At 62.7% G+C, this 57,671-nt stretch carries 57 protein-coding genes and 1 tRNA gene (1 of these 58 running past the window's edge); 34 read left to right on the plus strand and 24 right to left on the minus strand.

All coding sequences use genetic code 11. The features are described 5' to 3' along the window. From ABJ363_00935 to ABJ363_00970, 8 genes are all read right to left on the minus strand, one after another. The coding region (locus ABJ363_00935) for a flagellin-like protein (protein MEP4377537.1) at positions 1-333 on the minus strand (333 nt) is incomplete at its 3' end. A gap of 329 nt (positions 334-662) precedes the next feature. Beyond that, the gene (locus tag ABJ363_00940) at positions 663-1,484 is read right to left on the minus strand and encodes a flagellin (GenBank protein MEP4377538.1); all 822 of its coding nucleotides are present in this window, start codon (positions 1,482-1,484) and stop codon (positions 663-665) included. A 290-nt stretch (positions 1,485-1,774) separates the two neighbouring features. Next, positions 1,775-2,626, minus strand: coding sequence for a hypothetical protein (locus ABJ363_00945; GenBank protein ID MEP4377539.1), 852 nt, complete (start codon positions 2,624-2,626; stop codon positions 1,775-1,777). A gap of 117 nt (positions 2,627-2,743) precedes the next feature. Further along, positions 2,744-3,934, minus strand: coding sequence for a hypothetical protein (locus tag ABJ363_00950; GenBank protein ID MEP4377540.1), 1,191 nt, complete (start codon positions 3,932-3,934; stop codon positions 2,744-2,746). Between the two features lie 10 nt (positions 3,935-3,944). Then, positions 3,945-5,996, minus strand: a complete 2,052-nt coding sequence (gene flgK / locus ABJ363_00955) for a flagellar hook-associated protein FlgK (GenBank protein ID MEP4377541.1) — start codon at positions 5,994-5,996, stop codon at positions 3,945-3,947. 39 nt (positions 5,997-6,035) lie between these two features. Continuing rightward, positions 6,036-6,497 (minus strand): hypothetical protein, encoded by a 462-nt coding sequence (locus ABJ363_00960; protein MEP4377542.1) that lies wholly within the window; start codon positions 6,495-6,497, stop codon positions 6,036-6,038. Between the two features lie 2 nt (positions 6,498-6,499). Continuing rightward, complete coding sequence (locus ABJ363_00965) at positions 6,500-6,829, minus strand: rod-binding protein (protein MEP4377543.1); 330 nt, start codon at positions 6,827-6,829, stop codon at positions 6,500-6,502. Next, positions 6,829-7,983 carry a flagellar basal body P-ring protein FlgI gene (locus tag ABJ363_00970; protein MEP4377544.1) on the minus strand — a complete coding sequence of 385 codons (1,155 nt, stop codon included), beginning with the start codon at positions 7,981-7,983 and terminating at the stop codon, positions 6,829-6,831. Before ABJ363_00970 ends, ABJ363_00965 begins: the two co-directional genes overlap by 1 nt. Before the next feature lie 408 nt (positions 7,984-8,391). Here ABJ363_00970 and ABJ363_00975 point away from each other — a divergent pair, with 408 nt between their 5' ends. The 5 genes from ABJ363_00975 to ABJ363_00995 all read left to right on the plus strand — a co-directional run bounded on the left by ABJ363_00975 (position 8,392) and on the right by ABJ363_00995 (position 12,532). After that, positions 8,392-8,811 carry a flagellar assembly protein FliX gene (locus ABJ363_00975; GenBank protein ID MEP4377545.1) on the plus strand — a complete coding sequence of 140 codons (420 nt, stop codon included), beginning with the start codon at positions 8,392-8,394 and terminating at the stop codon, positions 8,809-8,811. Positions 8,812-9,037: 226 nt separating this feature from the next. Further along, positions 9,038-9,457 (plus strand): RNA polymerase-binding protein DksA, encoded by a 420-nt coding sequence (dksA, locus tag ABJ363_00980; protein ID MEP4377546.1) that lies wholly within the window; start codon positions 9,038-9,040, stop codon positions 9,455-9,457. Between the two features lie 189 nt (positions 9,458-9,646). Next, positions 9,647-10,675 (plus strand): zinc-binding dehydrogenase, encoded by a 1,029-nt coding sequence (locus ABJ363_00985; GenBank protein MEP4377547.1) that lies wholly within the window; start codon positions 9,647-9,649, stop codon positions 10,673-10,675. A 25-nt stretch (positions 10,676-10,700) separates the two neighbouring features. Further along, entirely contained in the window at positions 10,701-11,945 is a 1,245-nt protein-coding gene (locus ABJ363_00990) for an acyl-CoA dehydrogenase family protein (protein ID MEP4377548.1), read from the plus strand. 41 nt (positions 11,946-11,986) lie between these two features. Then, the gene (locus tag ABJ363_00995; protein ID MEP4377549.1) at positions 11,987-12,532 is read left to right on the plus strand and encodes a cupin domain-containing protein; all 546 of its coding nucleotides are present in this window, start codon (positions 11,987-11,989) and stop codon (positions 12,530-12,532) included. Here the strand turns inward: ABJ363_00995 and ABJ363_01000 are convergent. The 5 genes from ABJ363_01000 to flgF form a co-directional block, all read right to left on the minus strand. Further along, a complete protein-coding gene (locus ABJ363_01000; GenBank protein MEP4377550.1) occupies positions 12,529-13,395 on the minus strand; it encodes an alpha/beta fold hydrolase in 867 nt (288 codons plus the stop codon). The two genes, ABJ363_00995 and ABJ363_01000, sit on opposite strands and share 4 nt — an antisense overlap. A 236-nt stretch (positions 13,396-13,631) precedes the next feature. Beyond that, entirely contained in the window at positions 13,632-14,417 is a 786-nt protein-coding gene (gene flgH, locus ABJ363_01005; protein MEP4377551.1) for a flagellar basal body L-ring protein FlgH, read from the minus strand. After that, a complete protein-coding gene (gene flgA, locus ABJ363_01010; protein ID MEP4377552.1) occupies positions 14,414-15,505 on the minus strand; it encodes a flagellar basal body P-ring formation chaperone FlgA in 1,092 nt (363 codons plus the stop codon). The genes flgH and flgA overlap by 4 nt, the downstream gene beginning before the upstream one ends. 10 nt (positions 15,506-15,515) lie before the next feature. After that, complete coding sequence (flgG, locus tag ABJ363_01015; GenBank protein MEP4377553.1) at positions 15,516-16,301, minus strand: flagellar basal-body rod protein FlgG; 786 nt, start codon at positions 16,299-16,301, stop codon at positions 15,516-15,518. Between the two features lie 17 nt (positions 16,302-16,318). Then, positions 16,319-17,041 (minus strand): flagellar basal-body rod protein FlgF, encoded by a 723-nt coding sequence (gene flgF, locus ABJ363_01020; protein ID MEP4377554.1) that lies wholly within the window; start codon positions 17,039-17,041, stop codon positions 16,319-16,321. A gap of 268 nt (positions 17,042-17,309) precedes the next feature. On the opposite strand from flgF, the gene ABJ363_01025 reads away from it, so the two are divergent. From ABJ363_01025 to ABJ363_01055, 7 genes are all read left to right on the plus strand, one after another. After that, complete coding sequence (locus tag ABJ363_01025; GenBank protein MEP4377555.1) at positions 17,310-17,858, plus strand: flagellar basal body-associated FliL family protein; 549 nt, start codon at positions 17,310-17,312, stop codon at positions 17,856-17,858. 78 nt (positions 17,859-17,936) lie between these two features. Then, positions 17,937-18,935, plus strand: a complete 999-nt coding sequence (gene fliM / locus ABJ363_01030; GenBank protein ID MEP4377556.1) for a flagellar motor switch protein FliM — start codon at positions 17,937-17,939, stop codon at positions 18,933-18,935. After that, positions 18,932-19,498: a DUF6468 domain-containing protein gene (locus ABJ363_01035; protein ID MEP4377557.1), complete on the plus strand. Its 567-nt coding sequence runs from the start codon at positions 18,932-18,934 to the stop codon at positions 19,496-19,498. Before fliM ends, ABJ363_01035 begins: the two co-directional genes overlap by 4 nt. After that, complete coding sequence (locus ABJ363_01040; protein MEP4377558.1) at positions 19,498-20,166, plus strand: hypothetical protein; 669 nt, start codon at positions 19,498-19,500, stop codon at positions 20,164-20,166. Before ABJ363_01035 ends, ABJ363_01040 begins: the two co-directional genes overlap by 1 nt. A 43-nt stretch (positions 20,167-20,209) precedes the next feature. Then, positions 20,210-20,914 carry a flagellar motor protein MotB gene (locus ABJ363_01045; protein ID MEP4377559.1) on the plus strand — a complete coding sequence of 235 codons (705 nt, stop codon included), beginning with the start codon at positions 20,210-20,212 and terminating at the stop codon, positions 20,912-20,914. Next, a complete protein-coding gene (locus ABJ363_01050) occupies positions 20,911-21,660 on the plus strand; it encodes a flagellar motor protein MotB (GenBank protein MEP4377560.1) in 750 nt (249 codons plus the stop codon). Before ABJ363_01045 ends, ABJ363_01050 begins: the two co-directional genes overlap by 4 nt. Beyond that, entirely contained in the window at positions 21,657-25,091 is a 3,435-nt protein-coding gene (locus tag ABJ363_01055) for a tetratricopeptide repeat protein (GenBank protein MEP4377561.1), read from the plus strand. The genes ABJ363_01050 and ABJ363_01055 overlap by 4 nt, the downstream gene beginning before the upstream one ends. A gap of 35 nt (positions 25,092-25,126) precedes the next feature. Here ABJ363_01055 and ABJ363_01060 read toward each other — a convergent pair whose 3' ends face one another. The 5 genes from ABJ363_01060 to csrA form a co-directional block, all read right to left on the minus strand. After that, on the minus strand, positions 25,127-25,762 hold the full coding sequence (locus ABJ363_01060; protein ID MEP4377562.1) for a LysE family translocator: 636 nt from the start codon (positions 25,760-25,762) through the stop codon (positions 25,127-25,129). 120 nt (positions 25,763-25,882) lie between these two features. After that, positions 25,883-26,635, minus strand: a complete 753-nt coding sequence (gene fliP / locus ABJ363_01065; protein ID MEP4377563.1) for a flagellar type III secretion system pore protein FliP — start codon at positions 26,633-26,635, stop codon at positions 25,883-25,885. Continuing rightward, on the minus strand, positions 26,632-26,964 hold the full coding sequence (locus ABJ363_01070; GenBank protein ID MEP4377564.1) for a flagellar biosynthetic protein FliO: 333 nt from the start codon (positions 26,962-26,964) through the stop codon (positions 26,632-26,634). Before ABJ363_01070 ends, fliP begins: the two co-directional genes overlap by 4 nt. A 38-nt stretch (positions 26,965-27,002) precedes the next feature. Continuing rightward, complete coding sequence (locus ABJ363_01075) at positions 27,003-27,353, minus strand: hypothetical protein (GenBank protein MEP4377565.1); 351 nt, start codon at positions 27,351-27,353, stop codon at positions 27,003-27,005. A 235-nt stretch (positions 27,354-27,588) separates the two neighbouring features. After that, positions 27,589-27,852, minus strand: a complete 264-nt coding sequence (gene csrA / locus ABJ363_01080; protein MEP4377566.1) for a carbon storage regulator CsrA — start codon at positions 27,850-27,852, stop codon at positions 27,589-27,591. A gap of 209 nt (positions 27,853-28,061) precedes the next feature. Between csrA and ABJ363_01085 the strand changes: the two genes are divergently transcribed. The 15 genes from ABJ363_01085 (at position 28,062) to ABJ363_01155 (ending at position 43,887) form a co-directional block, all read left to right on the plus strand. Next, positions 28,062-28,475: a hypothetical protein gene (locus ABJ363_01085; protein MEP4377567.1), complete on the plus strand. Its 414-nt coding sequence runs from the start codon at positions 28,062-28,064 to the stop codon at positions 28,473-28,475. 38 nt (positions 28,476-28,513) lie between these two features. Continuing rightward, positions 28,514-28,924, plus strand: a complete 411-nt coding sequence (flgC, locus tag ABJ363_01090; protein ID MEP4377568.1) for a flagellar basal body rod protein FlgC — start codon at positions 28,514-28,516, stop codon at positions 28,922-28,924. A gap of 62 nt (positions 28,925-28,986) precedes the next feature. Further along, entirely contained in the window at positions 28,987-29,292 is a 306-nt protein-coding gene (locus tag ABJ363_01095) for a flagellar hook-basal body complex protein FliE (protein ID MEP4377569.1), read from the plus strand. Positions 29,293-29,349: 57 nt separating this feature from the next. Next, positions 29,350-29,616 (plus strand): flagellar biosynthesis protein FliQ, encoded by a 267-nt coding sequence (gene fliQ / locus ABJ363_01100; protein ID MEP4377570.1) that lies wholly within the window; start codon positions 29,350-29,352, stop codon positions 29,614-29,616. A 14-nt stretch (positions 29,617-29,630) separates the two neighbouring features. Beyond that, a complete protein-coding gene (gene fliR / locus ABJ363_01105; protein ID MEP4377571.1) occupies positions 29,631-30,395 on the plus strand; it encodes a flagellar biosynthetic protein FliR in 765 nt (254 codons plus the stop codon). 9 nt (positions 30,396-30,404) lie between these two features. After that, entirely contained in the window at positions 30,405-31,523 is a 1,119-nt protein-coding gene (gene flhB, locus ABJ363_01110; GenBank protein MEP4377572.1) for a flagellar biosynthesis protein FlhB, read from the plus strand. Positions 31,524-31,545: 22 nt separating this feature from the next. Continuing rightward, positions 31,546-34,182 carry a PAS domain S-box protein gene (locus tag ABJ363_01115; GenBank protein ID MEP4377573.1) on the plus strand — a complete coding sequence of 879 codons (2,637 nt, stop codon included), beginning with the start codon at positions 31,546-31,548 and terminating at the stop codon, positions 34,180-34,182. A 250-nt stretch (positions 34,183-34,432) separates the two neighbouring features. Beyond that, entirely contained in the window at positions 34,433-35,581 is a 1,149-nt protein-coding gene (gene recA, locus ABJ363_01120) for a recombinase RecA (protein MEP4377574.1), read from the plus strand. Positions 35,582-35,859: 278 nt separating this feature from the next. Further along, entirely contained in the window at positions 35,860-38,541 is a 2,682-nt protein-coding gene (alaS, locus tag ABJ363_01125) for an alanine--tRNA ligase (protein MEP4377575.1), read from the plus strand. A 23-nt stretch (positions 38,542-38,564) separates the two neighbouring features. Further along, the gene (locus ABJ363_01130; GenBank protein MEP4377576.1) at positions 38,565-39,416 is read left to right on the plus strand and encodes a MoxR family ATPase; all 852 of its coding nucleotides are present in this window, start codon (positions 38,565-38,567) and stop codon (positions 39,414-39,416) included. Between the two features lie 10 nt (positions 39,417-39,426). Beyond that, positions 39,427-40,611: a VWA domain-containing protein gene (locus ABJ363_01135; protein MEP4377577.1), complete on the plus strand. Its 1,185-nt coding sequence runs from the start codon at positions 39,427-39,429 to the stop codon at positions 40,609-40,611. A gap of 106 nt (positions 40,612-40,717) precedes the next feature. Next, positions 40,718-40,954, plus strand: a complete 237-nt coding sequence (locus ABJ363_01140) for a pentapeptide MXKDX repeat protein (protein MEP4377578.1) — start codon at positions 40,718-40,720, stop codon at positions 40,952-40,954. 63 nt (positions 40,955-41,017) lie between these two features. After that, entirely contained in the window at positions 41,018-41,506 is a 489-nt protein-coding gene (locus ABJ363_01145; GenBank protein MEP4377579.1) for a sigma-70 family RNA polymerase sigma factor, read from the plus strand. Then, a complete protein-coding gene (locus ABJ363_01150) occupies positions 41,506-42,306 on the plus strand; it encodes an anti-sigma factor (GenBank protein MEP4377580.1) in 801 nt (266 codons plus the stop codon). The genes ABJ363_01145 and ABJ363_01150 overlap by 1 nt, the downstream gene beginning before the upstream one ends. 210 nt (positions 42,307-42,516) lie before the next feature. Next, positions 42,517-43,887: a hypothetical protein gene (locus ABJ363_01155; GenBank protein ID MEP4377581.1), complete on the plus strand. Its 1,371-nt coding sequence runs from the start codon at positions 42,517-42,519 to the stop codon at positions 43,885-43,887. A gap of 64 nt (positions 43,888-43,951) precedes the next feature. Here the strand turns inward: ABJ363_01155 and ABJ363_01160 are convergent, their stop codons facing one another. After that, positions 43,952-44,545 (minus strand): TIGR00730 family Rossman fold protein, encoded by a 594-nt coding sequence (locus ABJ363_01160; GenBank protein MEP4377582.1) that lies wholly within the window; start codon positions 44,543-44,545, stop codon positions 43,952-43,954. A gap of 88 nt (positions 44,546-44,633) precedes the next feature. On the opposite strand from ABJ363_01160, the gene ABJ363_01165 reads away from it, so the two are divergent. Beyond that, positions 44,634-45,584, plus strand: a complete 951-nt coding sequence (locus ABJ363_01165) for a LysM peptidoglycan-binding domain-containing protein (protein ID MEP4377583.1) — start codon at positions 44,634-44,636, stop codon at positions 45,582-45,584. On the opposite strand, the gene ABJ363_01170 is transcribed toward ABJ363_01165, so the two are convergent. From ABJ363_01170 to ABJ363_01190, 5 genes are all read right to left on the minus strand, one after another. Next, entirely contained in the window at positions 45,581-48,979 is a 3,399-nt protein-coding gene (locus ABJ363_01170; protein ID MEP4377584.1) for an efflux RND transporter permease subunit, read from the minus strand. The genes ABJ363_01165 and ABJ363_01170 overlap by 4 nt on opposite strands. Continuing rightward, positions 48,976-50,082 carry an efflux RND transporter periplasmic adaptor subunit gene (locus ABJ363_01175; protein ID MEP4377585.1) on the minus strand — a complete coding sequence of 369 codons (1,107 nt, stop codon included), beginning with the start codon at positions 50,080-50,082 and terminating at the stop codon, positions 48,976-48,978. The genes ABJ363_01170 and ABJ363_01175 overlap by 4 nt, the downstream gene beginning before the upstream one ends. Before the next feature lie 37 nt (positions 50,083-50,119). Then, positions 50,120-50,665, minus strand: coding sequence for a PadR family transcriptional regulator (locus ABJ363_01180; protein ID MEP4377586.1), 546 nt, complete (start codon positions 50,663-50,665; stop codon positions 50,120-50,122). A gap of 226 nt (positions 50,666-50,891) precedes the next feature. Next, complete coding sequence (gene yghX, locus ABJ363_01185) at positions 50,892-51,779, minus strand: YghX family hydrolase (GenBank protein MEP4377587.1); 888 nt, start codon at positions 51,777-51,779, stop codon at positions 50,892-50,894. Between the two features lie 238 nt (positions 51,780-52,017). Continuing rightward, a tRNA-Gln gene (locus ABJ363_01190) sits at positions 52,018-52,091 on the minus strand. Positions 52,092-52,139: 48 nt separating this feature from the next. On the opposite strand from ABJ363_01190, the gene ABJ363_01195 reads away from it, so the two are divergent. The 6 genes from ABJ363_01195 to guaA all read left to right on the plus strand — a co-directional run. Next, the gene (locus tag ABJ363_01195) at positions 52,140-52,424 is read left to right on the plus strand and encodes an Ada metal-binding domain-containing protein (protein MEP4377588.1); all 285 of its coding nucleotides are present in this window, start codon (positions 52,140-52,142) and stop codon (positions 52,422-52,424) included. A gap of 64 nt (positions 52,425-52,488) precedes the next feature. After that, complete coding sequence (locus ABJ363_01200) at positions 52,489-53,571, plus strand: Ppx/GppA phosphatase family protein (GenBank protein ID MEP4377589.1); 1,083 nt, start codon at positions 52,489-52,491, stop codon at positions 53,569-53,571. Positions 53,572-53,578: 7 nt separating this feature from the next. Further along, a complete protein-coding gene (locus ABJ363_01205; GenBank protein MEP4377590.1) occupies positions 53,579-54,280 on the plus strand; it encodes an RlmE family RNA methyltransferase in 702 nt (233 codons plus the stop codon). Between the two features lie 97 nt (positions 54,281-54,377). Beyond that, complete coding sequence (guaB, locus tag ABJ363_01210) at positions 54,378-55,838, plus strand: IMP dehydrogenase (protein MEP4377591.1); 1,461 nt, start codon at positions 54,378-54,380, stop codon at positions 55,836-55,838. A gap of 39 nt (positions 55,839-55,877) precedes the next feature. Continuing rightward, positions 55,878-57,161 (plus strand): class I SAM-dependent methyltransferase, encoded by a 1,284-nt coding sequence (locus ABJ363_01215; GenBank protein MEP4377592.1) that lies wholly within the window; start codon positions 55,878-55,880, stop codon positions 57,159-57,161. A 77-nt stretch (positions 57,162-57,238) separates the two neighbouring features. Next, positions 57,239-57,671 carry the start of a glutamine-hydrolyzing GMP synthase gene (gene guaA / locus ABJ363_01220; GenBank protein MEP4377593.1) on the plus strand. Its footprint extends 1,142 nt past the window's final position, so the window shows 433 of its 1,575 coding nt (coding positions 1-433); its start codon is at positions 57,239-57,241; its stop codon lies off the right edge, out of view.

The raw sequence follows: 57,671 nt of genomic DNA on the forward strand, positions 1-57,671 counted from the left end.
ATTCAACTCAGTGAACTCGGCCGCCGTCGACGCGGACTGCGCGCTGATGGCAATACCCTTCAGCTGGTCGACGATGGAGTCGACCGCGTTGACCGCTTCGAGAGCAACCGAAACGGAGCTCACGGCCTGGTCGATGCCGTCTTTCTTCTCACTGAGGGTGGAGGCGCGATCGTTGAGCGCCTTGGCCTCGAAGAAGATCTTCGCGTCGTCGGCCGGACCATTGACCTTCAGGCCCGTCGCCAGACGGTCCTGGGTCCGATCAATCAGATCGGACGTTCGGGCAAGCGTGAGAAGGTTGCTGCGTACTGCAGAACTAAGTGAGATATCAGCCATGATGGGTTCTCCTAACTATGGCGTTGGTGTGAGGGACTTCTTGTCCCACCCAACAGGCAGCAATTGCCGTGCCAGTATCGAGAATCCAGTGAAACCAACGGGTTGCCCGCGGGGCGAAGCTTGCCGACCGGCAATTATTGCCGGTCGGGCGGCAATAATTGCCGCAGTGGCGGCAACATGTATCCTAAATATTTGTTTAAAAACATATAGTTAATTACATTTAACCATGCCGGCGGTAATTCGTCCGGTGGCTCATGGGGATGGTGTGATCGGGATAGAAAAAGGGGGGCCGGAGCCCCCCTCGTTCGAAATGTTTCCTGTCAGTTCGTCTAGTTGAACAGGGACAGGACCGACTGTTCGGCCTGGCCGGCGAAGGAGAGGGCGGAAATTCCCAACTGCTGGCGCGTCTGTAACGCCACCAGGTTGGCACCTTCTTCCGTGACGTCGGCGAGGCGTAGCTTGTCGGCGCCGCTTTCGAGCTCGTTGACATAGCTCTCGGTAAAGTCGAGCCGGGTCTGGAGCAGGGCGACGTTCGAGCCCAGCGTCTTGGCCTTGGCACTCAAGGTGGCAATGGCCGTATCGAGCTGGTTGATCGCACAGGTATTCAGCGACGACGCACTGAGCGTGGCCCCTGTTGTAATCGACAGACCGTTCGAACTATGCCGAAGGTCGACCGATGAGACGGAGAGCACACTCGAGGTGCTTTCGCTGAAATAGACCGTCAGCGTTGTGCCGGTACCGTTGACCAGGTTGGTCCCCTGGTAGCTGGCGTCGGCTGTCACGTTGCCGATCTGTGTGACCAGATTGTTGTACTGCGCGTTCAACTCGGTGAACTCGGCAGCCGTTGAGGCGGATTGGGCACTGATCGCAATGCCCTTCAGCTGATCGACGATGGAGTCGATTGCGTTGACCGCTTCGAGAGCGACCGAAACCGAACTTACGGCCTGATCGATGCCATCCTTCTTCTCCGACAGAGTGGTGGCGCGGTCGTTGAGCGCCTTCGCCTCGAAGAAGATCTTTGCATCATCGATCGGTCCGTTGATCTTCAGGCCTGTCGACAGACGCTCCTGCGTCCGGCTGATGAGGCCTGCGGTATCACTGAGCGACAGAAGATTACTGCGTACGGCAGCACTTAGGGAAATGTCAGCCATGCGTGGGTTCTCCTTCTACTGGCGATTGACGGTTCATGACAAAATTCTCGATTGCCGGATCGTTTCTGATTCCACTCAGTACATCGCAAGGGCCGTGCCAGAAAAATAACAAGTAAAAACAATATGTTATGAATATTCCGGCTCGACGAGGTGGGCAGCGGCTGCCGTGTGCAGGGCAAGTCTTGCCGGATCGAATGAACTTCTGGCCGGTTGCAGCGGGTCGAAAAAGCAAAGCGCCGGCCCCCATCGAGGGACCGGCGCCGGCCGTTCGATGCTGCGCGGGTTCAGGTTCAGGAAAACAAGTTCAGGACCGAACCGGCGGGGGTCTTTTTCTCAAAATTCACTTCCTGCGCGATGAAGTTCGTGAACTCCTGGGACGCATCGAACGCGAGGGAGATCACAGTCAGGATCTTGGAATAGAGTTCCTGCTGCTGCTCGATCGAAGCCGTGGCGGCGGACTGTGCCGAAATTTCGATGTCGAACACGTCGCTGCGTACGGAAAGTGTCTTGGCCGAATTCGCACGCTGCAGATCGAACGCGATGTCGCTGTTAATGTCGACGAGCGCCTTGGATACGTTGAGATCGTCCTGGATCGACGTCAGCAATGCGAGCGTGTCGTCGATGTCCTGCTGGGTCGCGAAATTATTGTGATTGTGGGCATCGATGGCCGCCAGGGCGGCGACTTTGGTTTTCTTGAGGCGATCATGGTTCCCGAACTGCTCGTAGGTCGGGCTCGGCGTTTTCTGAAGCGTGTCGCGCAGCAGGGCGAACTTCTCATCGAACTCGGCGGCCGTTGAGGAATCCGCGAGGCTCTGAAGTTCGGTGATGTATTCCAGCGCCGCCTCGATCTTCTTGCTCTTGGAGTCGGTGGTGCTCTTGTAGTCGGAGATCTTGGCGCCGGTGTCTTCCAGCTGCGCGATCTTCACTTTCAACAGCGCTGTGGCACCGTTGGTGTTCACCCCGTTCTGAATTTCGGTCACTTCCTCATTCAGCTTGTCGAGCAACGCATTCTGGGTGTTGAAGAATGCAAGTTCGAATTGCGGGCCGGCGGCCAGCTGCTGCGCCTGGACGAAGGATTGCCCGAAGCTCTGCTCGCCACGGAGCATGTTGGTAAGTGCCAGACCTTCGACGGGGGAAACCATCTCGGCAATTCCTTTGCGATTCAGCGCTGTCGTGCGCGCGGGGCATCCTGCCCCTTATGACCCATCATGACCTCGATGGCTTAACGAAAGGTTTCCGGGCGCGCGCCCGTGTCCCCGCTAATTCAGATAGTTGACCAGAGACAGGCCCTGGAGCTGCGAAAGGGTCGAGTAGGAGGCCTGCAGGACCACTTGATCCGCCTGCATCCGCGCAATGACCTCGGCCTCCTCGATACCCTCCACATCATCCATCACGTCGGCGGCGTAGTTGATGAACCTGACATGGCCCTCACGGGTGGATTCGAACAGGTTAAGTGGCCCCAGAACACGGCTTCGGAGCTCGGTGATGGATTCAAACGTTGTCGTCGGGTCGGCCTCGATGACCGTGTTCATCATGCCGCGGACATGATCGAACACTTCGCCGAGATAGGTTTCGTTGGGCGCGGTGACCGGCAGGTTTGCGATCGTATCCAGGCCGATGAGGAGTTGCTGAATTGCCTCCTCGCGCGCGTTCATGCCGTAATTGACGTTGGTGCGTTCCGAGATCCGCGCCGTCGCGACGCCGGCGTCGCCGTCATAATAGTCGAGCTTCGGGTTCGCCAGCATCTCGGTCGAACTCAGGCGGCTGACATAATAGTCCCACAATGCCGCGTCCTCGCCGACGAGTTCGTCCAGGGTCGGATTGTCGAGGTCGGCCGGCAGCGGTGCGGTCGGGGCGACACCATTCTTGTCGAAGTAAAGTTGCTCGTAGAACGAGCCGGCGGGGAACCCCGCGCTGCCCAATACATCGGCGCGGTACTGCGCGTAGAACGTGGAATCGACGGTCGTTGCGTCGGACTGGATCAGGCTGGTGGACGTGTAGCCCGGCGCATCGAGGGAGGCGGCGGGGCGGTCTACCCGGTCGCCGGAAAACAGATACCGGTCGCCGTCGCGCGCGTTCAGATGCTCGATCAGCAGCGCGCGCGCATTGATCGCGTACTGGCGGGCATCGACATGGTTGTCGACGGGACCATTTTGCGCGCTTTCGAGGACCGACCGCAATTCGCGCGCAATATTCTCGATGCCCTCGAGATTTGAGTCTGTCAGGCCGATGCGGCGTTCGGCCGTTTCGATGCTCTGGATGTACTGCTCGGCGCGCAGGCGCGAGGATTCGGCTGAAATCAGGCGGTTGGAATCCTGTGCGATGCCCGAATAATTCTGCGACTTCTGGCCGGTGGCGATCTGAATGTTGCCGGCGTAGAGGCGGTTTTGCGCCTGCAACGTATGGAACATCGTGAGCTGCTGTTGTGCGAAAGGGGCGACGCGGGTCATGGCCGGTCTCCTAGCGGATGATGCCGATCAGCGTGTCCATCATGTCGCTCACCGCCTGGGTGACACGCGCGGACGCCTGATAGGCATTCTGGAGGATCATGAGTGACGACATCTCTTCGTCGATGTTCACCTGGCTCAGATTTGCCGATTTTGTCGACAGGGCTGCGCGGTAGCTCTCCTGGACTTCGAGCTGTGCGGTCACGTCGCTGGCCTGGGTCGAGTTCAGTGAAACGATGCTGGCGGCATAGTCGGCCAGGCGCATCGTGGAGACCGGCAAGCCGCCGGCCGCGGAGATGGTTTGGTCGGCGCTGAAGACGTTGGCCAGGGCGTTGAGCGCAGTGCTGTCGCCGGCCGAGATCGCCGGGTCGCCAACTGCCAATGTGCCGCTGCTCGACAACTCGCCGGTAGACAAAAGGTTCGGGTCGGCCACGATATCGCTCCGCACCGCGACCAGCGATGCCGAACCGGGCTGGCCCACGCGGACATCGAGTGTGCTCGTGAACGACCCGGAATCGGTGACGAAGAAGTTGCCGCCATCGGTGTCGTTGATGTTCAGGCGGAAGCGGCCATTCTCTTGTATGACGGTGGCGGAGATGTTCTGCCCGGCCAGGGCTGTCGTGATGTTTGCGGCGATCGTGGTGAGCGATTCACCGACCACATAGGCCACGGCGCTGGTGCCGCCCGGGTGATTGAAAGTGAGTGTGCCGCCGATCCCAAGCGCGGCGGTGGCGCTCGCCTGATGTCCCGATGTGTATCGGGTGTAGTCCGTATTGAGCGTGATCAGATCGTTCAGGCCGAGGAACTGCGCCAGGCCGGTCGTCTCGTTGCCGGTCGTCACGGCGCTGGTCATTTCGTTGACGGCCACGGCGTTGCCGCCGGTTGCCGAGATCACCAGTTTGCCCTGGGCATTCAGGCTCGCCGTGGCGTTGGTCATGCCGTCGATGGCGGTGACGAGCGCCCCGATGTCGGCCAGGCCGGCCAGCGCGATATCCGTCGTTTCGACCACATCGCCGCTGCTATCCAGGATGGAGACCCGGAACGTGCCGCTCATCCCCGGATCGTCGCCGGTGGCGAACCCGCGCGTGCTGGTCAGCGTCGTGGGCGGGGGGAACGAGGTCCCGGCGTTGTGGGCGGCATTGATCCCGCTGGTCATGGTTTCGGTGATACGGTCGTATTCTTCCTGCAGTTCGACGAGCCGCTGGTCACGCATTTCGATGAGGCCGGCGAGCCGGCCGTTGGCGATTTCGGTCGTGATGTCGATGCTGCCGGCACCGTAGGTGATGCCGCTGACATTCCCGGGATAGCTGATCGATGCGTCGAACTGTGCCACGGCCGTGTGGGACAGGTTGACGACGCCGTTGTCGATCAGCGGGCGGCCCGAACTGGTAAAGACCACCACATGGCCGTTGGAGCGATCGAAGGTCTGAATTTCGATCAGCTCGGACAGTTCCGCCATGACCTTGTCGCGGGCGTCTTCGAGATCCGCCGCGGATTGCTGCTGTCCGAATGCGAGCGATATCTGGTTGTTCAGATCGTTAATGGTCGTCAGCTTGGTGTTCACCAGGCTGACGGCATCCGAGATATTGCGGTCGACCTCTCGGCGCATCTGCTGAATTTCCGAACTCAGCAGGTTGAGCCGGTCGGTAAACTGCACGGCCTGCGCGATGGTGTCGTATTTTCCCGGTGCGCTTTCCGGCGTGGTCGCCAGGGATTCGATGGCGACGCCGAATTCGGTCAGCAGGTGCGAGACATCGGAGTTGCTGCCGGGCGATCCGAACAGGTCCTGGATACGGCCGTAGTAATCGCTGCGGACAGACAGATCCTCGACCTTGGCGAGCTGTTCGCGGATCTGGCGCAGGAGATTCTGGTCGACCACGCGCTGAATGTCGGTGAGCCGCACCCCGCTCGCGCGGCCGGCGACGATCTGGGTCTGGGTGGCGACGGTTTTCTTGGTGAAGCCCTCGGTCGTGGCGTTCGCGACGTTGTTCGATACGACCTGCATCGCACCCTGAGTGGCATTCAGGGAGGCGAGAGCGGACTGCAGTGAAATCGTAAGCGACATATTCGCGAGGATCCTGGGCTGGTGAGCCGGGTTGGGCTCTTAGAGCGTCTGGTTCACTGAAACGGTGAGCGGTGTCTGAGCCGCGTGTCCCATCTGGGCGTTCGCACCGTAGGTTGCGTTTTCGTTGCCGCGGCTGCGGATTGCATCGGCGATCGCCTCCATCAGTCGGGTGTTCGCCTCGACGGCCGTGCGCAGCGCAATCGAATTGCCCAGCGCCGATTTTTCCAGGCGCGCTGCGGCCCGGCGTAGGGCCGAGTTGCGCCCGTCATCGATCCCGGTCAACGCGTCGGGTGTGGCATGCAGATCGCTCATCATGCGCTGATAGACGGCGGTCAGGGATTCCTTGTCGGTCTGTAGCGCCTTGATGTCGCGCGCGCGGTTGCCGCGCAGCAGGTCGACTTCGGTTTCCATGAGCGCCGAGAGGCGTTCGGTCACCCGGATGAGGCTGTCGGCGAAATCGGTGCCGGTCGGCAGAGCGGGGGCGGTTTGTGTGGCGGCCATGACTATTTGTCCTCTTGCATTGCGATGAGATCGCGCATCACTGAATCGGCTATTCCAACGCCGCCGTTCTTGGCCAGCGCCTTGCCATACTCTTCGTTCATGAGAGATCGGAACATGGTCTCGCCCGGGCCGCCGCCGAACACCGGATCGACGTCGAGACCCTCAAACATCTGGGCGAATACCTGGGACAGGAAGAAAGCTTCGAAATCCTCGGCCGTCTCGCGCGTTGCGTTCTTTGCGCCGGGCTGCAGTTTCGGGCCTGCACCCTGCAGGGCGAGGGTTGTGGTTTCGAAAACTGCGTTGGGGATCAGGCCCCCGCCGATATCCGACATCAGATCACCTCAATCTCGGCCTGCAACGCGCCGGCCGCCTTGATGGTTTGCAGGATGGAGATCATGTCGCGCGGGCCGATGCCCAACGCGTTCAGTCCGTTGACCAGTTCCTGCAATGTAATTCCCGGGTCGAGCACGGCCAGACGCTTGTCGGAATCGTCGGTGATCTCGATGTTCGACCGGTCGACCGTTGTGGTCGTGCCTTGGCTCGCGAATGCATTTGGCTGGCTGACTTGCGGGGTTTCTGAGATCCGGATTGTCAGATTGCCCTGGGCGATGGCCACGGTGCTGATCTTCACCTCCTGGCCCATCACGATGACGCCGGAATGTTCCGCGATCACGACGCGCGCCACCTGGTCGGGCGTGACTTCGAGCTGTTCGATCGCAGTCAGCATGCCGATCGTGTTGCCGGCGAAGGCGGCCGGCACCTTGACGCGGACTGTGGCCGGGTCGAGGACGGAGGCGCTGCCGTTGCCCAGCAGGCCGTTGATCGACTGGGCGATACGCTGGGACGTTGTGAAATCGGGATTGCGCAGGTTGAGGTGCACCTGGGTGAGGGCGGCGAGATCGAACATGATCTCCCGTTCGACGATTGCGCCGGAAGGGATACGCGCGGTCGTCGGCACGCCCTTGGTGATGGTCTGGGCGTTGCCCTCTGCCGAGAATCCCGAGACCACCAGGGGGCCTTGCGCGACCGAATAGACTTCGCCATCGGCGCCGAGCATCGGGGTAACGAGAAGCGTGCCGCCGCGCAGGCTCGTGGCGTCGCCGAGCGCGCTGACGGATATGTTTATCCGTGATCCCTGGCGCGCGAAGGCAGGCAGGGTGGATGTGACCATGACGGCCGCGACATTGGCGGTGTTGAGGGCGTCGATGTCGTTGCGGGTGTTGACGCCCAGGCGCTCGAGCATGCCCACGAGGCTCTGGGTGGTAAACGGCGCGTTCGCCAGCGTGTCGCCGGACCCGTTCAGGCCGACCACGAGGCCGTAACCGACGAGTAGGTTGTCCCGGACACCCTCGATCGCGACGATATCCTTGATCCGCGACTGTGCGTCGGCCGGTGTGGTCTTGCCCGCCACAATCGTTGTGGCTGCGATGAACAGCACCAGCGCGGTGAGCCTGGCAAAACGTGAAATAATCTGGATCGAAATCATACTGGTTCCGTTTGCGACGTTTCGGGCATCTCTTCCCGACCCATGATTTGCGAGAAATGTGCCAGTTTCTGAAAGTCATCAACTATCTGAAAATAAACGATAAAATATATACACCGGTTCGTACTGAGGGCTGTTCGGGGCAATCCATGACCCGTTGGGGGGCAAGATTTTCCCTGTGATGAGCCGTTTCTCGTCCGGGTCGAACAGAGGTACGCACGCGCCCGCGTGATGCGTGCGCTGGGACCACGCGTCCCGCAATTTCGTCCGGCATCCCGGCGTGCGATAGGGGATGAACATGTTGATATGGACCGTCTTTAGCCGGCCGCCGCGTGCCTTAACCGCCCGTTAACCGCGTTTATTCAGAATGGTTTAGGACATTCCCGTTCCAGCCTTCGCGGACAGTGACACATGAAAATTGCAGGCACAGGATCCCTACGAAGCAACGCACCGCGCCGCAGAGGCGGCACGGATGCCGCCGCCGGCGACTTTGCCGGCCACATGAACGGCCCTGAAAAGGCGCAGACGCCGGCAGTTTCCGGCACCACACAGATCGCGTCCGTCGGGGCGCTGGTGGCGCTGCAGGCTTCGGGTGGTTTCGGCAGCGATTCCGCCGCAGCCGAGATCGATCGGGCCGGCGATCTGCTGGATCAACTGGATCGCATTCGGGTCGGCATTCTGACGGGCGGCATCTCGGGTGCCACATTGCAGAACATCGTCCAGCGCCTGGCTCAGCGCCGAACGGAAGGGGTGGAACCCCGCCTCGCGGCCCTGATCGACGAAATCGAGCTGCGCGCGCGCGTTGAAATAGCCAAACTATCCATGAACTAGGCCTGTGACAACGACCTGGCGCCCGAATGGCGCCGCACTGTTGCACACATGTGGCTTGCCGGTTCCTCCGGATCGTTGATGCACCCGCCCGTGCCGGGGCATCCGAAGTCGATAACGTCACAATTTCGTCACGCGAGGGTACTTGCCGCAACGGGGTCTCACGCATATATTCCGCGCGCAAAATCGCTTGGTGACGAAAACCAGGGATGCAAGGGAAGAGATTTACATGTCGTCCAACATGCTTTCGCCGGACTACACGCCGACCGACAAAGAAGACTTCATGAATCCAATGATGGAGGAATTCTTCCGCCAGCGCTTGACCGCGTGGCGCGAGGAGTTGCTGCGCGAATCCGGCGTGACCCTCCAGAACATGCAGACAACCAGTGTTCAGGAGCCCGATATCGCGGATCGTGCCTCGCTGGAGAGTGAACGTACGCTTGAGCTGCGCACCCGCGATCGGGAACGCAAGCTGATTTCCAAGATCGATGCCGCACTGCGTCGTATCGAGACCGGGGAATATGGCTACTGCGAGGATACCGGCGAGCCCATTGGCGTCGGCCGATTGATCGCGCGTCCGATCGCGACCATGAGCATCGAGGCCCAGGAGCGCCACGAGCGGATGGAGAAGACCCACCGCGACGAGTAGCCCGGCGCGTTTTCCCTCCCTTTACCGGGCTGAATTTCACCTATCTGAAAAGTGCGGACGCGCGTGCACTACCCGCCGCCGCTGCTTGTGCATGCCCCGTTGAAACCTGCTAGCGTTTGTCCAAGCGGGTCCGGTCAGAGGCCCGCGCGACAAATGTTTCGATTGGAATATCGAGGGGGAGGCGGCACGATGCGTGCGATGGTCGTCAAGGAGTGGGGGCAACCCTTTACACTTGAGGAGCGTCCCGATCCGGAACCGGGGCCCGGCGAGGCGGTACTGAAGGTGCGTGCGGCGGGGGTCGGTCTGACCCTGGTCACCATGCGGACCGGGGTCTTCGGCGGCGAGGCCCCGCGGATTATAGGCCATGAACTCGGCGGCGATATCGTCGCCATCGGCGAGGGCGTGACCAACGTCAAACCCGGCGACCGCTGCGCGGTTTACTTCTATCTCAATTGCGGGCATTGCCGATGGTGTCACGGCGGCCGCGAGACCCTGTGCGAGAATCATGGTGGCTATGTCGGAGTCCATGTGGATGGCGGCTATGCGGATTATGTGTGCTTGCCCGCCGGCAATTTTTTGCCGATCCCCGAGGGACTAGACTATGAGGGCGCGGCGATCGCGGCCGATGCGGTCAATACCAACTGGCATTGCATGCGCGAGCGGGCCCGGATATCGCCTCACGACGATGTGCTGCTGATCGGCGCGGGCGGCGGCGTCGGGGTGCACGGCATTCAGGTTGCCAAGGCGTTTGGCGCGCGGGTCATTGCGGCCGATATTTCCGACGAGAAGCTGAACTTTGCGCGTCAGTGGGGCGCGGACGAGGTGATCAATGTCCGCGCGGTCGACGATCTCGCCGAAGCCACCCGCAAGCTGACGGATGGTAAGGGTGTCGATGCCGCGGTTGATTATGTCGGCGCGTCCGAAACCTTCACGGCGGCGATCGACGCGCTGGCCACGGCTGGCCGCGCGGTGGTGATCGGCGCCAAGCCGGGCAAGGTCGAGATCGATCCGATCGAGCTGCTGATTACCGAAAAAATCGTGACTGGTTCGCGCCATTCGACACGCACGGAGCTGCTCGAGACCATGGAGGTCATGGCCAAGGGCACGATCAAGTCGGCCATCGGCAAGCGCGTGCACTTCACCGAGGTCGAGACGCTGTTCGAGGATTTGCAGGCCGAGACCCTTCTGGGCCGCGGCGCGCTGACTTACGACGACTAACAAAGAAAAATCACGGAGGTAACAGATGGTCGAATTTGCACTGACGAAGCGGCAGATTGCCCTGCGCGACAAGGCCCGGAAATTCGCGATCGAAGAGATGATCCCCGTTGCCGAGATCGGCGACCGCGAACCGGATCCGGCCGAATCCTTCAACTGGGATGTCATCCGCAAGGCGGACAAGCTGGGTCTGCGCACGCTGTCGGTGCCGAAGGAATATGGCGGTGGCGGCGCCGACGTGATGACCCTGTCGATGGTCGGCGAGAATCTCGCTTACGGAGATCTGGGCATTGCGGTCGCGTTCGATCAGACGTGGAAGATCATGACCATGATCAGCCATCTCACGACGGCCCGACAGCGCAAGAAATGGCTGCCCCGGGTGATGGACGACCCGACCTGCCTGCTGGCGGCTGCGGCGACGGAGCCTCTGTCGGGCAGCGATTCCATCCTGCCGTACAACAAGCCCGATGGCGGTGTACGCATGACCGCCAAGAAACGCGGTGACAAATGGATTCTCAATGGGGAGAAGCGCTACATCTCGAACGGCGGGCTGGCGAAGGTTGTCTATGTGATGGCGCGCACGGACATGCGCAAGCCGCCGCTCAAGAGCATGACCGGATTCCTGCTGACGTCGGATACGCCGGGCTACTCGGTGACCGAGATATGGGACAAGCTGGGCCAACGCAACGTCGCCAACGGCACGATGATTTTCGACAATGTCGAGATTCCCCAGGCCGATGTGATGGGTACGCCCAACGGCGCGCTCGGCGAGTTGGGGGCGTTGCTGACCCGTTTCGGCTCAAACATCCAGGCGGGTGCGACGGTACTGGGTGTCGCCCAGCGCGCCTACGATGTGACCCTGCAATACGCAAAGCAGCGGGTGCAGGGCGGCAAGCCGATTTTCGAACATCAGATCCAGTCCCAGCGGCTCGCGCGCATGCGCATGCTGATCGAGTCTGCCCGCTATTATCTGTGGTACTCGGGCTGGTCTGCGTCCGAGGGCCAGCCGGATGCCGTTGCCGCATCGCTGTGCAAGGTGAATGCGGCAGAGGCTTCGGTGAAGGTCTTGATGGAAGCCTTCGAACTCTGGGCGGCCACCGGGTACATGAAGAAAAACCCGATCGAGAAGCTGTTGCGCGACGGGCTGAGCTTCGTGCATTCCGACGGCACCAACGATGTGCTGCTGCTCAAGGCCTCGCGGCTGCTGGGCGAGATCAAACGTGGCGACCCGCGCTACAGCCGGCGTGTCGAACTGGCGGCCAAGGGCCGCTAGCGGCGGGCTGCGGTCTGGAAGCGGCCAAGGAGAGAGAAAGAATGGACGTGCCCTTCGTTAGTCGAGAGGAAATGCTGGCGAATAATGTGTCGCGAGCATCCGAGATGCGCGGGTCCCCGCTGGCATTTCTGGACACGCGCATGCCGGCGTATGAGCGCGAGAACATCAACGTGATCGGTCTCAATGTGACCGAGAATATGGATGATCCGGCGCTGGCGCCGATCATCAAGGCACCGGCCCATGGGTTCAGTGTCGGCTATATCCGTGCCAGGGACGGTCGCGGCGCAGCACTGCACGCCCATGAAACGGAAGAGGTCTTCATTCCGGTTCATGGTCAGTGGGAGATCTACTGGCTCGCGGGGGAAAAGGAGCTTGCGGTCACGCTGGACGTCGGCGATGTGGTCAATGTCCCCATCGGAATTTATCGCGGATTTCGCTGTGTCTGCGACGATCCTGACGCGTTGCTGCTGGCGGTGGTCGGTGGGCCTGACCCCGGAAAACCCAACTGGCATCCCTCTGTTATCGAGGCTGCGCGCGAGACGGGTCTCTCGGTGGACGACGAGGGCAATCTTCGCGACGACGGCTAGGGTTTGGCGTCCGCCGCGAGCAATGTCGGTAGCAGGGTATTGAAGTCGTCTGCGGCTTCATACTGAACCCAATGTCCCGTCTCCCTGAAAACGTGGAACGGCGCTTCGGGTCGGATACCAGCCGCGGCGGCGCGGACGCCGTCCAGGTCCGGATGCAGGGTCGGGTCGCCGTCCCCAAAAATGAAGTTCAGGCGGCAGGGCAGGTCATGAAGGGTGTCCGCCGTGATGAACGACCGCGCGATCCGGCGCGAGCGCAGCCGGGTCTTGCCCATATTGGACACGTGCAGGGCCATCGCCAGATCGTCCACGGCCGCGGGGTCGTGGACCATCAGCTTTTCCAGGTTTTCCCGATACAGCGGTGCGGCCGCGTCGGGTGACATGTCGCGCGGCACGGCGACCAGGTCGTTGGCCTTGCCCGTGGTGGTCAGGCCCAGAATAGGTGTGCCGACGATGGTGAGGCTGCGAATGCGTTTGGCCTGGGCGTGGGCAACCAGGCCGGACAGGGTGCCGCCGAAGGAGAACGCCACCAGGTCGAACGCCGTATTGCCGCCGGCGAATAGCTGATCGATGCCGTCCGAAAGGATCGCCGCGAGGCTCGCGGCGTCATAGGGCGCTGGCGGGTCGTCCGAATCGCCGCAGCCCGGCAGATCCGGCACGATCACGCGGAAGTCGGCCTCCAGCGCGGGAATATTGCGTACCCAGTGGTTCCACGCGCCGAACCCGCCATGCAGAAGTATGATTGCCGGCTGTTCGGGAGCGCCCCAGATGCGCCATACCAGATGCCCTTCGCCACACGGCGTCAGGTCCTCTCGGCTGCGGGCAAGCAGTTCGTTGAGTGTGTCTTGCGGTGACGCGTCGATCATGGCTGCGGGATCTGGGGCTTACGGGAACGGGATCAGCGCGCGAAGATACCGTCATAGCAGGTGCAGAGCACGGGCGGATTTCGGCCATGACCATGGATTCCGAAGTCGAGAATAGGCCGGGCGAAAAAGAAAGGGCCGGCTCCTGCCTGGAACCGGCCCTTTTGACTTTCCTGGGCTACCTGCCCGGGTGGCCTACCTGGCCTGTCTTCCGATACTAGGGATGCTGCCTATGCCGCCTAGAACGGGAAGATGATGTCGAGCACCTGCTGCCCGTAACGGGGCTGCTGGAGATCGGAAATCTGTCCGCGACCGCCGTAGGACACGCGGGCCTCGGCGATCTGGTCGTATGCGATGGTGTTGGTCGAGGTGACGTCCTCGGGCCGGATGACACCGGCGACCTGAAGCTGGCGTGCCTCGAAGTTCACCCGTATCTCCTGGCGCCCGTAGATCGCCATGTTGCCGTTCGGCAGAAGCTGCGTCACGACGGCGGCGATGCGAAGCTCGATGTCTTCGTCACGCGCGATGGTGCCGGTGCCGCTGGAGTTCGTGGCGCTGTCGGCGTCGAGCAGATTGCCCGGGTTGATCGCCTCGGGAAGTACGGCGTCCAGGCTCGTTTCATAGCCAAGCAGGGCGTTCAGCGAAGCATCTTCCGTCGCCGTGCGCGCGCGCGTCGTCGCGTTGTTGATTTGCGCCTGGTCGTCGAGATCGACCACGACCGTCAGGATGTCGCCGATCTCGCCGGCACGCTGGTCCTTGAAGAACGCGCGCGCACCCGTGCGCCACAGGGAATTGGCGTTGCGCTCGATCGGGCGCGGTGCCGGCATCGGCATCGAGACCGGTCGATAGTCGGGACGGGCAACCGGGTTCTCGATCTGGGTCAGCGGGGGTTCGGCGCCGACCGAGGCAAGCCGGCTCAGGGCGTTGCAACCGGTCAGGGCGACGGCGAGGCCGACCAGTGCGATGACGCGCGGTGCGTGAGCGGACCGGGCCCGCAGGGTGCAGATGGCAGGAGAGGCATTCATCGTGTCGTTCCTCGATTGGTGCCGTTATTGTCGGCAAGCTGCGGCAGGGTCAGGACCGTGACCCGGTCCGGACCGGTAACGCGGGCATCGATCACAAGTTTGGTCTGTCTGTTGCGGACGCGGATGATGTCGCCGTCGGTGCCGTTGCCTTCCGCGATGCCCGTGGCGCTGAGCGTCATGGCGCGGGTTTCGTAGAGCATGGTTACGACGTTGCCCTTGCTGACGGTTTGCGGCCGGCGAAGGTCGGCACGGCGCACCGGTGTGTCCTGGCGCAGCGCGCGACGCGGCTCCATGTCGATCAGGTCATCGGCGTCGGTAATTGTGCTGTCGTGGACGACACGCGCCCGCACGGGCTTCCATCGAATATCATCGGCCCGGATTGTCTCGCCGGGACGCAAGGTCGTGACCGGCACCGGCACGTCGAGCATCGCGAAGATGCGCCCGGCCACGGTCAACCGCTTGGCGCGCGGGTCGCCGGCGGGAACCGTGATAACGGCGTTGAAACGCTCGGTGGACGGATCGACGGAAAGCGATGCGATGCCGATGGTTCCGGGGAGGCGGCTGTCGATATGGATCAGCAGGTTGTGGTTCGAGATCTCGATGTCGAATGTGTCGCCGAAGCCGCGTTCCGCGAGTTCGGCGGCAATCGTGTCGCGTACGGCGTCACCATTGATCAGCGTGCTCGTGCGTTCCGCGACAACCCGGTCGAGCCGGGTGGCCGGGCGCCAGTTCAGCCGTAGCCGATAGGCGAGCCGTGAAAGCCATTCCGCATCGAAAATCGCGCGGCGGCCCGGCTGCGGTGCATACGCAACCACGGTATCCGCGTCGACGCCGGCGGCGGCGCTGATCCGGCCGTCGAAAAGGTCGCCCAGGCGGATCGTCTCCTGATCGATGACAATCTGCCGACGTAACGAGAGCTGCGTGTCCGGGAGTACCGACCCTTTGGCTGGCGTGGCGCTGACATGGGCATTGACGTCGTGGCTGATGCCGCTGTCGATGGCCAACGCCGGCGGTGTGAATGCCAGGGCCGCGGTGACGGCGAGTGCCGCTGCGAGTTTTCGGGTGATGGGTGCGATGTCGTGGCTCATCGAACGCTCCCTATCTCAGCCGGTTGATGGTGCTGAGCATTTCGTCCGAAGTCTGGATGACCTTCGAATTCATCTCGTAGGCGCGCTGCGCCGTGATCAGGTTGGTGATCTCGCTCACCGTGTTGACGTTGGAGGTTTCGAGAAACCCCTGGAGGATTGTCCCGAGGCCGGTCACGCCCGGATTTCCGGATGTGGCGCTGCCCGAAGCCGGAGTCTCGAGAAACAGATTGTCGCCAACCGGGTTGAGACCGGCGGGATTGGCAAAGTTCGCCAGGGTCAGCTGGCCGACATTCTGCTCGGCAACCTGACCCGCGATCTGGGCCAGCACCTGGCCGCTCGAGTTGACGGTGATCTGGACCGCGTTGGCGGGAATGGTGATCGCGGGATCGACGGTATAGCCGTCAACCGAGACGAGCTGACCGGTGGGGCTCAGCTGGAACGATCCGGCCCGGGTGTAGGCGGTCTCGCCGGTCGGGAGCGAAATCTGGAAGAAACCGCCGCCGCTGATCGCGAGGTCGAGGGGGTTCTCGGTCGATTGCAGGTTGCCCTGCTCGTTGATCGTGTAGACCGACGCGGTTTTGACACCGAGACCGATCTGCACGCCGGCGGGGACGATCGTGCCACTGTCGGACGACGTCGAGCCGACCCGGCGCTGGCTTTGATAGAGCAGGTCCTGGAACTCGGCCCGCTGACGTTTGAAGCCGGTCGTGTTCATGTTGGCGATGTTGTTCGAGATGACCTCGACGTTCAGCTGCTGGGCCAGCATGCCCGTGGCTGCGATGCTCAAAGATCTCATATCTGTACCTCCTCAGCTCACACGGTCCGCGTGAGAATATCGATCGCTTCTTCTTCGCGATCTTCTTCCTGGGTGATCGTCTGCGCGGCCGACTGATAGCTGCGCAGGATTTCGATCATTCGGGTCATTTCCGTGATCGCGACGACGTTCGAGCCTTCGAGCATGCCCTGCACGACCTCGGTGTCGGCGGCCTCGATGGGCGCCTGATCGGTGGCGAACATGCTGCTGCCGCGATGTTCCATGTCTTGCTGGTTGGCGAAGGTCACGATCCGCAGGGTTGCGATCTCGCCATTGTCGGTGCGCACCACGCCGTCGCGGCTGATATCGATATTCACCTCGTCGGGGCTGAACACGATCGGATTGTCCTGCTCGTCCAACACGGCAGCGCCGCCGCTCTGGATCAGGCGGCCGCTCTCATCGACCTGGAACTTGCCGTTCCGGGTGTAGAAAAACTCGCCGTCGTCCTCGACCACGAAATAGCCTTCGCCCTGGATGCCCACATCGAGGCGATTGCCGGTGAAGGCGAGGGGCCCCTGGTTGATATCCCGGATCGTCCCGAGATCCTCCACATAGGAGACCTTGGTGCCGTCGTCGCCCACCTCGGCCAGAAATTCCGCGAACATCGGGCGGCTGCCCTGAAAGCCCGTGGTGGACATGTTGGCGATGTTGTTGGCGGCGACGTCGAGCTGGTTTGACAGCGCGGATTGATAGGAGAGTGCGACTTGCGAAGTGGTTGTCATGTCTTTGTCCTGGTGCGAATCATCGCCGGAACAGGTGCAGACACCGTGCCAGACCGAAAAACCCCGGTTTTCAGGGGATGTTCGTGGGTCCGCGCGCATCGGGCACGGCAAGAATGGTCGGATGAGGCCGTGACACCCGGCAAAGTCTGCCGGATTTGGAGACGATTCCGGGCCACCTCAACAGATTGTTAACCAGACTGGCCATAGATTGCCGGGGTCAGGGCCATTCATAGGTGGATGGCCCCCAATCGCCCGGAAGCATTGCACAATGGCCGAAGAAGAGACGAACGAAGACGACGGCGCCGACATCGACGCGGCAGGTGATGAGGATTTCGACGACGAGGGCGGACCCCGGAAGTCGAAAAAGAAGAAACTCATCATGATCGCGCTGCCGGTGCTGCTCCTTTTGATCGGGGGCGGCGCGTTCATGACCGGCATGTTCGATTCGGTTTTGGGCGGCGGTGATGAGCATGCCGAGGAAGCGGTCGAGGAACATGACAAGGCCGAAGCGAATTCGGTTTACTACGAACTGCCCCAGATGCTGGTGAATCTGAACAGCCCCGGGCGGCGCTCGAATTTCCTGAAAATCATCGTTTCGCTTGAACTCACGGATGCCCACGACATCGAGAAGCTCGAATCCTCGATGCCGCGGATCGTTGACAATTTCCAGGTCTATCTCCGCGAACTGCGGGTCGAGGATCTGCGTGGTTCGGCCGGCATATACCGCTTGCGCGAGGAACTGCTGTTCCGCGTCAACGCAGCGGTGCGTCCGGCCCGGGTCACCGACGTGCTGTTCAAGGAAATGCTCGTTCAATAACTGTTTGTAGGTGCAGTGGTGAGTTTGGAAGATACTGAAGACAACGCATTGAGCGACGAAGCAGCTGCCGCCCCGCCGATGGCGGCGGAGGACGGCGACGACGAGACGGGCAATCGCGTCCTGGATCAGGACGAGATCGACAGTCTTCTCGGTTTCGACGGCTATGACGGCGAGAATGAAGACGACGGTATTTCCGTTCTCATCAATTCCGCGCTCGTCAATTATGAACGCCTGCCGATGCTCGAGGTCGTCTACGATCGCCTCGTTCGATTGATGACCACGAGCCTGCGCAACTTCACATCCGACAATGTGGAAGTGTCGATCGACTCCATCCAGTCGATCCGGTTTGGCGACTATCTGAATTCCATTCCGCTGCCCGCCATGCTCGGCGTGTTCCGCGCAGAGGAGTGGGACAATTACGGTCTCCTGACCGTCGACAGCTCCCTGATTTACTCGACCGTGGATGTGCTTCTCGGCGGGCGCCGCGGCACCGCCGCGATGCGGATCGAAGGTCGGCCCTACACGACCATCGAACGCAATCTGGTGGAGCGGATGATCAACGTGGTCCTGGTGGACCTCTCGGCCGCGTTCGATCCGCTGGCACCGATCAATTTTCGGCTCGACCGGCTCGAGACAAACCCCCGGTTCGCGACGATCGGCCGGCCGGCGAACGCCGGCATCATTACGCGATTGCGGATCGATATGGAGGACCGTGGCGGCAAGCTCGAACTGATGCTGCCCTATGCGACCCTCGAGCCCGTTCGTGACGTATTGCTGCAGATGTTCATGGGCGAAAAATTCGGCCGGGATTCGATCTGGGAGAACCATCTCGCATCCGAACTCTGGCAGACCGACGTCCCGCTGCGCGCGGTGCTCGACGAGCAGACGATCTCGCTCAACGAGGCCTTGAATCTGAAGAAGGGGCAGCATTTGCCGCTGAATACCGGCCCCGATTCCGAAATCAAACTCTATTGCGGCGAGGTGCCGATGTTCAGTGGCCGGATCGGTCGCAAGGGCAACATGGTCGCGGTCCAGGTCGAGGAACGCATGGCTGCAGCCGAGGAAATTGTCGAATGAGTGTCGCCATAATGCTGGACGTTGTTGTCGCCGCACTCCTGATCGCAACGATCACCTACGCTGTCATCCTGAACCGGAAGCTGGGTCGCATGCGTCTCGACCGCAGCGGGTTCGAGAAAATGCTCAAACAGTTCGTTGCCGCGACGGAGCGTGCGGAAAGCGGGGTGGCCCTGCTGCAGCGTGTGGCCGATGCCAGCGCTTCCGAGCTGGATGACAAGCGCGGCTCGACCACGGCGCTTCGTGACGACCTCGAATTTCTGGTCTCGCGGGCCGAGGCGCAGGCGAGCAAACTCGAAACGCTGATTGCCAGCGGTCGATCGCGCGAATTGAAGCGCGCCGAGACGCCGACATCGAATATGAATCAGCCGCGCGACGTGCCGCGCAAGACGCGCGCGCCCGGCGACGATCCGGAAGCACGGTATCTTTTCGAGCCTTCCGAGGAAGCGCTGGCCCCCGCCGAGCATGCGTTCGACGAATCCGGCGACGCAGAGGCCGTCGACAAGACCCCGGCCTGGCTGGCCTCCGCCCGCAAGATGGCCGGTGTCGACGAGGTGCTGCGCTGATGGGTCGTCTGATCGGAAAGTTTCTTCGGGCCGTTCGCCTGCTGCCCGTCCTGGTGGTGGCGTCGGTGTTGCTGCTGACCGTACGCGCGGGTGAGTTCGCCGGCGGTATCGAACTCGGCGGTACCACGGTGGCGCTTGCGGAAACCAAGAGCGAGGCGCCTGCGAAACCGGCCGCGGCGCCCGCGGCGCGTGCTCCGGAGCCGGTGGACGACGATTCCTTCGATCCCGTCACCCGGTTCACAGATGAGGAACTCGAGATTCTGCAGGATCTCGCGAAACGCCGGCAGGAATTGATCGCGCGCGAAGACGAGATAGATTCCCGCAATCGCCTTCTGGACGCGGCCGAGGCCCGGATCGATACGCGAATCACCGAGTTGCAGGAGATCCGCAACGCGATCGAGGCGCTCGTGCGTCAGTACGACAAACAGGAACAGGCCGAGCTGGAAAGCGTCGTCAAGATTTACGAGACGATGAAGCCGAAGGATGCGGCCCGCATTCTCGGCGAGCTCGAACTGACGACCCTGCTGGGCATCATGGAGCGCATGAACACCCGGAAAACCGCCCCGATCCTGGCGGCGATGCAGCCCGAACGCGCACGCGAAGTGACGGAAGAACTGGCCCGGCGCAAGACCGTCGACTTGTCGTCGCCGCGCGCCGTGGGCGGCTAGGGCATTCCGGCCCGCTGCCGGACATCATTCGTGAACGGACCGAATGGCGACATCGAACACAACTGAGATTTCCGAAGGACCGGCCATCGCCGCGCCGCGCCGCGGTTCGCGTGGCGGTCCGTCGGGCGTGATGTCGATGTTGTCCATCTTCCTGTTGTTGCTGGCATTCTTTGTCATGCTCAACACCCTGGCGCAGTTCGAGACGACCAAGACCCGCGCGGTGATCGGCAGCCTGAATGCCACGTTCAATATTGGCAATCCGTCGGGCCCCGAGCATGAGTTCGGGTCATTCGTCGGCCGCGTCGGGGCCGCGAGCCAGGTGCAGGCCGAGCTGAATCAGCTCTTGCGCACGCTGTTCGGGGTCGGTCGCTACGAACTCATCCGTCTCGGCAATGTCGTCGTTCTGGATATCGATGCGGACGCGTTGTTCACCCGCGCGGCCAGACCGTCCCCGGCGCTGCTTGTGTTCGCGAACCGCATCACCGGGCGTGTCCTGCCGCCGCCGCCCGGCACGCGCCTCAATCTCGAAGTCACGACCTACCGCGGCGTGGGGAGTCTCGATGGCGCCGACCTCAAGACAATCAACGTCGCGACCCGCCGTGCCGGCGCAATCGTTCGCGGGTTCGAGCGCGTCGGCTTCGAGGCCGATCAATTGGTCGCCGGCCTGGCCGAAGGCAGCCCGAGAAAAATTCGCATCGAGTTTCGCGTCACCGATCTGCTCTCGCGGACCCGCGGGGTATCACCGTGAGCGCGACGGAAACCGCCCCAACGATCGTCGGCCGTCCGATGACGGCGGCCCGAAAGAAGCCGGCCGGCCAGCCACCCCAGTGGCTCGTTACGTTTGCCGATCTGGCAGCCGTTCTGGTCGCGTTTTTCGTCCTGATGTTCTCAATGTCCGAGGTGGATACCGATCGTTGGAATGGCGCAGTGGATGCCCTCGACCGTCAGTTCGATCTCACCCGGGTGGCCGAAAAGGCGAAGCCGGCCGCGGAGCAGAACATCACGCAGCTTGTGGCCGAAGATGGGCTCGATCTGGGTTACTTGCGGCGGATTCTTGCCGGCCATGTGGCGGAAGAGCCGATCCTCGAAGGCGCGCGGTTGCGGGTTGCCGACGGGTCGCTGATCGTCACGCTCCCGGCCGGACTGTTGTTTGAAAGCGGCGGTTCGCGGATCGGGGCCGATGGGCGGCGCTCGGTCTTCGTCCTCGCCGGCGTACTGGGGCGTATCAAGAACGATATCGAAGTCGTCGGTCATGCCGATCCGCGTCTCGTGCGCGACGGTGGCAATGACACCAACTGGGAATTGTCGCTCGCCCGCGCGGCGTCCGTGGCGCGCGCGCTCAACGCCGCAGGGGTATCGCGGACAATTCGTGTCGCCGGGGCGGGGGCGGGGCGCTTCGACGACATTGATCCCGATCTGCCGGCGGCCCGGCGGCTGGAACTGGCGCGCCGTGTCGACATCGTCGTCCGGGATCGGTTCGGAGGTTTGAAATGACGCGTTGGATGAAAACCCATCGACTGATGAACAGGTCCCGTCGAAATGTGCGGGGATTCTGGGTCGGGCTCGTCATCGCGGGCGCGCTCCTCGTGACGCCTTTGACCGCCCTTGCCACGGACGCCGTGACGGTGCGCGCCGGTGAGCATCCCGGCTTCGGCCGCATCGTGCTCGACCTTCCGCGCGCGATCGACTACGAGGCCCGGGCCGACGGAGACCGGATCGAAATCAAGTTCGACACGCCGATCGAGGCCGCGTTCGACGATGTATCGCGGGTCCTGGGCGACTATGTGCAGGCGATCTCACTGGAAGGCGGCAACACCATCGTCGCCACCCTGACCGGGCCGCATCGGATGCGGGACTTCATCAATGAAGGTTCGGTCGTGATCGACCTCCGGAAGGTCGCGCCTTCGGCCGCCGGTCGGGACATCCCCGAAGTCGCGACCCGCTTCGGCCGCCACGCGAATTTCACGCGCCTGGTGTTCGACTGGTCGTCGAATGTGGGCTACCGGGTCGACAACCGAAACGGCGACGTGACGATGCGGTTCAGCCGGGCCGCCGATATACGTTTCAAGCCCGCAGATGTCCGCGCCGCGCGCGGCTTCGCATCCGCATCGGCCGTGCCCGATTCCGCGAACGCCACGATCGTGCATCTCGATGTCACCGGGCGCATCCGCCATTTCCGCGACGGGCTCAAGGTCGTGGTCGATGTGTTCGACACGCCCCGGCCGGCAACGCAGACCGCCGCCGCGGCGCCCACGGAGACTCCGTCGAAGGCGCCAGCGCAGGCATCATCGCGGGCACAGACACCCCCGCCCGTGCCGCCGGCACAGGCGGTTGCAGCACCGACCGGGCCGGTCTCGCTGATCTCCGATGCGAACGCGGTCAGTGCGGACCGAGCCCCGCAAGCGAACTCGGAACCTGATCCCGTGATCCAGACGACCGCGCTGGCTGCGATACAGGGCACGGACACGCCACAGGCTGTTTCCGCACCGCTGGACCTGCGCCCGCCGGCGATGGTTCCTGCGCCGCGAACCCTCGATCGTCTGGCCGACAACGTCGCCGCGCTCGAAATCAAAGTCGAAGCCGAACTCGATGGCGCGCTCATTCGTTTTCCGTTTATTTCGCCGACCGGCGCCGCCCTGTTTCGGCGCGGCGGACGCCTTTGGATCGTGTTTGATCGCGTCGCGCGGATCGACACGGAACGAATCATGTCTGTGGCCGGTGAATTCGTGCACGATGTCGAGCAGGTGCCGCATGAGCGCGCGACGATACTCCGCCTGACGACGATCCCCGGCTTCAATGCCTTGAGCGTGCGCGACGGCAACGAGTGGGAAATCGTCCTGGCGCCGCAGCTGTTGAAGCCCGAAATCCCGATGAACGTGATGGCCAATATCGGCAGCGTACCGTCCGTTACCGTTGGGCCCACGGTGCCCGGAATTCCGGTCAGTATCGTCGATCCTGAAGTCGGCGATGCGATCCATGTGATCCCGGTGCGCCAGACGGGCGACGGGGTCGCGCGGCGCCATTCTTTCCCGGATTTCCGGTTGCTGGTTTCCATCCAGGGCGTCGCGATTGTGCCGGTCTCCGACCGCGTCGATGTGCGCGCGGGCGACGACCGGGTCATCGTCACTGCCGGCGGCGGGTTGCGTCTGACGGAGGCTGCCGCGCGCACACGTGTGCTTGCCGACGGCCCCGACGACGATATCGAGCGCCTGTTCCGCTTCGTCGAGTGGCGCCATGCCGAGCTCGGTGAGTTCGCGGCATCCGAACGTGAGTTGCTGGCGCAGGTCGGCAAGGCGGAGCCCGCGGACCGCAACACCGCCCGGCTTGAACTGGCGCGATTCTACGTGGCTTACGGTCTCGCGGACCGGGCGATCGGCCTGATCGACGTGATGGTCGGCGAGGCGCCCGAGTTGGAGCGGGTCCCGACCCTGCGCGCGTTGCGCGGCGCCGCCCGTTTCGTGATGGGCGATGTCGCCGGGGCCGAGCGGGATCTGTTCGATCGCGAGCTTGATCTGGAGCCGGAGCTGGAACTTTGGCGGACCGCCATCCGCGGCGCCCAGGGCGATACGCTCAACGCCTCGATCGAAATGCAGACAGCCGAGCGGTTCGTTCAGGACTACCCCGATTCACTGCGCACACGGTTCGGGTTTCTGGGCGCCGAACTGTCGCTCGCGGCACACGACCCGGTGGCCAGCGAATTCTGGCTCGAGGTCATCGGCGAAGCCGACCTGACCCCCGCCGAGATCGATCGTCGCCGTGTCCTGCAGGCCGGGATTGCCGCCCAGAATGGCGAAGTCGATACCGCGATCGCGCTGTATGACCGGACGATCAACGGCCGCGATCGGCTGAGCCGCGCGCTGGCCGTGCTGGAGAAGACCGAGCTGCTGCTGTCGGAAGAAGACATGTCGCCGGCGGAAGCCGTCGAGGCTCTGGACAGCCTGCGTTACGTGTGGCGCGGGGATACGCTTGAATTCCGTATCCTGCGCCGGCTCGGGCAACTCGAGCTGGCGGCCGGCGACTACCGCGACGGCCTGCGCACCCTGAAGCGCGCGGCGAGCAATTTCCCCGAACATCCCCTGGCGCCACTCCTGGCCGACGAGATGCGCATGCTGTTCGAACGGCTCTATCTCGAAGGCGAGGCCGACGAGCTTGCGCCGATCACCGCGATCGCCCTGTTCAACGAGTTTCGCGAGCTGGCACCGGCCGGCGCTGCGGGCGACGCCATGATCCGGCGGCTGGCCGACCGCCTGGTTGCCGTCGATCTGCTGGATCAGGCCGCCGAACTGCTGGCCCATCAGGTCGAGTTCCGCCTCGTGGGTGTCGAAAAGGCGGAGATCGGGGTTCGTCTGGCGATGGTGCAATTGCTCAACCGTAAACCGGAGCTGGCGCTCGAGGCGCTCGAACAAAGCGAGGTGGGCGGGCTCCCGGACGCGCTGATGAAGGAACGCCAGGTTGCCGTGTCACGCGCCCGCACCCTGCTGGGCGAGTATGGCCCCGCGCTGGCGTGGCTGGATGGCCTGGATGGCGAGGAAGTCGATCTGCTGCGCGCCGAAATTCACTGGCGGTCCCAGGACTGGAAGGCCGCCGCGCGGGTCCTGACGCGGCTCGCCGGCCCGCTGCCGGGCCCGGACGAAACCCTTGGTCCCGAACAAAGCCGCCACGTGATGAACCGCGCCGTGGCGCTGGCGCTGGCGGGCGAATCGAACCGCCTGACCGCGCTCGCCACGACCCATGGGGCGGCGATGGCGGGAACCCCTTTCGGCGCGGACTTCCGGGTTCTCACCGCGGTGGAAACCGCCCCGCGCGACTTCGCCGAAGTCCTCAAGCGCGTCGCCAAGGTGGATGAACTCCAGGCCTTCATGGACAGCTACCGGGCCCGCCTCGCGGCAGCCTCGGATGGATCCCCGGCAACCACCGGTTCGTGATTTCTGGATGGAAGTTGGAAGCTGGCAGTGGGTGGTCAGCCGCCGGGCCGGACCAGCGCCGTGACAAATCCCGCCCCGACCAGGAAGCCGGCGCCGATCCGGTTGAGACGGCGCAGCATGGGCGGTGAATGAAACCGCGTTCGCATTTCTCCCGCCAGCACAGCCCAGATCACGATATTCACCGCTGCCAGCGTAAGGAACGTCGCCTCGAGGATGATGAATTGGGGCCAGAGCGGCTGCGCGACATCGACGAATTGGGGTACGAACGCGACGAAAAACACGATGCCCTTGGGATTGAGGGCTGTCACGATGTAGGCGTTCGCGAACATGCGAAACCAGCCGCCGGGCGCGGCCCCGGCGGCCCGCCCCGGCGGTGTGGGTGTGTTTGAAGAGGCGCGCCACATTCGGATGCCCAGCCAGACGAGGTACGCCGCGCCGGCCAGTTTCAAAGCCGTGAACATCGCCGCCGACGCGGCGAGGATGGCACCGGCTCCGAGCAACGATAAGGTCATGGCGGTGAAATCCCCCAACGCGACTCCGGGCACCGTGGCCCAGCCCGAGACGCGGCCGCGATTCAGCGCGTAGCTCACGACGAGCATGACCGTGGGGCCGGGCACCGCGAGCAGGGCGGTGCTGGCCAGCGCAAAGGCGAACCAGAGTTCAAACGACAAGGGGCTTCCTTCGGGCAGTTCTATACGGAACCGTCCGAGATAAGCCGGTTATCGTCGATGTGCAAATTCGGGGATGGCGAATTGGCGCGTGAGCTGAAGGCCGGTACGCAAACAGCCTCGCTAACCGAAGCTCTGCACCAGGCTGCCGGCCACCAGGTACCAGCCATCGACCAGCACGAAGAAGATCAGCTTGAACGGCAGCGAAATCATGATCGGTGGTAGCATCATCATGCCCATCGACATCAGCACCGACGCGACGACCATGTCGATGATGACGAAGGGCACAAACAGCAGGAAGCCGATCTCGAAGGCGCGGCGCAGCTCGGAAATCATGAAGGCCGGGATGAGCGCGCGCAGCGGGGTTTCCTCGATGCTGCCCGCCGTCTCGATTTCGGCCATGTCCATGAACAGCCGCAGATCCTGTTCGCGGACATGCTGCAGCATGAAGTCCCTGATCGGCGCCATCGTTCGGTCGAACGCCTCGCCCTCGGTGATTTCCTCGGCGATCAGCGGCTGAATGCCCTGCTCGTAGGCGGTCTCCAGGGTCGGCGCCATGACGAAGGCCGTGAGGAACAGCGCCAGGCTGACAAGCACGGTGTTTGGCGGTGTCTGCTGGGTGCCGATGGCCGAACGCAGGAAGGCGAGCACCACCACGATCCGGGTGAAGCTGGTCACCATCACGATGATCGACGGGGCCAGCGACAGGACCGTGAGCAGGGCGATGAATTGCACGACCCGCGCGGTCGTCGAGCCGCCATCGCCGAAATCCAGGTTGAAATTCTGGGCCTCGGCGATGCCGATCGAGCCGAGGAAACCGATCCCCAGCGTACCGAGCGCGATCGCGTATCGGTTCAGGCCGCGGAACCCGGTCATGGGGAGGTCCCGCCGGCATCGTTCGCGGCGTCGTTTTGAGTTGCGTCGAGATGGTCGGTGAAGTTCGCGCCGGGTGTGATCCCGGTCTCGATAACCGTCTCGCTGGTCGGCCCGAGCAGCAGCAAATGCTCGACGCCGTCGCGCCGGATGAGCACGAGGCGGCGCTTGGCATCGATATGCGACGCCTCGACCACCCCGAGCCGCCCCTTGCCCGCGCCGAGCGTGACCCGGCCCGCGCCATAGCGGCGCAGGATCCAGGCAAGTGCTGCGATCAGGCCGAGGACGACGACGAGCGCGAGGACGAAACGTAATCCGGAGACCAGATCCATAACCAACTAAACCCTTGGGAAGTAACTAAAAAAGTCGATTAGGCCGCGTCGTCCGGCGGGGTGTCGGCTTCCGGGATGGAAATGCCGGCGCTGTGACCGGTGCGCGCGGCGGCGTTTTCGGTGCGCGCGAGCTGTTCGGCGATCTCTGCCTGCTCGGCCTCGATCTCGGCGCGGATCTCGTTGAGCTGGCTCAGGAGAGTCTCGAGCTGTTCGCGGACCAGGGGGATGTCGGCGCGGGGCAGCTCGACGGCCGCCTTGCAGGTCTCGGCAACCTTCAGGTTGAACGTGTCGAGATCGACATCCTGTCCGTCGCGCATGGCGGCGCGGATATCGTCGAGGGAGTTTGTCGCGGTATCGAGGTCCTCGCGGACCGCTTCGAGCGTGGGCATCGTCTAGGACTCCAGGTCGTTTTGAGAATGGGTGAGGCCAGCCGCAGGCGCGTGCGCGGTCCGCTGAAACGTGGACCGGCGCGGAACATGAAGGGGCATGACGCCCAGTTGCGCGAAGGGGGTGGCAGGCACGCGTGCTTCTCGTTGCGTTGTTGAGCGGCCTTCTGCCGCACGCCCAGAGGATCGCGGATTATGCTTAAGAAGAGATTAAGGAAGCCGTGCGGCCCGGCGGTCGTTACTCGGCGGGGCCGTCTGTCGTCTTGACGGGCGCTTCTTCGTCCGGCGCATCGGCGGCCTCGCCACCGGCGTTGCCATCCGTGGCGCCTTCGCCCGCCTTTTCGGCCTGGATGCGCTCATAGACCTCATGGCGGTAGACCGAGACGTCCTCGGGGAAGGTCAGGCCGAGCTTGATCGATTTCCCGCGCACGTCGACGACGGTCACTTCGATGTCGTCGTTGATGATGATGGAATCACCGATTTTGCGCGTCAGATAGAGCATGTCCCCAACCGGCGTCCCGTTGCGGCCGGTCCTTCATGACCAACGCGGGTTCGCCGCACCTCCCTGCGGTTTGGCACAGCTTATACCGCTTTACCGTTTGTTAACAGCGCGCCGTGATACTGGGGCAATCGATAAAGTTTTCGGCAAATTTGCCTCTATTTGCGCGTTCGGAACTGCCTGCCCGGCGCGCAATGCCAACGGGACTGCCTATGGATTTCAATAATCTTCCCGTGCTGCAGATGATGACCAAGAAGATGTCCTGGTTGTCACACCGCACCGAGATCATCTCGCAGAATGTCGCCCATGGCGACACGCCCGGCTTCAATGCCAAGGACCTGAAGCAAGTGAGTTTTCAGGAACTGGTGCGCAAGGAATCGAACCAGAACGGGTTCCCGCCGAACCGCACCCACGGAACCCATTTGGTCGGGATGTCGGCGCGCACGCCGTTTGCCACGGAGGAGGCGCCCGATGTGTATGAACGGACTCTCGACAAGAATGACGTCAGCATCGAACAGCAGCTGACCAAGCTGGGCGAGACCCAGATGGCCTACCAGACCACGCTCAATCTGTATCGCAAGCATCTGGATTTGCTCCGCACGGCGCTCACCCGACCGGGCCGCTAGGCGCATGGCAATCAACTCCGGAACGAGGATCGCCGCCCATGTCTGATCTCAACAAGGCCATGCAGATCGCCGCATCGGGTATGCTCGCCCAGAATGTGCGTGTCCGCATCATTTCCCAGAACATCGCCAACGTCGACAGCCTGGCGACCAGCCCCAACCAGCTGCCCTACCAGCGCCAGACCGTCAGTTTCCGCAATGTGTTCGACCGGACGCTGGACACGCACAAGGTCGCGGTGCACGACATCGGCGTCGACAATTCCGAATTCAGCCGCCGGTTCGAGCCGGGCCATCCGGCCGCGGACGACACCGGCTATGTGCTGCTGCCGAACGTCAAGACGATGATCGAGATGGTCGATCTGCGCGCCGCGCAGCGCAGTTACCAGGCCAACCTCCGGGTCGTCGATGTGGCCCGCACGATGGTGTCGCGCACCCTGGAGCTGCTCCAGTAACCAACCCCGCACCCCTTCCATCCAACCACTAGCCGGCGAACCCTTGCCACGGGAGTTCTCGCATGACTGCCAACCTCACCAGCGCCATCGGCGCATACACCAATGCCGCACGCGGCGGCGCCGGGATCGAACCCCGGCCCCAGCAAGCCGGAGAGAGTTTCTCCGACCTGGTCCAGTCCGCCGCCGAAGGCGCACTGCAATCGGGCCTACGGGCCGAGGCCGTGACCCTCGAGGCGATCGACGGCAGCGCCGAGGTCTCGGAGGTGGTGACCGCCATCGCCGATGCCGAAATCGCGCTGCAGACCGTCGTTGCGATGCGCGATCAGGTCGTCGCGGCCTATCAGGAAATTCTCCGCATGCCGATCTGACGATCGGACTTTCGTTTCCCGTTTTTACGGCCACCATCTCCGGCAGAAGGCTCCTCGATGGATACCGCCACCGTTCTCGACATTTCGCGTGAAGCCGTGATCGTGCTTCTGAAATTGTCGGCCCCGCTGATGATCACCGCCCTGGTCGTCGGTCTGATTGTCTCGCTGTTTCAGGCGCTGACCCAGATCCAGGAAATGACGCTCGCCTTCGTGCCGAAGATCCTCGTGATTTTCGTCTCGCTGCTGGTCTTCCTGCCGTTCATGATCACGACCCTGATAACCTTCACCGAAGGACTGGCCGACCGGATCATCGGCCTTGGCTGACGGGCAGCACGTTCATGCTTGAAGGTCTGCTGGTCACCGATGTCTATCTGTTCATGATGATCTTCGCGCGCCTCGGCAGCGCGCTGATGCTGCTGCCGGGATTCGGTGAGGTCAGCGTGCCGGTGCGGGTCCGCCTGATTGTCGCGCTCACCGTGACCTTCCTGGTTTTCCCGATCGTCTCGTCCACCATCCCCGCGACCCCGCCGATCCTGTCGGAACTGTTTCTTCTGTTGGGCGGCGAGATACTGATCGGGATCGCAATCGGCGCCATTGCCCGGCTTCTGCTGTCGATGTTGCAGGTCGGCGGCACGATCATCGCGTTCAACTCGGGCCTTGCCAGCGCCCAGCTCTTCGATCCCACGGCCGGTCAGCAGGGTGCGATCACGGGGGCCTTCCTGGCCACCATCGGCGTGACCCTGCTGTTCGTCACCAACATGCACCATGTGATGCTGATGGGGCTGGTCGACAGCTATGTACTCTTCGTGCCGGGGCAGGGCTTCCCCGTCGGGGACTTCTCGGACATGGCCGCGCGGGTGGTGGCGGACAGTTTCCGGCTCGGCCTGCAGATCGCACTTCCGGTGCTGGTCGTCGGCATGCTGATCTATGTCTCGATGGGCCTGATGGCCCGGCTGATGCCGCAGATCCAGGTCTTCTTTATCGCCCTGCCGCTGCAGATCCTCGTCGGGTTTTCCATTCTCTCGATCACGCTGGGCGTCAGCATGATCGTGTTCCTCGATCATTTCGAGACCGTCATGGGCGGTTTCCTGCGGTCGTCATAGGGGGCGTCGATGGCCGATCAGGATCAGGACGACGCGCAAAAAACAGAAGAGCCGACCGCCAAGCGTCTGCAGGATGCCCGCAAGAAGGGCAATGTGGCCCAGTCGCGCGAGATCACGAACTGGTTCGTGCTGTTGTCGGGCACCATGGCGGTCGGGCTCTTTCTGCCGTCGACCGGCAGCGCGATGATCCGCGACCTGCGGCGTTTCATCGAGCGGCCGCATGATATCGCATTCGGCCAGGAATCCCTGGGACTGCTGCTGACCGAAGTCGCGTCGGGGGTCGCGCTGGCGATTGCCTTCCCGATGCTGCTGTTCGTGCTGGCGGCGATCGCCGCGCCGCTTGTGCAGCACGGCATCATATATGCGCCCGAGAAGCTGAAGCCGAGCCTCGAGAAAATATCCCCGATCAAGGGTCTGAAGCGCATGTTCTCGCTGCGCTCGGTGACCGAACTGGTCAAGGGTCTGTTCAAGATCGCCATGGTGGCCGCGGTCGCGGCGGCGGTGATCATCCCCGAACTCGAGGAGATACCGCATATCCCGGTCATGGATCTGCGCACGGTCCTGGAGCTTCTGTTCAAGCTGGGGGTGAAGATTTTCGGCGGCGTCGTGATTGTGCTGACGGCGCTGGCCCTGATCGACTTCATGTATCAGATATTCGACCATCGCAAAAAACTGCGCATGACCCGCCAGGAAGTGCGCGACGAGGCGAAGCAGGCCGAGGGTGACCCGCACGTCAAGGCGCGGCTGCGCCAGATACGCATGGAACGCTCGCGCCAACGCATGATGCAGGCGGTGCCGACGGCGGATGTGGTGATCACCAACCCGACCCATTATGCCGTGGCACTTTCTTATGATCAGGAGATGATGGCGGCGCCGAAGGTCGTGGCGAAGGGCGTGGACGCGGTGGCGTTCCGGATTCGCGAGACCGCCGAGGAACATGACGTGCCGGTCTTCGAGAACCCGCCGCTCGCGCGGGGTCTTTTCGCCTCGGTAGAGATCGACGAGTTCATCCAGCCCGAACATTTCAAGGCGGTCGCCGAGATCATTGCGTTCGTGATGGGAATCTCGAAGGTACGCCCCAAACCGTTGCGCGACGGTGACCTGACTCTTCCCGGCGATGCGGATTGATCGGGATTGATACCGCCGGTGCTTGGCGGACGCGGCGGCAACGGGCTATGAGTTGATGGATGAGGGAACGCAAGCCCGGCTGAAAGCGGCCCGGGCAGGCCCGGCGATGGGAGCGGTGATGGGAGCGGCGAAGCCGACAGCGGAGCGCAGCACTAAAAGCGCGGACTCGGGTTCGACCGAGGATTCACTGCTGATCGGCACGGTCGCGGCGATCTTCGCGGTGTCGCTGGCCGGAATCGGCGTATTCGCATGGCTCGGCCCCACCAACGAACAACTCGCTGTCGCGATCGGCGCGATTGTCCTCGTCAAGGTGACGGGTCTCATTGGCCTGTGGGTGATGATCCGGCGCCAGCGCCGCCTGGTGCGCAATTCGGCCATCTGGAGCGCGGTCGGCAACGTGCTGCCCTTTCCCTGTTGCATCGTCGACCCGAACGGCCGCGCCGTGTTTTCGAACGCCGGCTACAAGTCCATGTTTCCGGATTCCGATCACGCCCCCCTGGCCCGGCTGGGGGAACGGATTGGCGGCGGCCTTGAAACCTCCGAACGGCTCGGACGCCTGACATCGGCGGTGGCGAACAACGTGCCGATGACCGATGAGATACAGATATCCGACACGGGCGACGGGATCACATGGTTGCGGATGTCCGCCTACCCGCTGGCCGACGTGCCGGGTGCGGCGCTCTGGGCCGTCGAGGATATCAGCGCGCGTCGGCGGATGGAGCAGACCATCCATGACGAGCAGGCGAAGCTTGTCGATTTCCTCGAGCATGCGCCGATCGGCTTCTATTCCGTCGACCAGGACGGCCGGTTCTTGTTTGTGAACAACGCTCTCGCGACATGGCTCGGATACACGACCGAAGAAATGCTGGCGGGGGAGATGCACCTGCATGATTTCCTGTCGACGCGGCCGTCTCCCGAGGTGCCGGCCTTCCGTCCAAGCCTGCTGGCGCCGGACGAAACCGTGACCGGCGGGTACGAAATTTCGCTGACGGCCCGCGATGGCCGGGCGATACAGGTCTATATCGGGCAGACGGAAGTCCGCACCGATGAGGGTGAGGTGCGCACCCGTTCGGTTGTGCGCGACCTGACACCCGAACGCGAATGGGAACAGGCGCTACGCCGCTCCGAACAGCGCTTTGCCCGATTCTTCGAAGATGCGCCCGTCGGCATTGTGCTGCTCGACGCGGAAGGCCGGGTGACGGAATCCAACCGGGCGTGGCGTACCCTGGTGGCGCCGGTGGAACAGAAGCTGCTCGGCCGGCCGATCCGCGACTTCGTGGCGTCGGAGGATGACGGCAAGGTCACGACGTGGCTCGACCGGGTGATGTCCGATGCGGACCTGACCGCGCCCATGGACGTGCGGCTGCGGACGGCCAACGATGCCGGGGTCAGCCGGATCGCGACCATGTATGTCAGCCGCATGGATGATGGTCAGGGCGGTGTTTACGGGCTGATCGTGCATTTTCTCGAGACCACGGAGCAACGCTCGCTGGAAGAGCAGTTTGCGCAGGGCCAGAAGATGCAGGCGGTCGGACAACTGGCCGGCGGTATCGCCCATGACTTTAACAATCTGCTGACCGCGATGATCGGGTTCTGCGACCTGCTCCTGCTGCGCCACAGCCCGGGCGACCAGTCGTTCGGCGACATCATGCAGATCAAGCAGAACGCCAATCGTGCCGCCCGACTGGTTCGCCAGTTGCTGGCCTTCTCGCGTCAGCAGACCCTGCAGCCCCGCATTTTGTCGATGACCGATGTGCTCGGGGATCTGGCGAACCTGTTGCGCCGCCTGATCGGTGCGAATATCCGGCTGAACATGGTGCACGGGCGCGATCTTTCGCTGGTGCGGGCCGATCAGGGGCAGGTCGAACAGGTCATCATCAACCTGGCGGTGAATGCCCGCGACGCGATGACCGAGGGCGGCGAACTCACCATCGAGACCGGCAACCAGACCTTCATCACCAGCCAGCGCCGGGGTGGCGAGACCGTGCCGCCTGGCGACTATGTGTCGGTCAGGGTCGTGGATACCGGGGTCGGAATCCCGAAGGAGAATCTCGAGCATATTTTCGAGCCCTTCTTTACCACCAAGGAAGTCGGGGCCGGGACGGGGCTGGGGCTGTCCACGGTCTATGGCATCGTCAAGCAGACCGGCGGCTATGTTCTGGTGGATTCCGATACGGGTGCGGGCACGTCGTTCACGATTTACCTGCCGGCGCATGCGCAGGAAGCGGGTGCGGCGGAGAAGGCCGAGGCGGCGGATTCCCCGAGCGCGGCGGACACCACCGGCGCCGGCACGGTGCTGGTGGTCGAGGATGAGGATGCCGTGCGGCTGTTTTCGGCGCGCGCGCTCCGCGCCAAGGGATACAAGGTCCTGGAGGCGCGTACCGGGGAGGCGGCGATGGAGCTGATGGGGGTTGTCGCGGAGCCGATCGACCTTCTCATTACGGACGCGGTGATGCCGGAAATGGACGGCCCGACCCTGATCAAGAATGTGCGTGAAGAGAAGCCCGAAATGCCGGTCATCTGTATCTCGGGCTATGCCGAGGAAACCTTCCGGAACCGGCTCGGCGAGGATCAGGATATCCATTTCCTGCCCAAGCCGTTCTCGCTCGCCCAGCTGGCCGGCAAGGTGAAGGAAGTGATGGACCGGGTGCCGGCCTAGGTGGCCCGTCCGGGGTGGCGACTCCGGCGCGTGCCCTATAGTCGATTCTCCAGTCGCGAATGTCGTGATATCGTGCAAATAGCCCGAAATACCGGCGCTCACGCATGAGAACAAAAAAAGAACTTTACAACCAGAACAAAGCAAGTACATTTACGCTCTGAACCGCGATATCGGGTTGTAGTCCCGCGCGGTGCCGCAGGAACCAGCGGGATCCCGGTGGGGATCTCCAGAGGAAACGGAGGAGCGATCCATGAGCAGCACACAGCTTCGCGTCGTCGAGGGCAACATGAAAACCGAAGACCGCAACAAGGCCCTGGATGCCGCGTTGAGCCAGATCGAGAAGGCCTATGGCAAGGGCTCGATCATGCGGCTCGGCGATGACAACGCCGTCGAGATTGCCGCCACATCCACCGGCTCGCTGGGCCTTGATATCGCCCTCGGCATCGGCGGCGTACCGCGCGGCCGGGTCGTGGAGATTTATGGCCCCGAGAGCTCGGGCAAGACGACGCTGGCCCTGCATGTGATCGCCGAGGCCCAGAAGACCAACGGCACCTGCGCCTTCATCGATGCCGAGCATGCGCTCGACCCGACCTACGCCCGCAAGCTGGGTGTCAACCTCGACGATCTTCTGATCTCGCAGCCCGATGCCGGCGAACAGGCACTTGAAATCGCGGATACGCTGGTGCGTTCGGGGGCCGTCGATATTCTGGTGGTGGACAGTGTCGCCGCCCTGGTGCCGCGCGCCGAACTCGAAGGCGAGATGGGGGATTCACTCCCCGGCCTGCATGCCCGGCTGATGAGCCAGGCGCTGCGCAAGCTGACCGGCTCGATCGCGCGTTCGGACACGACCGTGATCTTCATCAACCAGATCCGCCACAAGATCGGCGTCATGTTCGGCAGCCCGGAAACCACGACCGGTGGTAACGCGCTGAAATTCTACGCCTCGGTCCGCCTCGACATTCGTCGCATCGGTTCGATCAAGGACCGTGACGAGGTCGTCGGCAACCAGACCCGCGTCAAGGTGGTCAAGAACAAGCTGGCGCCGCCGTTCAAGATCGTTGAATTCGACATCATGTATGGCGAGGGGGTCTCGAAGATGGGCGAACTGCTCGATCTCGGGGTCCAGGCCGGGATCATCGACAAGTCGGGGGCGTGGTTCTCCTACGGTGACGAGCGGGTCGGACAGGGCCGGGAGAACGCCAAGACGTTCTTCAAGGAAAACCCGGAGATCGCGGCGGAGATCGAGATGAAAATCCGCGCCAACGCCGGACTGATCGCCGATGCCATGTTGGGCAATCCGGAGGAGTTCAAGGACGACGATGCCGGATCGGATGCGGGACCGGACGGATCGCCCGGCGCATCCCCGGATGCTGCCAAGAACGCCGCCGAAGGCGATTGAGCAGGCGTCCCGCAACGAATGGTCGCCCACTTGGTGATTGCGAAAAACGGCCTCTCCCGGCGACGGGAGGGGCCTTTTTCGTCTCACTGTGTGTGACAGGATGTCGGTCACGCCCGGTCTGCGTGACACGACTTCCATAGATTGTGTTTCGGGCTTGGCGATTAATCCGACGCGGACATCTGTTTGCAGGTCCGTGACAGTTGGCGTGGTAGCCTCGACAGGCATTCGGGCGCACGGTAAAACCGCCCCCGCACCTCGTTTTGACCGGCCCGGCAGATATGGCGACCACCAGCGAAATACGTTCAGCGTTTCTCGATTATTTTGCCCAGGACGGGCATGAGGTCGTCGAGTCATCACCCCTCGTGCCCCATAACGACCCCACGTTGTTGTTCACCAATGCGGGCATGGTGCAGTTTAAAAACGTGTTCACGGGTGCGGAGAACCGGCCCTATAGCCGCGCCACCACATCACAGAAATGCGTGCGCGCAGGCGGCAAGCATAATGACCTCGAGAATGTCGGTTATACGGCCCGCCATCACACATTCTTCGAGATGCTCGGCAATTTCTCGTTCGGCGATTATTTCAAGGAACATGCGATCGAGCTCGCCTGGAACCTGATCACCAAGGAATATGGCCTGCCCGCCGATCGTCTGATCGCGACGGTCTATGCCGAGGATGACGAGGCGTTCGATCTCTGGAAGAAGATCGCCGGCTTGTCGGAAGACAAGATCATCCGTATCGCGACCCACGATAATTTCTGGGCCATGGGCGATACCGGGCCATGTGGGCCGTGTTCGGAAATTTTCTTTGACCATGGCGACAAGATCCCCGGCGGCCCCCCCGGCAGTCCGGACGAAGACGGCGACAGGTTCATCGAGGTCTGGAACCTCGTGTTCATGCAGTATGAGCAGCGCAATGCGGATTTGCGTGAAGACTTGCCCAAGCCGTCGATCGACACGGGCATGGGACTGGAGCGGATCGCCGCGGTGCTTCAGGGCAAGCATGACAATTACGATATCGATCTGATGCGCGGCCTGATTGAGGCCTCGGCCCATGCTGCCAATGTGGACCCGGATGGCGAAGGCGCGGTCAGCCACCGGGTGATCGCCGACCATCTGAGGGCCTGTTCGTTCCTGATGGCAGACGGCGTGCTGCCGTCGAACGAGGGGCGCGGCTATGTCCTCCGCCGGATCATGCGCCGCGGCATGCGGCACGCCCATCTTCTGGGCTGTCGCGATCCGCTGATGCACCGGCTGGTGCCGTCGCTGGTCTCTGCCATGGGAGACGCGTTTCCGGATTTGCGTCGGGCCCAACCGCTTGTCACCGAGACCTTCCGGCTGGAGGAAGAACGGTTCAAGCAGACCCTCGATCGCGGCCTGAAGCTGCTCGAAGAGGAAACCGACAAGCTGGGTCACGGTGCGGCTCTGTCGGGCGAGGTGGCGTTTCGCCTGTATGACACGTTCGGCTTTCCGCTCGACCTGACCGAGGACATCCTGCGGGGACAGGGTCGTTCGGTCGACAACGCGGCATTCGATGCGGCGATGGACGCGCAGCGCGCTGCCGCCCGGCGGGCCTGGTCGGGCTCGGGCGACGCCGCGACCGAGGAGGTCTGGTTCGATATCCGTGAGGAGACCGGCGCCACCGAATTTCTGGGCTATGACACCGATGTTGCCGAAGGGAAAGTCGTCGCGATCGTCGTCGATGGAGAGCGGGTCGACACCGCCACGTCGGGGCAGGATGTGGCCGTCATCGTCAACCAGACCCCGTTCTACGGGGAATCCGGTGGTCAGATGGGCGACGCAGGCGTGATGTTCAGCCCCGATGGTGCGGAGATCGGGGTCCGCGATACCCAGAAAAAGCTGGGTGATTTGCATGTTCATCTCGGCACCGTCTCGGGCAAGCCGCTGTCGGTCGGCGATGTCGTCGAATTGCGGATCGATACCATGCGCCGCGACCGGCTGCGGGCCAATCACTCGGCGACCCATCTGCTGCACGAGGCGTTGCGTGGTGAATTGGGTGCGCATGTCGCCCAGAAGGGCTCGCTGGTGGCGCCCGACCGTTTGCGGTTCGATATCTCTCATACCAAACCAATGGATGCGGCAGAAATCGCCGCGGTCGAGGCCGAGGTCAATGACCGGGTTGCGGTCAACGCGCCCGTCAACACGACCCTGATGACACCCGATGAAGCGATCGACGCCGGGGCACTGGCTCTGTTCGGTGAGAAGTATGGCGATGAGGTTCGGGTCGTCGCGATGGGTGGTGCCGCCAACGACGATGTTGAGGGAAACCGCGTGGCCTATTCGGTGGAACTGTGCGGCGGCACCCATGTGCGCCGGACGGGGGACATCGGCTTGATCAAGATTGTCTCGGAAAGTGCGGTCTCGGCGGGTGTGCGCCGTATCGAAGCACTCACAGGCCCCGATGCGCGCGCCTATATGGAAACCCAGGACCGGCTGTTGCGCGAGACGGCTGACATTCTGCGGACCACGCCGGATGCCGTGCCCGAACGGGTGACGCAGCTGCTCGAGGAACGCAGGAAACTCGAGCGCGAACTCACCGAGACCCGACGCAAACTCGCAGCGGGCGGCGGGGGAGTGTCGTCCGGTGACGACGCGTCTCAGGATATCGGCGGCGTGACATTCACGGCGCGGGCCCTGACCGATGTACCGCCGCGAGAACTCAAAAGCCTGGTCGATGACATCAAGGACAGCGTCGGTTCCGGCATCGTTGCCGTGGCGGGGGCGTTTGACGGAAAGGGCTCGATCGTGGTCGGCGTGACGTCGGATCTGATCAAGCGGTTCAGCGCGGTCGATCTCGTTCGCATCGGCGTGGCGGAGCTGGGCGGCAAGGGCGGCGGCGGACGTCCGGACATGGCCCAGGGCGGCGGACCGGATCCCGCGAAGACCGATGCTGCGTTGGCGGCCATCGAGGCGGCATTGAAAAACGAACTGGCTGTCTGACCCACGGTCAACAAGGAGTGAACATGCGCTTCGAAGGCACCAAGACCTATGTCGCGACCGACGATCTGCAGATTGCGGTTAATGCGGCGATCACCCTCGAGCGTCCGCTGCTCGTGAAGGGCGAGCCGGGTACGGGCAAGACCGTCCTGGCGCATGAGATCGCCGATGCGCTGGGGGCGCCGCTCATCGAGTGGCACGTCAAATCCACGACCAAGGCCCAGCACGGCCTGTATGAATATGACGCCGTGGCGCGGTTGCGCGATGGCCAGCTCGGGGACGCGCGTGTCCAGGATATTTCCAACTACATCGTCCAGGGCAAGCTCTGGGAGGCATTCGAGAGCGAGCAGCGGCCGGTCCTGCTGATCGACGAGATCGACAAGGCGGATATCGAGTTTCCCAATGATCTGTTGCTCGAGATCGACCGGATGGAGTTCCACGTCTACGAGACGAAGCAGACGATCGTGGCGCGGCACCGCCCGATCGTGATCATCACGTCGAACAACGAAAAGGAACTGCCCGACGCGTTCCTGCGCCGTTGTTTCTTCCACTACATCGCGTTTCCGGATGCCGATACGATGACCCGGATCGTCGACGTGCATCACCCTGACATCAAGAAACGGCTGCTGCGCGAGGCGCTCACCTCTTTCTATGACCTGCGCGAGGTGCCGGGCCTCAAGAAGAAGCCGTCCACATCGGAACTGCTCGACTGGCTGAAGCTTCTCATGGCCGAAGATATCGACCCCGAGGAGTTGCGCACCAACGATCCGGCGAAACTGATCCCGCCTTTGTATGGCGCACTGCTGAAGTCGGAACAGGATGTGCAGCTGTTCGAGCGGCTGGCCTTCCTGAACCGTCGCGAACGCGCCGGCAGCTAGGCGCGGTGCCATGTTCGCGGATTTCTTCCAGACCCTGCGAAAGGCAGAAATCCCGGTATCCCTGCGCGAGTATCTCGATCTCCTGACGGCGATGGAGCGCGGGGTCGCCAAGTACAAGGTCGAGGATTTCTATTATCTGTCACGTGCCCTTCTGGTGAAGGATGAGCGCCATATCGACAAATTCGACCAGGTCTTTGGGCATGTGTTCCGGGGGCTTGAGCCGCCCGAGTTCGACGATCTGGAGGGTGAGATCCCCGAGGAATGGCTTCGCAAGATGGGCGAACTGGAACTGACGGATGAGGAAAAGGCCCAGATCGAGGCCATGGGTGGCTGGGAAAAACTGATGGAAACCCTGCGCGAGCGGCTCGCCGAGCAGGAAGGCCGACACCAGGGTGGCAAGAAATGGATCGGCACCCAGGGCACGTCTCCCTACGGTGCCAATGGCTATAACCCCGAAGGGGTGCGCATCGGCCAGGAGGGAAACCGCAACAATTCCGCGGTGAAAGTCTGGGACCGCCGCGAATTTAAGGATCTCGACGGCGGGGTCGAGATCGGCACCCGCAATATCAAGGTGGCGTTGCGCCGGCTGCGGAAGTTCGCCCGCGAGGGCGCGGCCGATGAGCTTGACCTCGACGATACGATCAACTCAACGGCGCGCAACGGCGGCTGGCTCGACATCAAGATGGTGCCCGAACGCCATAATGCGGTGAAGGTGCTGTTGATGTTCGACGTCGGGGGGTCGATGGATCCGCATATCCGGATGTGCGAGGAATTATTTTCCGCCGCGCGGACCGAGTTCAAGCATCTCGAATATTTCTATTTCCACAATTGTATCTATGAATCCCTGTGGCGGGAGAATCGCCGTCGCCGCGCCGGCGGCACGGGTACATGGGATGTGCTGCACACCTATCCGGCGGACTACAAGCTGGTGCTCGTCGGCGATGCGACCATGAGCCCCTATGAAATCTCCCATCCCGGCGGCAGCGTCGAGCATTGGAATGAGGAGGCGGGCGAAACCTGGCTACGCCGCCTGGTGCGGACCTACCCGCAGGTTGCCTGGCTCAACCCGATGCCACAGGACCGATGGCGCTATTTTCCGTCGATCGGCATGGTCAGCGAAATCCTCGATGGGCGCATGTACCCGCTCACGATCGAGGGACTGGACGATGCGATGCGTGGATTGAGCCGAAAATAGACATTTAATTCAACGCTTTAAGAAAAATGGAATGGTAATCGGCGGTGGGGTGTTTATCTCTATGTAACGACCTGTGTTCACCAACATATCTATAGGAGACATATCCATGTCCATTACCCGTATTCTCGCCGCCGCAGGCATCGCTTCCATCGCCTTCACTGGTGCCGCTTTGGCGCAGGGCACGAGCAAAGACGCTGCCATGTCCGCAAAAGACCAGATGATGAAGGAAGAGGCGATGAAGAAGGATGCCATGAAGCATGACGATGGCATGAAGAAAGACGAAATGAAGAAAGACGCCATGATGAAGAAGGACGAAATGAAAAAGGACGCGATGAAGAAGTAGCGTCGTTTCGTTCAGGCCCCTTCGCGCCGGTCTCCGGTGAGCACAGAATCCAAGCGCCAGGCAGTGACCGCGGAACTCCCGCGGCTCCGCCGGTACGCGATCGCGCTGATGCGTGACCGTGTCGAGGCGGACGACCTCGTTCATGACGTGGTTGTCCGGGCGTTGGACAAGCTCCACCTTTGGCGCGAAGGGACCAACATGCGGACCTGGCTGTTCACGATCATGCACAACCTTCATGCCAATGAGATGCGCCGGCGCAGCCGGGCTCTCGATTCCGTCCCGCTCGACGCGGCGCCGCCGCGCGCCGAGCCGGCAGGGCAGGAAGCGGCTGTCGAATGGTCCGAACTGTCCAGCGCGATGACCGGCCTCTCGGTCGTGCACCGCCAGGTGCTTTTGCTGGTTGGCCTCGAAGGCATGACCTATGCGGAGGCGGCCGGAGTCCTTGAAGTGCCCGTCGGAACCGTTATGTCGCGCCTGTCTCGCGCACGCGAGGATTTGCGGCGCCGCATCGACGAAGGGGCCCGGGTCTCGACGATCCGGAGGGTCAAGTAATGGGCGAAGATCGCGTACCCGACAGCGAACTCAACGCCCTTGTTGACGGTGAACTCGATGCCGCCAGGCAGGCCAAGATCGAGGCCTGGCTGGCCGATAACCCGGAGGCCGCACAGCGCGTGGCGCGTTACCGGGCGCAGAGCGCGGGGCTGCACGCCCTGTATGACGATATTCTGAACGAAGAGGTGCCGGCCAGTACGATGGCGTTGCTCGATGTGCGACGCGCCGGGGTACCGGCCTGGGCGGCCATGGCAGCGGCAATCGCGCTGTTTGTTGTTGGCGCCGCAGGGGGCTGGTTCATTCGCGGCGAGGGCGTGCCCGACGCGGGCGCTCAAATTGCCGCCGTACCCACGACCCCGCCCATCGATACCCAGGTTTTGATGCAGCGCGCATCGATGGCCCATGTGGTGAGCCACCAGGACGAACTGCGAAGCCCCGCCGCCGGCGGGCCGGCGGCCATGGCGGACTACATCGCCGATCGCATGGGCAAGCAGGTGCGCGTGCCCAGCCTGGATTCCTTTGGCTACCATATGGTCGGCGGGCGGGTGCTGCCGGATACAGACGGACCGGCCGCGCAGTTCGTCTTCACCGACGAAAACGGCCAGAAAGTGTCGCTGTATGTCCGCAGCGAGCAGGCCAACGGCGTGGATATCACCTACGCACTGGCCGACGACCTGTCGATGTTCTACTGGAACGATTCGGATCGTTCCTATGCCCTGGTCACCCGGATCAACAACGATACCGGCCGGGAAGCATTGCTGACGGCCGCGAAGGCCGTCCACCGGCAACTCAGCCAGTAGCCCATCACCAAAACCGGCCTTTCAGGCACCTGTTTCCCGACATCGTCGCTTTTTCAACAGATCGTCATGGCTTGAGCCGGCGAGGCTCTTTACAGGAGTGTCCGTTCGCAGCATACAGAGGCTCGCGAACGACTTTGTCCTATCCGAATTCACCGGAAGCGGCGGGGTTGGCTGATCCACACTGGTAACCATCGAAAAAAAGAGGCGAAGATGATCGATCTCATGTCCATTGCGCGAACCGAGGCCGACGGCGGCGATCTGTTCGGCACCCTGCAGGGGCTTTATGAGCCGAGCGATGTGCGCCCCGACGGATTTCCCGACGCGGTGGTCTGGCAGGGTGGCAGTTTCGACACCGGCGTGAACCCGGTTGGCCACTCGATGACCGACGCCTACGCGTTGCTCGGAACCATCGCCGCCATCGATATTCTGGGCCTGCCTTTCTATGCGGTGCCGATGTGGTCGCAGTATCGCCATGACACCAAGCTCGAATGTCTCGGTTGGTTCGGTAATCTGCCCTCGACCTCGATCAAATGGTCGACGGCCGGTGACGCCTATGTGAACGACGGCGACGGCAAGAAGGTCGTCGTCATGGGCAAGTCGGGCAATGCTCCGCTGCGCACCCAGGCCGGCGTGTACTGCAACGTGCGCCCCTACGGCCCGATCACGGTCGTGCGCTGCATGCCTTGCCTGCCATACTCCCAGAACCGGCCGCTCTTCAAAGTCGATCCTGAAACGGGTCTGGTGCATTCGGAAATGAACTCGCCGGGTGTCCAGATGGCCTATGCCAACCGCCTGTTCCTGCAGATGGTGCACGAGAGCGGCAAGCTCGGCCGTGTCGCCATGAAGCCGACCCAGGCCATGGAAGACGGTATAAACGCCGGCCTGCACGCCTGGCTGCTGAAAGGCACCAAGTTCGAGGTCGGGCGGAAATACGCTGTCGATCCCTATGAGGAGCATAAGGAGAATATCGACCGGATCGTTGCTCTGCTGCCCGACGATTTCAAGGATGGCATGGAGAATTGGGGCGGACGGATCGAGCAGCATATTGCCGACACGAATTATGGCCTGCTGCTGTGGGATCTGATTGAGCAACGTGATTGCATCGTATTGGCGACGGATCTCGACGGTGACCGGCTGACCGATCTGCTGGCCGACGTCTCTGACCCCTTGCGCGCCTACAGCAAGCTGGTCGCGAAGAAGCTTGGGCAGGATGTGGATTCCGGTGAGCTGTGGAGCGACATGGGTTACACGACCGGCAACGGGCGCGACATGACATCCGTGATGCACCGGATGTCCGGCCCGCCGATCCACGAGCAGACTCTGGGGTCGGCCGATGCGATGCTGCTGCGTCTGCTCGATGGCGATGAATGGGTCGGCGGCACCAAGCAGCCTTATGACCCGCGCATTCACTTCGTGCTGATCCGGGACGCCTATATCGACGCCAACCCGGGCAACGACAAGTTGAAGGCCTGGCTCGACGACGTTTTGGTGAAGTTCGACGAAGTCTATGCCGGTGACCGTCCGGGTTTCCTCGACGGTTACGCGAAACTAAAGGAAGCCATCACGCCCTGGGGTGCCTAGACGGATACAGCCGAGGCAAACCGTCAACAGGCGGGTTTATCGGATCGAATGGAGCGAGGCGCCTTTAAAGGCGCCCCGTTTCTATGTGGGTCTCGCCGGTGAGTTGCGCTTCGAGTGCGGACAGGGCGCCGGCCGCGTCTGATACAAAATGGGCCAACCCGGTAGTTTCGGGCCGCGCATACCCCGCCGCCACAAGGTCTTCGATCAGCCCTCGGAGACGGTCCCAATGGCCGTCCGGATTGATCACCACGATCGGCTTGTCGTGCAGCCCGAGCTGACGCCAGGTCATGATTTCGAACAATTCCTCCAGTGTGCCGAGACCGCCGGGCAGAACGATGAAGGCATCGGACAGCTCAGCCATGCGCGCCTTGCGTTCGTGCATGCTGGCGACGACTTCCAAATTCGTGACGTCATGGTGCCCATGTTCGCGCCGCATCAAAAAATCGGGAATAACCCCGGTCACCGTGCCGCCGGCAACCAGCACGGCGTCGGCGACGGCGCCCATGACCCCGACGCGGCCGCCGCCATAGATCAGCTGAACGCCATTGGCAGCCATCTGTTGGCCGAGATCACGGGCAAGGTCGCGGTGGGCGCCGGGTCCGTTGTCCGACGAACCGCAATAAACGCAGATGGACTGGAGTTTTGAGTTGTCGGTCACTGCCAAAGGATCCTGTGCGGTGTCGATTGCGTTGAATCAGGCGCCGTAATACGTTGTTCATATAACAGGAATCTTACAGGACAGGGCCTTGAACCGTTCACTACTCATTGGTGGAATTGGCGTACTCGCGCTGGCGATCATTGTCGGCGCGTGGCTCTTCTTCCGGACACCGGAACCGACAGCGCCTGTGGCAGAACCGGCAACGACGACCGATGAGACGGTGACCGATACCGCTGCGCCTGCAGGCCCCATGCGCCCGGACTTCGATGTCGTGCGGGTGGACAAAGACGGGAACGTGGTGATCGCCGGACGCGCGACACCGGGTTGCACCATCATCATTCGCGATGGCGGGACCGAAGTTGGCCGTACAACCGTCGACCGGGCCGGTGAATGGGTGCTGGTTCCCGACGATGCCCTGGCGGCCGGTGCACGTGAATTGACGCTGGTTGCCGAGTGCGAGGGCGCCGAGCCCCTGACGGCGGATCGTGTGGTCGCGGTCGTCGTGCCGGAGCGCAACCTGGAGCCGGGCGGCAACGCCCTGGCCGTGGCGCTCCCCAATGATGGTGATGCCGAAGTCCTGCAGCGGCCGGCGCCGGCTGCAGCGGTGGGAAAAATCGATTATGACGAGACGGGCCGGACGACCCTTTCGGGTGTGGCGGCTCCGAATGCCACAATACGCCTCTATCTGGACAATGAACTGGTCGGCACCACGCAAGCCGATGGTGACGGGGTGTGGTCCCTGACCCTGGATAAGAAAATACCGGCAGGCAGCTATACTCTGCGGGTGGATCAGGTACATCCGGATGGCACCGTGCTGGCGCGTTCAGAGCTGCCATTTGTGCGCGGCGAGCCGACGCTCGAACTGCCGCCGGGCCGGGTGGCGATCATCCAGCCGGGTGATCATCTTTGGAAAATTGCCCGCCAGCGCTATGGCTCCGGCTACCAGTTCACGCTTATTTACGAGGCCAACAAGGATCAGATCCGGGACCCGGATCTGATTTATCCCGGCCAGGTCTTCACGCTGCCGCCCGCAAACTAGGCGGGCTGAGGTCCGGATAGGGCGTCCCGGCGCGCCTGACGCCGGGCGATGAAATTCTCTCGTAACATCAAGGCGCTGGGCGTGATCACCAGGGTCAGAATCGTGGCAAAGGACAGGCCCGCGACAATCGCGGTTGAAAGCTGAACCCACCACTGGGTCGAAGGCGCGCCCTGACTGATTTCACGGGTGACGAAGTCGATGTTGATCTGCAGCACCATCGGTAACAGACCCAGCACGGTGGTAACGGTTGTCAGCAGGACGGGCCGTAGACGCTGGGCGCCGGTCATCAGGATGGCATCGAGCGGGTTGGCGACCTGTTTTCGCAATCGGTCGAACGTGTCGATCAGGACAATGTTGTTGTTCACCACAATGCCGGCGAGGGCGATGACCCCGATTCCGCTCATGACGATGCCGAAGGGCTGACCGACGATCAGCAGGCCGAGCATCACGCCGACCGTGGACATGATGACGGCGGAGAGGATCAGGAAGGCGGAATAGAAGCTGTTGAACTGGGTGACCAGAATGATCGCCATCAGGAACAGCGCGACCGCAAACGCCTTTTGCAGGAACGCCTGCGCGGCTTTCTGCTCCTCGTCCTCGCCGCGGAACTCCACCTCGACGCGCGGGTCAATACCGGCCGTGGGCAGCCAGGCCCGGATCTGTTTGACCATGTCATCGGCAAGCACGCCGGGCAGGACATCAGCCCGCACCGTCATCACCCGGACGGCGTCCACCCGGCTCAACTGGCTGGTGAGAGGCTTGGCGACCCGTTCGACGAAATTGCTGATGGGCACGAGGCCCTCGGATGTTTGCAGGCGGATCTCATCGAGTTGGTTGATCGTGCGGTCGTTGTAGGGATAGCGCGCCACGATATCGATTTCGTCGTCGCTGTCGTCGGGCCGGTAGTCGGTGATTTTCATGCCGTTGGTGACAAATTTGACCGCGTTGCCGACCATCGTGACGTCGGCGCCGAACTTGGCGGCCTCGGCGCGATCGACATTGATCTCCCATTCGATACCGGGCAGGGGACGGCTGTCTTCCACATCCTTCAGGCCCTGCAGGGTGTCGACGAAAGCGCGCACCTTCGCCACTTCGCTTTCGAGGAGGTCGGGGTTGCGGGAACTCAGCTGGACCTGGACCGGTTTGCCCACCGGCGGGCCGGATTCCTGTTTGCGTGTCTCGACAAGAATGCCCGCGAGGTCGCCCGAGCGGGCGATGATATCTGCGAGGATGATGTCCGCGGGGCGACGTTGGTCCCAGTCCGCGAATTCGACGCTGATCGTGCCGATCACGTCTTCGGCCACGTCTTCCTGTTGCTGGTCGGGGTTGCCGGACAGGGAATAGACCGAATCGAACTCGCCGCGCTCGGCCTGGAGTTCCAGGATGCGTTTCTCGACATCGCCGACGAGGGACGCCTTCTCCGATACCGACAGATTGCCGCGGGCGTGGATCTGGACGGCGGCCTGTTCGGGCTCGACGCTGGGGAAGAACTCGACGCCCTTGCCCAGCGCGCCATACAGCACCCACGAGCCGATCAGCGTCGCGAAGGCCAGCGACAAGATGATGGCGGGGCGTTTCAGAGCGCTGCGCAGCACGCCCACATAGGCGGCCGTGACACCGGTAAGTGATGCCAAATCGACGCCGTCATCGTCACCACGGGTGCCGGCCTCGCCGTCATTCCTTCCTCTGGCTGCACTGGCGCCGGCGGGTGCCATGGGGCGCGACAGTCCGCGCTCGACGATGGTCGCCAGGCGAAGGCCGAGCCAGCCGCCGCCGACAGCCCCTGCCGCTCCGGGCAGGATCGTTGCCAGTAAGGGCGCGAAACCCGGCGCGGTCGTGTCACCAATGGTCGCCCACAGGATTGCGTTGCCGATGGCGCTGCCGAGGATGGCGCCCAACGCGGTTGCACCGATCAGGATGACGTAGCGCGAGACGGTCGCGAAATTTGCCCCGAGAACGGGGACAAACAACAATGCCATCGCCAGAGACGCCGTCAGCGTGGCGACGAGGGTGATGGGCAGAAACTTCATGAACTCGCCGACAATACCCGGCCAGAACAGCAGCGGCGCGAATGCGGCCAGGGTAGTTGCGGTCGAAGCAATGATCGGCCATGCCATGCGTTTGGCGGCCAGGCCGTAGGCGCGTTCGGGCGGTTCTCCCTCACGCAGCTTCCGGTCGGCATATTCGGTGACAACAATCGCGCCATCCACCAGCATCCCGACGGCCAGGATGAGGGAGAAGAGGACGACGATATTCACGGTCAGGCCGAGCGCGTTGATCACCAGGATCGCCGTCAGGAATGAACCCGGGATGGCGACCGCCACGAGTATGCCCGAGCGCAGGCCGAGCGCGCCGACAACCGCGATCATGACCAGCAGAACCGCGCTCAGGACGTTGTTCTGGAGGTCACTCAACATGGTGCGGACCTGCACCGACTTGTCTTGCGAGAAGTTGATTGTGACGGCGTCAGGCCATTCCGTGCTCTCGGTGAGCACGATGTCGCGGACCTGTTCGATGGTCTCGATGATGTTCGAGCCCGTCCGCTTGGAGATTTCCAGTGACACGGCGGGCTGACCGTTTACGCGGGCAACCGTATCGCGGTCGCGGAAGGTCCGGCGCACGGAGGTCAGGTCACGAAACGTCACCTTGGCGTTGTCGTTCACTTTCACCGGGAGGTTGAGAATGTCGTTCACATTCTCGATCAGTCCGGGGACCTTGATGGCGAATCGCCCCTGACCGGTGTCGATCGCGCCGGCGGCAACGAGCTGGTTCGAGCGTGACAGGAGCTCAAGCAGGGCTGCGGGGTCGACGTTGTAGCTTTCGAGAAGCTGTGGCTCGACCACTATTTCGACAAGTTCGTCGCGGTCGCCGCCGATTTTCGCTTCAAGCACTTCGGGGATGGCCTCGACCGAATCCTGCAGATCGCGCGCCAGGCGCATCAGCGTGCGTTCGGGTACATCGCCCGAAAGGGTGACGACGAGAACCGGGAACAGGCTCAGATTGACCTCGTTGACGGTGGGCTCGTCGGTGTCGTCGGGCAGCTCGGGGCGGACGAGATCCACCTTCTCGCGGACGTCGTCGATCGCGGTGTCGGGATTGAACCCGGCCTCGAACTCGAGAACCACGTTGCCGCCGCCGAGATACGAGGTGGCTCTCAGCTCCTTGATGCCCTCGATCGAGCGCATTTCCGCCTCCATCGGGCGGACGAGCAATCGCTCGGCATCTTCGGGCGAGATTCCCTCATGGTGCATGGAAACGTAGATGATCGGGATATTGACGTCCGGTTCGGCTTCCTTGGGGATGGCGACAAACGAGAACGCGCCCGCGATTAGCAGGAGAACCAGGGTGGCGAGGACCGTTCGTGAACGGTTGAGGCCGGCGTCGATCAGGCTCATATGTTGTCCGCTCCCACGATGCGCGGCTTGCCCGCAACGGGTTCGACCCGTTCGCCGTCGAGCACAAATTCCTGGCCGACCGTGATCAAGCGGATGTTCCGGGGCAGCCCGCCCAGCCAGACGCCGTCGGGTTCATCGGCGATGATCTCGACGGGCCGGAACGACACCATGTTGTCGGGCGTCACCAGTTTCACGCCCACGATGCCCTCGTCGTTGAGGGTCAGCGTGGAGGGTGTTACGAAATGGGCATCGGCTTCGCTGACCGGGATTTCGATTTCGGCCGTGATCCCGTCGCGGATCGAGACGTCCGCGTTGGGAATTTCCAGCTCGACGCGATAGGTCCGGGTGCTTGGTTCGGCGACGGGTGCGACGAAGCGGATGATGCCGTCACGCTCGGTCCCGTCGATGAGCCGGACGATGCCCGGCATGCCTTCATGCAGGCTGTTCACCTGACGCTCGCTGACATTGCCGACCACGAGAATCGGGTCGAGGTCCACTACGGTTGCCGCGATATCGCCGACCTGAACATAGTCCCCCAGTTCGATGTGTCCTGAATCGACCATGCCGTCGAACGGCGCGCGGAAAGTGGTGCGCGCGATATCGACTTCAATCTGTTCAACGACCGCGCGCGCGCCGTCTAGCCGGGCCTGCGCGGCGGCCTCCTCGGTTTCGGAACGGAATCCTTTTTGTCTCAGTGATTGCGCCGCCGTGAACTCGATCTCGCGTTGCCGGAGCGAGGCCTTCGCTTCTGCGAGTTTGGCGGTGCGGTCATCGAGGCGCAGCCGCGCGATGGGGGCGCCTTTTTCGACATTGTCGCCGCGTTGGCGCAGTAGTTCCCGGACCTGTCCTTCGGTCTCGGCCCGGATCTGAACCTTGCGCGATGCCTCGGTGCGGCCCGTGACATCGACCCGTTCGACACGCATGACGGCTTCAAGGTCCGCAACGCGAACCCGCATCGGGGCTTTATTCACCTCGGCGGATGGTGGGGAGACCGCGTCGCTGCCGGTAGTCACTGCCGCCTCGTCGGAACCGAACTGGCCCGATGCGATCCAGCCGACGCCGATGACGGCGAGGATGAGGGCTGTGATGATGGATTTACGCATTATGCTTTCCAGGTTGTTCGGCTGTTTGTTCCGCTATCTATTCCGCGACGGCGCGAGAGGGCGCCAGGGCGGCGGCGACGAGCTGGTGGCGATTGTCTTCGATATAGTCGGCCATGGCGCGCTGGACGGTGGCGGCGAATCCGTTGACGAATTCTTCGCCCACGCTTTCGAAACCGCCCGACGCGCGTGTCTGGATCCGTGCCAAACTGGCTTGAATCTCCTCCATACGCGCATCGATCATGGAGTTAATGACGGACGGCGGCAGAATGTCGGCAAACAACATTCGAAACAGGAAGTCGGATCTGACGCGGTCGGATTCCGTCGGGTCCTGCAGGGCGTTGAGCAACGCGAGCCGGCCGTCGGATGTCAGCCGGTAAACCTTCTTGTCGGGTCGGCCTTCCTGGGCAAGCTCGGTAACCGAAACCAGCCCGTCGTCCCGCAATCGGGACAAGGCGGGGTAGATCGAGCTGAAACCGATATCCTGAATATGGCCGAACGGCCCTTCCTCTACGGATTTCCGGATTTCATAGCCCGATGCTTCGCCCTGGCTCAATACGGCCAGACAAACGGTTTTTGCGTCCATATCAACTCTCGATGTCCTACTGCAGCGAGCCGGACAATCTCATATGATATGATACAAAACAATATATATCATTTTGTAATATATAACGCGAGCCAATCCCCTTGAGCAATTCCGAGTTACGCCGGCAAGGGTATGCAGCTTGAAACAGTTTCCGAATAGCAGGGCGCGGCAAACTCGACGGGAATTTGCCGCGCATGCACAGCTGACGTTGCGGCTTTGCGCGCGCCTACGTCAGATATTTGTTGAACCAGTCCACGGTGCGCGACCAGGCCAAATCGGCGTTGGCCTCGTCGTAGCGCGGGGTCGAATCGTTGTGGAAGCCATGATTGGCCCCGGCATAGATGTGACCCTCGAAAGTCTTGCCCTGGGATTTCAGCGCCGCTTCGTATTCGGGCCAGCCGGCATTGATCCGCGTGTCGAGCTCGCCATAGTGAAGCAGCAGCGGCGCCTGAATCTTGGCGACATCGGCGGTCTTCGCCTGGCGACCGTAGAACGGTACAGACGCGTTGAGTTCGGGATAGGCGACCGCAAGCGCATTGCAAACACCGCCGCCATAGCAGAAGCCGACGCTGCCGACCTTGCCGGTGGAATCGTCTCGCGCGGCGAGATGTTCGTAGCCGGCGAAGAAGTCATTCATCAGTTTCGTACCGTCGACCTTCTTCTGGAGATCCCGCCCTTCCGCGTCATTGCCCGGGTAACCGCCGACGGATGTCAGGCCGTCGGGCGCCAGCGCCATGAACCCGGCTTTGGCGACGCGGCGCGCGACATCCTCGATATAGGGGTTAAGACCGCGATTCTCGTGAATGACGAGAACGGCGGGCAGTTTTCCCGTGGCTTTGGACGGGCGTACGACATAACCGCGGACGTCGCCGTTGCCGTTGGGTGAGTTGTAGGTTTCGTAGCTTGCCGTGATGTCGGGATCGTTGAACGATACCTGTTCGGCCATCGCATAGTCCGGCTTGAGCATGTTGAACAGGCCGAGTGCGGTGACGCCACCGACGGCGTACTTGCCGGCGCGGTCGAGGAACTCGCGCTTGGTCAGGCCGCCATGCACATAGAAATCGTAAAGCTCGAGGAGTCCCTGGTCGAAATCCTTGGCGGTCATTCGTGTCATCAATCTTGCCCCTAATGTTGGATACAGGTTGTCATCTTACCCGACCTGGAACCGGCAAGCGTTCAGATCAACTGGAAATTGACGTTATCCACTCGATCTTGAACCGGCAAGCGTTCAGATCAAATCCAAAAAACTGGTTATCGCGAGATTGTTACGGTCGATTTCGGCGTGCGAATACATGCGTCCGTTTCGGCAGCTGCGAACATGCAAAGTTCGGGATGCTGTGGCGCGAAATGGCTGGCTGGGGGAGAAGGATTCGAACCCTCACTGGCGGAGTCAGAGTCCGCTGTCCTACCATTAGACGATCCCCCAATGGCCAACTGGGCGCGGTCTTTAGCATACCTGCGCCAGCGTGTGTAGATGAACAAGGTGGCACAGAAAAATTATCGACTGATTGACGAAACCGGGCGTGCCTATGAAAGCGCTAAACCGGGCGCTCTCGGCGGGCACCGGCGGACCCGGATCTATGGGCGGCTCGACTGTCCCAATGCCCTGCGCTGGCTGGCGAAGGGGCACTACGCGCCACAGCGGGTGTTTTTTGCCGATGAGGGTACCGCGCGGAAAGCGGGGTATCGCGCGTGCGCGATCTGCATGCCGGCGGCCTATCGCGCCTGGAAGCGGCGGCGGCCCGGGGAGGGTTCCTGATCGCGCACGGCCCGTGTAGATTCAATCGCTTGGGATTGCATCCATCCCGTCGTTGGAGAACATGGTGGCATCGAGACGCGCCAGACACGCACACAGTAAGAACGGTCAGCGCCGCGACGGACGCTGGCGGCATGTCTATGGTGCGCTTGATCTCGGAACCAACAATTGCCGTCTGCTGGTGGCGAAGCCCAATCAGGACGGGTTTCAGGTGATCGATGCGTTCTCACGGATCGTGCGGTTGGGCGAGGGCCTCGGGAATTCGAGCATACTTTCCGAACATGCGATGGATCGCACCATGGAGGCGTTGCATGTGTGCCGCTCGAAGGTCGAGCGCAATGGCGTGACCCGGCTCCGCGCAGTGGCGACCGAGGCGTGCCGCCGGGCGGACAATGGCGCGGAATTCATCGAGCGGGTGCGCGCCGAAGCCAATATCGATCTCGAGGTGATTGCGGCCGATGAAGAAGCCGAACTGGCCTTGATTGGCTGTTCACCGCTCTACGATGCGCCACAGGGTGACAAGGCATACGCGCTGTTGTTCGACATCGGTGGCGGCAGCACCCAGATCACCTGGCTCAAGCTGCACCATCCGGCGGGGACAGCAAATCAGGTCGATACCGAAATCATCGACTGCATCTCGGTGCCGTGCGGCGTGGTGACCCTCAGCGAACGGTTCGGCTGCGGCGAAGACGAAGAAGGCCGGGCGTCACCGGAGTTGTACCGCCAGATTTGCGAGCATGTCCGCGATCTGCTGACGGCGTTCGATGTGCGGCACAATATTTCGAAACTCGTGGCGGACGGCGCCGTCCAGATGGTTGGCACCTCGGGCACCGTGACGACGCTGACGGGTGTGTTTCTCAAGCTGCCGCGTTACAACCGCGATCGCGTTGATGGTCGCGAGCTCAACTTTGCAGAGCTGGGCAGCGCGCGTGATCATCTCCTGGGCCTCGACCGACGCAACCGCGCGGCGCACCCCTGTATCGGGCCCGAACGCGCCGATCTCGTCGTTTCCGGATGCGCTGTGCTGGATGCCATTTGCGGGCTTTGGCCCGTCGGCCGGCTTCGCGTTGCCGACCGGGGACTGCGCGAAGGCATTCTCCACGGCCTGATGCGCTCCGCCGACGGCGAAGCAATACAGACCGGAGCCTGATCGGGCCATGGCGCGGGGCCGCAAGTCATCCGGAGACGATGGTTCGCGCATGCGCTTTGAGCGTGTGCGTTCCGCGCGCGGCCGCAGATTGTCTTCGACGCGTTGGCTGCAGCGGCAGCTGAATGACCCCTATGTGCAGGCCGCCAAGCGCGACGGCTACCGTTCGCGAGCCGCCTACAAGCTGCTGCAGATCGACGAACGGTTCGAGCTTTTGACGCCGGGCAAGCGCGTTGTCGACCTGGGGGCCGCACCCGGCGGGTGGACGCAGATCGCGGTCGACAGGGTCGGATCTCTGGATACAGCGAAATCCGTCGTCGCCATTGATATCCTCGAAATGGAGCCGCTGGCGGGGGCGGCGATCCTGGTCGGCGATATCGAGGACGAAGCCGCGGTGGCACGCCTGCGGGAGGCCATCGGGGCGCCGGTCGATCTGGTACTCTCGGACATGGCAACTTCGACCACGGGCCATGCGTCGACAGACCATTTGCGCACTCTGGCGCTCGCGGAAGCGGCGCTTGTGTTTGCCTGTGAAGTGCTGTTGCCGGGCGGCGGGTTCGTGACCAAGGTCTTCCAGGGTGCCGACGAACCGGCGCTTTTCGATGCGATGACCGCGAAGTTCGACTCCGTGCGTCGTTTCAAGCCGAAAGCGAGCCGGAGCGACTCGGTCGAGATGTTCCTCGTCGGGACCGGCTTCAATGGCGCCGGATAACCGGGTTTTTTCCGTCCGCCGCACGAACGCTTGTCCATGCGTGCCCCTTGTGTATATAAGCCGCGTCAACTCTCGATTCCGCTAAGGTTGGGTTGGCATGGAAATCCGCGACGCACTGACGTTTGATGATGTTCTGCTCGAACCGGCGGAATCGCGGATTCTGCCTTCCGACGCGAACACCTCCACACAATTGACCAAGAGCATCCGGCTGGGCATCCCGTTGTTGTCCGCGGCCATGGATACCGTCACCGAGGCGGAGATGGCGATTGCGCTCGCGCAGGCCGGCGGCCTCGGTGTGGTGCACAAGAATTTGGAACCCGAAGAGCAGGCCAACGAGGTCCGCAAGGTCAAGCGCTTCGAATCCGGCATGGTGGTCAATCCGATTACCATCCATCCCGATCAGCCCCTGGCCGATGCGCTGGCGATCATGGAGCGGGAGTCTATTTCCGGCATTCCCGTCGTGGCGCGCGAGGGCGGCAAGCTGGTGGGGATCGTGACAAACCGCGACGTGCGCTTCGCCAACGATCCATCCCAGCCGATCGCGGAACTGATGACCGAAAATCTGGTCACCGTCGGCGAAGGTGTCGAGATGGAGGCTGCCAAGCAACTCCTGCATCAGCACCGGATCGAGAAGCTTCTCGTGGTCGATTCGGACGACCATTGCGTGGGCCTCATCACGGTCAAGGACATCGAGAAGGCCCGCGCCTATCCCGACGCCTGCAAGGACGAGCAGGGGCGCCTGCGCGTCGCTGCTGCCACGGGTACCGGCGATGCCGGGTACGAACGCGCCGAGGCGCTGCTTGATGCCGGGGTCGATGTCATTGTCGTCGACACAGCCCACGGTCATTCGCAAGGTGTGCTGGATCAGATCTCCCGGATCAAACGCCTGAGCAATCAGGCGCAGATCATCGGCGGCAATATCGCAACGTCCGAAGCCGCTGCGGCCCTGATCGACGCGGGTGCAGATGCGCTCAAGGTCGGGATCGGCCCGGGCTCGATCTGCACAACCCGCATCGTTGCGGGTGTCGGTGTGCCGCAACTTACCGCGATCGAGCAGGTGGCGGGTATTGCCCATAAAACCGGCGTGCCGGTGATCGCCGATGGCGGAATCAAATATTCCGGCGATCTGGCCAAGGCGATCGCAGCCGGTGCGGACTGCGCCATGATCGGGTCGCTGCTGGCGGGCACCGACGAGGCCCCGGGCGAGGTCTTCCTGTATGAGGGCCGGTCGTACAAATCCTATCGCGGGATGGGCTCCCTCGGCGCGATGGCGCGCGGCTCGGCCGATCGTTATTTTCAGGCCGAGGTGTCCGAGACCCTCAAGTTGGTGCCGGAAGGTATCGAGGGACAGGTTGCCTACAAGGGCCCGGCGTTGAATGTCGTGCATCAGCTGGTCGGCGGGTTGCGGGCGGCCATGGGCTACACCGGGAACGGTTCGCTTGACGACATGCAGAGAAACAGCCGCTTCCTGCGCCTGACCAATGCGGGCTTGCGCGAAAGCCATGTGCATGACGTGACGATCACCCGCGAGGCACCGAACTATCGGCAGAATGCCTGACCCGGGCCCCTGCCCGCGACCACGCGTGCGAAATTCTCCATGACACCCGCCGCGCGCACCGCCGCCACAATCGAAATACTGACCGAAGTTGCACGCGGCGATGCGCCTGCGGATGCTGTCCTGGCCGACTGGTTTCGCGGCCACCGGTTTGCCGGATCAGGTGACCGCCGTGCCATCCGCGAAGCCGTCTACGGCGATTTTCGTGCCGGCGCGCGGCGTCGCTGGGCCGTGCAGATGGCCGACGGCGATCCGGAACTGCCGCGCTTGCGAACCATCGCCGGGCTGGCGCTGGAGGCGCCGGGTGAGCTGGATTCGCTGTTCGACGGGGCGGGCTATGGGCCGTCGCCTTTGGATGCCCGGGAGCAGGCCATGGCAGCCACAGTCCGCGCGCTGGAACCGGCCGCGGCGCCGGCCCATGTGGACGGCAACTGTCCGGCTGAGTTGCATGGTTTGTTCCGTGAACAATGGGGAGACGGCACGGCCGAGGAACTCGCCGCGCTGAACCGGACCGCGCCGGTGGATCTGCGGGTCAACATCCTGCGCGCGACCCGGGAAACGGCGCAGACGCGTCTGGCGGCAGACGGATATGCGGCGGACCCGACCCCGTTCAGCCCGACCGGGCTGCGCGGCACCGCGCGGGGCAATTTCCAGCAGCTCGGCGCCTATCGCGAGGGGATGATCGAGCCGCAGGATGAATCGAGCCAGCTCGTCACCATGCTGGTGGATGCTGCACCGGGTCTTCGGATAATCGACTATTGCGCGGGTGCGGGCGGCAAAGCGCTGGCGCTGGCGGCGGCCGCGGAGAACCAGGCCGAGATTATTGCCTGTGACGTGTCCGCCTCCAGGCTCGGGCATCTGGAGCCCCGCGTGACCCGGCTGGGTGTGGAAGGGGTGCGGAGCCTCACGGTTGCTGCAGACCAGGCACCCGATGAGATCAGGGATTGGGCGGACCGGGTGTTGATTGACGCGCCGTGTTCGGGAACGGGCACATGGCGGCGCAGCCCGGATATGCGTTGGCGCACCAGCCCGGAGACGATAGCGGGCTTTGTGCGTGAACAGGACAATCTGCTCGATACCGCCGCGACCATGCTGCGGGCAGGCGGGCGGATCGCCTATGCGGTCTGTTCGGTGCTCGAGTGTGAGGGCCGTGCGCGTGTCGATGCGTTCCTCGCGCGGCATCCGGGTTTCCGGCGTCTCCCGATAAGCGACGTCCTTGGGCTGGAGATGACCACGGATTTGGGGTGTGACGACGATCTGGTTCTGACCCCCCACCGGCACGAGACGGACGGGATGTATGGCGCGGTACTGACGCGCCGGGCGTGATTGATTCTGGCCAAGTGTCGTTGCCTGTGGATGAAGCCGAACAGCGCTAGTGCGGGGCGAATTCGAATCGGCTAAATATCCCTATGGTCACATCGCTTCCCGTCTCCGAAAAAATCCTCATCATCGACTTCGGTTCGCAGGTCACACAGCTGATCGCGCGGCGTGTGCGCGAGTCTGGTGTCTACAGCGAAATCCACCCCTGTTTCCGGATCGACACGGCCTTCATCGAGGCGTTCGCGCCCGACGCGATCATCCTGTCGGGCGGTCCGGCCAGCGTGATGGCGGACGGGGCACCGTCTGTCGATCCGATCGTCTTCGAGTGCGGCGTGCCGGTGCTCGGTATCTGTTATGGCCAGCAGCTCATGTGCCATGCGCTGGGCGGGGTGGTCGAAGATTCCGACCATCAGGAGTTCGGTCGTGCGATCCTCGAAGTGACGGATCACTGCGGCCTGTTTCATCGGGTCTGGCTGCCGGGTACCGTGCCTGAGGTCTGGATGTCCCATGGCGACC

The organism is Alphaproteobacteria bacterium (assembly GCA_039980135.1).
In the GTDB taxonomy this organism is placed as follows: domain Bacteria; phylum Pseudomonadota; class Alphaproteobacteria; order UBA6615; family UBA6615; genus UBA8079.

Coding starts and splice junctions, on each gene's coding strand:
- ABJ363_00975 (MEP4377545.1), top strand. CDS start 8,392: ATGAAAATTGCAGGCACAGGATCCCTACGAAGCAACGCACCGCGCCGC.
- fliM (MEP4377556.1), top strand. CDS start 17,937: ATGGCGGCGGAGGACGGCGACGACGAGACGGGCAATCGCGTCCTGGAT.
- ABJ363_01205 (MEP4377590.1), top strand. CDS start 53,579: ATGGCGCGGGGCCGCAAGTCATCCGGAGACGATGGTTCGCGCATGCGC.
- alaS (MEP4377575.1), top strand. CDS start 35,860: ATGGCGACCACCAGCGAAATACGTTCAGCGTTTCTCGATTATTTTGCC.
- ABJ363_00995 (MEP4377549.1), top strand. CDS start 11,987: ATGGACGTGCCCTTCGTTAGTCGAGAGGAAATGCTGGCGAATAATGTG.
- ABJ363_01035 (MEP4377557.1), top strand. CDS start 18,932: ATGAGTGTCGCCATAATGCTGGACGTTGTTGTCGCCGCACTCCTGATC.
- ABJ363_00950 (MEP4377540.1), bottom strand. CDS start 3,934: ATGACCCGCGTCGCCCCTTTCGCACAACAGCAGCTCACGATGTTCCAT.
- ABJ363_01195 (MEP4377588.1), top strand. CDS start 52,140: ATGAACAAGGTGGCACAGAAAAATTATCGACTGATTGACGAAACCGGG.
- ABJ363_01095 (MEP4377569.1), top strand. CDS start 28,987: ATGACTGCCAACCTCACCAGCGCCATCGGCGCATACACCAATGCCGCA.
- ABJ363_01025 (MEP4377555.1), top strand. CDS start 17,310: ATGGCCGAAGAAGAGACGAACGAAGACGACGGCGCCGACATCGACGCG.
- ABJ363_01045 (MEP4377559.1), top strand. CDS start 20,210: ATGGCGACATCGAACACAACTGAGATTTCCGAAGGACCGGCCATCGCC.
- ABJ363_01055 (MEP4377561.1), top strand. CDS start 21,657: ATGACGCGTTGGATGAAAACCCATCGACTGATGAACAGGTCCCGTCGA.
- ABJ363_00985 (MEP4377547.1), top strand. CDS start 9,647: ATGCGTGCGATGGTCGTCAAGGAGTGGGGGCAACCCTTTACACTTGAG.
- ABJ363_01175 (MEP4377585.1), bottom strand. CDS start 50,082: ATGCGTAAATCCATCATCACAGCCCTCATCCTCGCCGTCATCGGCGTC.
- fliP (MEP4377563.1), bottom strand. CDS start 26,635: ATGACCGGGTTCCGCGGCCTGAACCGATACGCGATCGCGCTCGGTACG.
- flhB (MEP4377572.1), top strand. CDS start 30,405: ATGGCCGATCAGGATCAGGACGACGCGCAAAAAACAGAAGAGCCGACC.
- ABJ363_00965 (MEP4377543.1), bottom strand. CDS start 6,829: ATGTCGGATATCGGCGGGGGCCTGATCCCCAACGCAGTTTTCGAAACC.
- flgC (MEP4377568.1), top strand. CDS start 28,514: ATGTCTGATCTCAACAAGGCCATGCAGATCGCCGCATCGGGTATGCTC.
- dksA (MEP4377546.1), top strand. CDS start 9,038: ATGTCGTCCAACATGCTTTCGCCGGACTACACGCCGACCGACAAAGAA.
- guaB (MEP4377591.1), top strand. CDS start 54,378: ATGGAAATCCGCGACGCACTGACGTTTGATGATGTTCTGCTCGAACCG.
- ABJ363_01155 (MEP4377581.1), top strand. CDS start 42,517: ATGATCGATCTCATGTCCATTGCGCGAACCGAGGCCGACGGCGGCGAT.
- flgK (MEP4377541.1), bottom strand. CDS start 5,996: ATGTCGCTTACGATTTCACTGCAGTCCGCTCTCGCCTCCCTGAATGCC.
- ABJ363_01180 (MEP4377586.1), bottom strand. CDS start 50,665: ATGGACGCAAAAACCGTTTGTCTGGCCGTATTGAGCCAGGGCGAAGCA.
- ABJ363_00990 (MEP4377548.1), top strand. CDS start 10,701: ATGGTCGAATTTGCACTGACGAAGCGGCAGATTGCCCTGCGCGACAAG.
- recA (MEP4377574.1), top strand. CDS start 34,433: ATGAGCAGCACACAGCTTCGCGTCGTCGAGGGCAACATGAAAACCGAA.
- ABJ363_00940 (MEP4377538.1), bottom strand. CDS start 1,484: ATGGCTGACATTTCCCTAAGTGCTGCCGTACGCAGTAATCTTCTGTCG.
- ABJ363_01040 (MEP4377558.1), top strand. CDS start 19,498: ATGGGTCGTCTGATCGGAAAGTTTCTTCGGGCCGTTCGCCTGCTGCCC.
- ABJ363_00945 (MEP4377539.1), bottom strand. CDS start 2,626: ATGGTTTCCCCCGTCGAAGGTCTGGCACTTACCAACATGCTCCGTGGC.
- ABJ363_01215 (MEP4377592.1), top strand. CDS start 55,878: ATGACACCCGCCGCGCGCACCGCCGCCACAATCGAAATACTGACCGAA.
- fliQ (MEP4377570.1), top strand. CDS start 29,350: ATGGATACCGCCACCGTTCTCGACATTTCGCGTGAAGCCGTGATCGTG.
- ABJ363_01070 (MEP4377564.1), bottom strand. CDS start 26,964: ATGGATCTGGTCTCCGGATTACGTTTCGTCCTCGCGCTCGTCGTCGTC.
- flgH (MEP4377551.1), bottom strand. CDS start 14,417: ATGAATGCCTCTCCTGCCATCTGCACCCTGCGGGCCCGGTCCGCTCAC.
- ABJ363_01140 (MEP4377578.1), top strand. CDS start 40,718: ATGTCCATTACCCGTATTCTCGCCGCCGCAGGCATCGCTTCCATCGCC.
- flgF (MEP4377554.1), bottom strand. CDS start 17,041: ATGACAACCACTTCGCAAGTCGCACTCTCCTATCAATCCGCGCTGTCA.
- ABJ363_01000 (MEP4377550.1), bottom strand. CDS start 13,395: ATGATCGACGCGTCACCGCAAGACACACTCAACGAACTGCTTGCCCGC.
- ABJ363_01170 (MEP4377584.1), bottom strand. CDS start 48,979: ATGAGCCTGATCGACGCCGGCCTCAACCGTTCACGAACGGTCCTCGCC.
- ABJ363_00970 (MEP4377544.1), bottom strand. CDS start 7,983: ATGATTTCGATCCAGATTATTTCACGTTTTGCCAGGCTCACCGCGCTG.
- flgG (MEP4377553.1), bottom strand. CDS start 16,301: ATGAGATCTTTGAGCATCGCAGCCACGGGCATGCTGGCCCAGCAGCTG.
- ABJ363_01075 (MEP4377565.1), bottom strand. CDS start 27,353: ATGCCCACGCTCGAAGCGGTCCGCGAGGACCTCGATACCGCGACAAAC.
- ABJ363_01135 (MEP4377577.1), top strand. CDS start 39,427: ATGTTCGCGGATTTCTTCCAGACCCTGCGAAAGGCAGAAATCCCGGTA.
- flgA (MEP4377552.1), bottom strand. CDS start 15,505: ATGAGCCACGACATCGCACCCATCACCCGAAAACTCGCAGCGGCACTC.
- yghX (MEP4377587.1), bottom strand. CDS start 51,779: ATGACACGAATGACCGCCAAGGATTTCGACCAGGGACTCCTCGAGCTT.
- ABJ363_01150 (MEP4377580.1), top strand. CDS start 41,506: ATGGGCGAAGATCGCGTACCCGACAGCGAACTCAACGCCCTTGTTGAC.
- fliR (MEP4377571.1), top strand. CDS start 29,631: ATGCTTGAAGGTCTGCTGGTCACCGATGTCTATCTGTTCATGATGATC.
- ABJ363_00960 (MEP4377542.1), bottom strand. CDS start 6,497: ATGGCCGCCACACAAACCGCCCCCGCTCTGCCGACCGGCACCGATTTC.
- ABJ363_01130 (MEP4377576.1), top strand. CDS start 38,565: ATGCGCTTCGAAGGCACCAAGACCTATGTCGCGACCGACGATCTGCAG.
- ABJ363_01085 (MEP4377567.1), top strand. CDS start 28,062: ATGGATTTCAATAATCTTCCCGTGCTGCAGATGATGACCAAGAAGATG.
- csrA (MEP4377566.1), bottom strand. CDS start 27,852: ATGCTCTATCTGACGCGCAAAATCGGTGATTCCATCATCATCAACGAC.